Genomic DNA, 56,550 nt, shown 5'->3' with positions numbered 1-56,550 from the left:
GGCCGGCGAGCGGCATGGCGACGGCGATCACGAGGATCCCGGCGGTCGCGGCTCGCCGCACGTCGCCGTCGCCGCTGAAGACGGTCGAGAGGGGGACGGCGAGGACGGCCAGCACGACGCCGAGCGCGGCCCCCGCCCCGGCGCCCCACTGGAGCGTGCGGCGCAGGACGGCACGCGCCTGTCCGGCGTCGGCGGCCCCGAGCGCGCGCCCGACGAGGGCCTGCGCGGCGATGGCGAGCGCGTCGAGCGCGAAGGCGGCGAAGCCCCACAGCGAGTTCACGACCTGGTGCGCGGCGAGCGGGACGTCGCCGAGGGTGGCGGCCGTGGCGACGGTGACGAGGATGGCGGCGCGCAGGGTGAGGGTGCGCAGGAAGAGGGGGGCGCCGTCGCGCAGCCCCTGGCCGAGGCCGCCGAGCGAGGGCGTGAGCGGGACGCCGCGGGCGCGCGCGCCGCGGGCCACGCGCCAGGCCAGGACGCCGCCCATGGCGAGCTGGACGACGGCGGTGCCCGCGCCGGAACCGCCGATGCCCCAGCCGAAGCCGTAGATGAACAGGGCGTTGATCGCGGCGTTCGCGAGCGCGCCCACACCGGCGACGACGAGCGGTGTGCGCGTGTCGAGCATGCCGCGCAGGACGCCGGTGGCCGCCAGGACCACGAGCATGCCGGGGAGCCCGGGCAGGCTCGTGCGGAGGTAGGTGACGCCGTGCGCATGGACCTCACCGGTGCCGCCGAGCGAGGTGATCGCCCAGGGTGCGGCGAGGATGCCGGCGGCGGCGACGATCACGCCCACCACGAGTGCCAGCCACATCCCGTCGACGCCCGAGGCGATGGCGCGCCGCTCCTGACCGGCGCCGAGGAGGCGACCGACGCTCGCCGTCGTGGCGTAGGCGAGGAACACGAACAGGCCGACGGCCGTGACCAGGAGCGTGGAGGCCAGGGTCAGGCCCGCGAGCTCGGCGGTCCCGAGGTGCCCGACCATCGCGGAGTCGACGAGCACGAACAGCGGTTCGGCCACGAGCGCCCCGAGGGCGGGGACGGCGAGCGCGAGGATTCGTCGGTCGAGGTCGCGTCGCACGACGTCAGCGTGTCACGGGGGACTGACACGGGGCGTCGGCGTGTCGTGACGGCGACTTTCGGGCGCGGTGTCCCCACTGCTGTCCCCACAGGAGAAATCGTTGCTATGCCGGGGTTTCCACCCGAGTTTCCACAGGTTGTCCACACCTGTGGGGATGACGGCGGAGTGTCGTCCACATGTGCCCCCCGGGGTTGTCCCCAGCCGGTCCACAGGCTGTCCACAACCCGCCTAGATCGGCTCGCGTGTCAACTCGATCCGACGTCGTCCGCGGGCGTTATCCGCGCGCGGCGCGACGTACGGTGAGGCCGCTGAGCGAGAGTGGGTGCCGTCCTGCCCACCGCGCCCCACGCCGTCCCGGGTCTGCCTGCCGGATGTCGGTGCCCGGGTGTGGACTCGCTCCAGCACGAGGGAGAGGACCACGGGTGACCACCACCGACGACATCGACATGCGGACCATGAGCGCGCTGAACGAGCGGACGCCGCCGCAGGACGAGCGTGCCGAGCAGAGCGTGCTGGGCGGCATGATGCTCAGCAAGGACGCCGTCGCCGACGTCATCGAGGTCATCCGGTCCCAGGACTTCTACCGCCCGGCGCACGAGATGGTCTACGAGGCCGTGGTCGACCTCTACGGGCGGGGCCAGCCGACCGATGTCGTCGCCGTCGCCGACGAGCTGACCAAGCGCGGCGAGCTGAGCCGTGTCGGCGGTCACGGCTACCTGCACACGCTGATCTCCTCGGTGCCGACCGCGGCGAACGCGGGCTTCTACGCCGGGATCGTGCGCGAGCGCGCTGTGCTGCGCAAGCTCGTCGAGGCCGGGACGCGCATCGTCCAGCTCGGGTACGCGCAGGACGGCGGCGACGTCGAGGACCTGGTGAACTCGGCGCAGAGCGAGATCTACGCCGTCTCCGAGCGCCGCACCAGCGAGGACTACAAGCCGATCCGCGACATCATCGACGGCACGGTCACGGAGATCGAGCACGCCGTCTCGCGCGACGGCAACCTCGTGGGCGTCCCGACCGGCTTCGCCGAGTTCGACAAGCTGACCAACGGCCTGCACCCGGGCCAGATGATCGTGCTGGCCGCGCGACCCGCGATGGGCAAGTCGACGATGGCCCTGGACATCGTGCGGTCCGCCGCGATCAAGCACGGGCAGGCCGCCGCGATCTTCTCCCTGGAGATGAGTGCGAGCGAGATCGTCATGAGGATGATCTCGGCCGAGGCCCAGGTGCCGCTGCAGCGGCTGCGTCAGGGACCGATGGACGACAGGGACTGGCAGAAGCTCGCCTCGACGGTGAGCGCGATCTCGGACGCGCCGGTGTTCATCGACGACTCACCGAACATGTCGCTGATGGAGATCCGCGCGAAGTGCCGCCGGCTCAAGCAGCGTCACAACCTCAAGCTCGTGGTCATCGACTACCTCCAGCTGATGAGCTCGGGCAAGCGCGTGGAGTCGCGTCAGCAGGAGGTCTCGGAGTTCTCGCGGGCGATCAAGCTGCTCGCGAAGGAGCTTGAGGTCCCGGTGATCGCGGTGTCGCAGCTGAACCGTGGCGCCGAGCAGCGGACGGACAAGCGGCCGCAGGTCTCCGACCTTCGTGAGTCGGGCTCGATCGAGCAGGACGCCGACATGGTCGTCCTGCTGCACCGCGACGAGGCCTACGACCGGGAGACGCCGCGCAAGGGCGAGGCGGACTTCATCGTCGCCAAGCACCGCAACGGCCCCACCGACACGATCGTCGTGGCGTTCCAGGGTCACTACGCGCGGTTCGTGGACATGGCACCGGAGACCGGGGGCGGCGGGGCCTGGTAGGGGCGGCTCACCACCCCATGGACCCGGAGCCACCCTTGTAGGGCCCGACGACGTCGTCCGTCACCCAACCGCCGTAGAAGCCGCCGGGCTGGGGGCGGACCCGTTCGCCGTCGACGAAGCACTCCAGGGTGCGCGCGTACACGGCGACGTGGCCGGTGATCGGCACGAAGGCCGACGTGGGACGCGGGTAGTTCCATCCCTCGCTCGGCAGGACGCGCCCCTCGGGGAGCACGACGTCCCAGTAGACCGCGGCGCCCTTCCACTCGCAGACCGAACCTCGTCCGCCGGCCGGGGCGAGCACGCCGGGCGCGAAGGAGTCAGCCGGGAGGTACCAGGTCGGGGGGTGGCTGGTCTCCAGCACCCGGTAGGCGCCGCCGGTGCCGGCGAGCAGGACGTCGCCGGAACGAATCTCGACACGCTTGGTCGAGCGCTCCAGCAACGGGGGGCGCGGGTAGTCCCAGACGGACTCCTGCCCGGGTCCGGGTTCGAGACGCTGTGGATGACCTCGACGCAGTGGCATGCCCTCCATCATGCGCGGAATCACCCGTGGTCAGCAGCGTAGGCTCGCGGCTCATGGCCATCGGCGCGAGCGTGCACACCTTCGACATCGCGCTGTCGGACGTCGATCGCGGGGTCTACGACGAGCTCTCGCTGCGTCTGGCGAGGCACCCGTCCGAGACCGGCGCCTACCTCCTGACGCGCGTGCTCGCCTACTGCCTGGAGTACACCGAGGGGATCGCCTTCACCGACGGCGTCTCCGCCACGAACGAGCCGGCCGTGCTCGTGCGGGACCCCACGGGCCTGGTGACCGCCTGGATCGAGGTGGGCGCTCCCGACGCCGATCGGCTCCACAAGGCGAGCAAGCTTGCCGACCGCACCGCCGTCTACACCCACCGCGACCCCGCCAAGGTCGCCGCCCCGTGGGCAGGGAAGAAGATCCACCGTGCCCAGGACGTCGAGCTCCACAGCTTCGATCCCGGATTCGTCGAGGCCGCCGCCCTCCGCGTCGGACGGCGCAACGCGATGAGCGTCTCGGTCACCGAGCGCGAGCTCTACCTCGAGCTGAACGGTGAGACCTCGAGCTCGCCGATCCACGAGGCGCGAGCAGGCTGATCCGGCACCGACGACCAGCTCGGGGAGCCGGCCGTCCGGGTCCGCGACGGAGGCTGTCCGTCGTCGTCGACGGACGTACCCTCGATGAGGTGAGCGCCGCACCGACACCGCCGATCGTCCTGGACGGCACCTTCGCCCGGGAGCTGCCCGAGCTGGCCGTCCCGTGGCAGGCCGAGCCCGCGCCCGAGCCGCAGCTCCTCGTGCTCGACGACGCGCTGGCCGCCGAGCTCGGCCTCGACCCCGCCTGGTTCCGGAGCCCCGACGGCGTCCGCCTCCTGGTGGGCGACCTCGTCCCTGATGGCGCCACCCCCGTCGCGCAGGCCTACGCCGGGCACCAGTTCGGCGGCTACTCCCCGCGCCTGGGCGACGGCCGCGCCCTCCTGCTCGGTGAGATCGTCGATCTCGACGGCCGACGGCGGGACCTGCACCTCAAGGGCTCGGGCCGCACGCCGTTCGCCCGGGGAGGGGACGGGCTCGCCGCCGTCGGGCCGATGCTTCGCGAGGTCGTCGTCAGCCGGGCGATGCACGCCCTCGGCATCCCGACCACCCGCTCGCTCGCGGTCGTCGCGACGGGCCGACCCGTGCAGCGCGAGACGGCGCTGTCCGGCGCCGTGCTGGCCCGGGTGGCGAGCAGCCACCTGCGGGTGGGCAGCTTCCAGTACGCGCGCGCCACCGGCGACGTCGACCTGCTGCGGCGCCTGGCCGACCACGCGATCGACCGCCACCACCCCGCGGCCGCCGAGGACGCCAACCCCGCCCTCGCGCTGCTGCGAGCGGTCGTCGCCGCCCAGGCCGCGCTCGTCGCGCGGTGGATGCTCGTGGGCTTCGTGCACGGGGTCATGAACACGGACAACATGACGATCTCGGGCGAGACGATCGACTACGGACCGTGCGCGTTCATGGAGGCGTTCGACCCGGCGACCGTCTACAGCTCCATCGACGAGCGTGGGCGCTACTCCTACGGCAACCAGCCGGTGGCCGCGGAGTGGAACCTCGCCAGGCTCGCCGAGGCGCTCCTCCCCCTGATCCACGACGACCAGGAGCAGGCGGTCGCGCTCGCCACGGAGGCGCTCGGCGACTTCCGCCCCCGGTACGGGGCCGCCTGGTCGGCCGGCATGCGCGCCAAGCTCGGCCTGGGCGACGCCGTCGACGACGGCGTCCTCGGCCCCCTGGCGGACGACCTCCTGACCCAGCTGCGGTCCAGCCGCGTCGACCACACGTCGTTCTTCCGCGCGCTCGCGACCGCCGCCCGGGGCGACGGCGCGCCGGCGCGGGCCCTGGTCGTCGACGGAGCAGGGTTCGACGCGTGGGCCGAGCGCTGGCTCGCCCTGGCCCCCGACGCCGGGCTGATGGACAGGGTCAACCCGATCTACCTCCCGCGCAACCACCTCGTCGAGGAGGCGCTCGCGGCCGCCACGGACGGCGACCTCGGCCCGCTCGACCGCCTCCTCGAGGTCGTCGCCGCTCCCTACGACGAGCGCCCGGGTCTCGAGCGCTACGCGTCCCCCGCCCCGGCCGACTTCGGGGCGTACACGACCTTCTGCGGGACGTGAGCCCGGCCGGGCGAGCGCACGGCGTGCGCCAGACGTGTCGACGGCGAGCGTCGTCCGGGGGTGGCCGGATATCGTCGACGGCATGCGCTCCCGCCGACTCCTCACCGCCGCCCTCGCCACCGCCGCCCTGACGGCGCTCACCGGCTGCTCGAACGCCTCCGCCCCGGACGACACCACCCCGACGACGCCCGCCGAGGCCGGCACGTGCGAGTACGTCCCCGACGGCAACGCGGCGCGCGACGTCGACGCCCCGCCGGCCGAGCCCGAGGAGACCGGCACCGTCGCGGCCACCATCAGCACCGATGCCGGTGACATCCCCGTCGTGCTCGACGCCGACGCCGCGCCCTGCACCGTCGGCAGCTTCCTCTCGCTGGCCGACCAGGGCTACTTCGACGACACCGAGTGCCACCGGCTCACGACGCAGGGCATCTTCGTGCTCCAGTGCGGCGACCCGACGGCGACCGGCACCGGCGGCCCCGGCTACTCCTACGCCGACGAGCTCACCGGCAGCGAGACGTACCCGGCCGGCACGCTGGCGATGGCCAACGCGGGCGCCGACACCAACGGGTCGCAGTTCTTCCTCGTCTACGAGGACACGCAGCTCGCCCCCGCGTACACGGTCTTCGGTCAGATCGACCCCGCGGGTCTCGAGGTCGTGCAGACCATCGCGGCCGCGGGTGCGGCCGGCGGCGCGCCCGACGGGGCCCCCGCCGAGACCGTCACCATCGACGCCGTCACGGCCGGCTGAGGCTCGACCCACCGAGCACGCCGCGCGCTAACCTGGGAGCCCTCCCAGGGCGTGCGGCTACCGTTCGCGTCACGTTCCCGACGACGGGAGCCACCCCCGTGTTCCCCGAGGAGAAGCAGATGACGACGGCGACGGCGGAGTCCGCCACCCCCGACAGCCCCGCCGACCTCGAGCACTCCCAGGCGTGGGCGCACGGCGCCACCCCGCGCCGGTTCGCGATCGCCGTCGTGGTGCTCGCGAGCATCGGCCTCGTGGCGTCGTTCGCGCTGATGCTCGAGCGGATCGCCGTCCTGGTCGACCCCAACCACGTGCCGAGCTGCTCGTTCAACGCCCTCGTCTCGTGCACCGAGGCGATGAGCTCGGCCCAGGGAGCGCTGTTCGGGTTCCCCAACCCGCTCATCGGCGTGATGGCCTTCCCCGTGGTCGTCGCCGCCGGCGCGGCGCTCCTCGGCGGGGCTCGGCTGGCCCGCTGGTACTGGGCGGGCCTCCAGGTGGGCGTGATCCTCGCCCTCGTGTTCGTTCACTTCCTGATCTACACGAGCCTGTACCAGCTCGGCGCGCTGTGCCCCTACTGCATGGCGGTCTGGGCCGTGACGATCCCGCTGTTCGTGATGGTCACGCAGCGCAACCTGCGTCTCCTGCCGCGCGACGCGTCGTCGGGCTGGGCACGCGCCGGTCGCTGGCTGCAGGCCTACCAGGCGCCCGTCCTCGCCGCCTGGTTCCTGCTGATCGCCGCCCTGGCAGTGGTGCAGTTCTGGGACTTCTTCATCGCGCTGGTCGCCTGACTCCTGCCGGCTCCTTCATCTCGGTTGCGTCACGAAAGGCGCGACGGCCACGAAGTCCTTGCCCTCCGGGCCGCCGCGGGTGTCTAGTGGCCGAATCCGGGGCGGGACGTCGCGGTGAGACGAAGGAGTCCACATGCAGGTGGCAAGAAGGCGCGCGACAGCGCTGTTGTGCACGGCCGCGGCGGGATCGATGCTGCTGTCCGGATGTCTGCAGAACCCCAACCAGGGCGGTGGGTCGTCCAGCGAGGGTGGCGGCATCCTCGCTGACAACGCCGAGGCCGACGGCGACGGCGTCGTCACGATCCTGGGTGCCTTCGGAGGCCAGGAGCAGGAGGCCTTCGAGGCCTCGCTGACCGAGTTCGAGACCTCCAGCGGCATCGACGTGCAGTACACGTCCGACCAGGACTTCACCAACACGATCCAGCTCCGCACCGGTTCGGGGCAGCAGCCGGACATCGCGATCTTCCCGCAGCCGGGCGGCCTCCTGGGTCTGGCCGACGACGGGTTCATCCAGCCGATCGACACCTACCTCGACTACGACGCGCTCGACACCACCCTGGTGTCGGGGTTCCTGGAGGCGGCGTCGCAGGGCGGCCGCACCTGGGGCGCCCCCATGCGGATGGCGGTGAAGTCCCTTGTCTGGTATCCGCTCGCGGCCTACGAGGCCGGCGGGTACGACACGGAGCCCGCCAACCTGACCGAGCTGGCCGACGTCGCGACGCAGATCCGCGACAGCGGCACGGCGGCCTGGTGCATGGGTTGGGAGTCGGACCAGGCGACCGGCTGGGTCGGGACCGACTGGATCGAGGAGTACATGCTCCGCCTGTGGGGCCCCGACGTGTACGACCAGTGGACCTCCCACCAGATCCCCTTCAACGACGAGCGCGTGATCGCGGCGTTCGACGCCTACGGCGAGCTGCTCGACGTTCCCGAGAACGTCCTGGGGGGCCGCAACGCCGTCCTGTCCGTGCCCTTCGGGGAGGCCATGCTCCCGGCCTTCCAGGAACCGCCGCAGTGCCTGATGGAGCGTCAGGGCAACTTCGTCACGGGGTTCTTCCCGGACGACGTGCAGGCCGATCTCGACGCCGAGGTCGGGATCTTCGCGTTCCCGCCGGCGGCCGAGGGCGACTACACCGGTCAGCCCATCCTGGGCGGCGGTGACCTCGCCGCGCTGATGAACGGCAACGACGAGGACGCCATCGCGGTCATGCAGTTCCTGACCTCGCCGGAGTTCGGCGGACCCTGGGCCGAGGCGGGTGGCTGGCTCTCCCCGCACACGACGTTCGACGTCAGCCAGTACCCCGACGACGTCACGCGGCGCACGGCCGAGATCGTCGCCGAGGCCGACGTGTTCCGGTACGACGGTTCCGACCTCATGCCCAACGCCGTTGGCGGCGGCTCGTTCTGGACCGCGATGACGGAGTGGGTCAGCGGTGCCAAGACCGCCGAGCAGGTGACGACCGACATCGAGAACAGCTGGCCCGACGCCGACGACGAAGAGGCGTCGTGACCGCGGCGAGCGCGACCACCACGGAACCGACGGCGCCCGCCAGGGGTCCGGTCCGCAGGGGCGGGGCGCCCGCCCGGCCGCTGCGGCTGATGGTGGGTCTGGTGGGACTGGCCGTCGTGGCGTGGCTGGCCGTGAACATCTTCCTGTCCCTCGCCTACTACCCCGGCTGGTACGGCAACAGCCGGGTGCTGATGGCGCTGGTCGGGGTCGTCGCCGGTCTGGGTGGGGCAGCCCTGCTGTTCTACTTCGTCAACGTCTTCATCGAGTCGCTCCCGCAGCGCCTGTCCCAGGGACTGATCCCCTACGCCTTCCTCATCCCGGCGTTCGGGCTCATCTCGCTCATGCTGCTCTACCCCGCCGTCCAGACGATCAACTACGCGTTCGCAAACCGGGACAGCACCGCGTACGTGGGACTGGACAACTTCCGGTCGATCTTCACCGACGGCTCGTTCTGGGTCGCCCTGACGAACAACGCGCTGTGGCTGATCATCGTGCCCGTCCTCACGGTCGCGGTGGGCCTGTTCGTCGCGCTGTTCACGGACCGGCTCTCGGCGAGCGGTGAGAAGTTCGCCAAGAGCCTGATCTTCCTGCCCATGGCGATCTCGTTCGTGGCGGCGTCGACGATCTGGCGCGAGCTGATCTACAACCCGAACCCCAACCTCGGTGCGCTGAACGCCATCCTCGGCACGTCCAACGACTGGCTGCGGATGGACCAGGGGCGCCTGAACTCCCTGCTCATGATGGTGATCCTCATCTGGATGCAGGCCGGCTTCGCGATGATCCTGCTCTCGGGTGCGATCAAGGGCGTTCCGGAGGACACGCTCGAGGCCGCCCGGCTGGACGGCGCGAACGAGCGCCAGGTGTTCCTCCAGGTGATCGTGCCCCAGATCAGGGGGACCATCCTGACCGTCTACATCACCGTCGTGATCCTCGTCCTGAAGGTCTTCGACATCATCTACGTCCTCACGAACGGTCAGAGCGACTCGAACGTGATCGCGCTGATGTTCTTCCAGGAGCTCTTCACGGCGGGCAACGCCGGTCGCGCGGCGGCGATCGTCGTCGTCCTGCTCCTCCTGGTCCTGCCGATCCTCGTCTACCAGGTCCGTACCTTCCGGAAGGAGCAGGGCCGATGAGCGCCGCTGTCACGAGCGCGCCGGCGGAGCGCACCAGCAACCGCCAGCCCGGCTTCATGAAGGACGGACGACGACGGAGCTGGACGTCCATCATCGTGGCGACGGTGCTCGCCGCCCTCTGGGTCCTGCCCAGCCTCGCGCTCTTCCTGAGCACGCTCCGCAGCAGGGACGCCCAGGCCTCGGTCGGTTGGTGGAACGTGTTCACCGATCCGCTGAACCAGGGGTGGACGCTCGACAACTACACCGGGGTCCTGCAGGGCCAGGACATGGGCGCGTCGCTCCTGAACACGCTCGTGGTGTCCGTCCCGGCCACGATCCTGCCGATCATGTTCGCGGCGTTCGGCGCCTACGCCTTCGCGTTCATGAACTTCCCGGCGAAGGAGACGCTGTTCGTCATCATCGTCGGGGTGATGGTGGTGCCGATCCAGGTGGCGCTGTCGCCGATGCTCAACCTGCTCGGCCCGAACGGCGTCGGCATCTCGGGCCAGTTCGTGGCGGTGTGGCTGCTGCACACGGGCTTCGGGATGCCGCTGTGCCTCTACACGCTGCGCAACTACATGAGCACGCTGCCGTTCTCGGTGGTCGAGTCGGCCAAGATCGACGGAGCCAGCCACTACCAGACGTTCTGGCTGCTGGTCGCGCCCATGTCGATCCCGGCGATCGCGGCGTTCGCCACCCTGCAGTTCCTCTGGGTGTGGAACGACCTGCTCATCGCCAAGCTGTTCCTGCTGCCGTCCAACACGACGGTGGTCGTGCGGGTGCAGCAGATGCTCGGCACCCAGGGGCAGGGCGCGGAGATCGTCACGGCCGGCGCGTTCATCTCGATGATCGTGCCGATCCTGGTGTTCGTGCTGCTCCAGCGGTTCTTCGTCCGTGGCCTGACCTCCGGGTCGGTCAAGGGCTAGGAGGAGGTCCGCAGACGGCAGAACGGCCGGCCCCTCGGGGCCGGCCGTTCTCACGCGCGACTCAGGCGAGCGTCGCGGCGTCGATCACGAAGCGGTACCGCACGTCGGACTTCAGCACGCGCTCGTACGCCTCGTTGATCTGGTCGGCCGAGATCAGCTCGGTCTCCGGCACGATGCCGTGCTCGGCGCAGAAGTCGAGCATCTCCTGCGTCTCCCGGATGCCGCCGATGGCCGAACCGGCCCAGCTGATGCGCTTGGGGATGAGCGCGAACGCCGGCACGGGCAGCGGCTCCGACGGCGCACCGACGTTGACGAACGTGCCGTCCACGGCGAGCAGGTTCAGGTGCGCGCCCATGTCGATCGAGGCCGAGACCGTGTTGATGATGAGGTCGAACGAGCTCGCCAGCGTCTCGAACGTCTCGGGGTCGCTGGTGGCGTAGTAGTGGTCGGCGCCGAGGCGCAGGCCGTCCTCCTTCTTGGACAGGGTCTGCGAGAGCACGGTGACCTCGGCGCCCATCGCGTGGGCGATCTTGACGGCCATGTGGCCCAGCCCGCCCATGCCGACGACGGCCACGCGCGTGCCGGGGCCCGCCTTCCAGTGGTGCAGCGGCGAGTACGTCGTGATGCCCGCGCACAGCAGCGGGGCGACCTTCTCGACGTCGAGGCTCTCGGGCACGCGCAGGACGAAGTCCTCGTTCACGACGACGGCCTGCGAGTAGCCGCCCTGCGTGACCGTGCCGTCGGCCGGGTCCTTCGCGCCGTAGGTGCCGACGTTGCCCTTGAGGCAGTACTGCTCCTGGTCGGCGAGGCACTGCTCGCACTCCTTGCAGGAGTTGACCATGCAGCCGACGCCGACGAGGTCACCCACGGCGTGCTTGCTGACGCCGTCGCCGACCTCGGTGACGCGCCCGACGATCTCGTGGCCGACGACGAGCGGGTAGGCGATCTCGCCCCACTCACCGCGGACGGTGTGGATGTCGGAGTGGCAGATGCCGGCGTAGGCGATGTCGATCAGGACGTCGTGGGTGCCGACGTCGCGACGCTCGATGGTGGTCTTGATCAGCGGCTCCGTGGCGGACGGGGCGGCATAGGCGTTGACGGTGCGCATGGTTCTCCTGGGTGGTGGTCGAGAGGGGACGAATGGGGGAGGGCAGGGCAGGGAGAGGTCAGGTCGGGGGACGGGGAGAGATCTCCAACGTACGACGGGGGGCCGCGCTCACGATGAAGTGGAGTCGAACCCCGTCGTCCGGATCACCCTGGCGGGCACGCCCGCGACGATCGCATCGGCGGGTACGTCCTTCGTCACGACGGCGCCGGCCCCGACGACCGCGCCGTCACCGATCGTGACGCCCGGGACCACGGTGACGGACGCGCCCAGCCAGACCCGGCGCCCGATCCGCACGGGCGCGGGGACCATGTCGGCGCGGCGCGCCGGATCGAGCGCGTGGTTCAGCGTCGTGAGGGTGGTGCCGTGGCCCACGAGGGTGCCGTCACCGATCGTGATGCCGCCCGTGTCCTGGAACCGGCAGCCCTGGTTGATGAAGACGTCGCGGCCGAGGGTCAGGTTCTTGCCGAACTCGCTCGAGAACGGCGGGAAGAGGGTGACCGACGCGTCGACCTCACGGCCGGTCAGCCGGGACAGCAGCGCCCGCACCTCGTCCGGCGTTCGATAGGCGCCGTTCAGCTCGGCGACGATCTGCAGCGCCTCCTGGGAGGCGGCGTGCATGAACGCGTGCGCCGCGGAGCCGCCCTCGATGGGGGCTCCGCCGTCGACGTGCGCAAGAAAGTCGGCGAGCTGCATGGGTTCCTCTCCTCGGTCCTCCCCCACGCTACGGACGTCCGCGCCCGCGAGGGAGGCACCAGCAGTACACCCCTCGCTCGGCCCCTCGGCGCCCGCCGCGCGGTCCCGACACCTCCCGGTCATCCGTCGCCCGCCCGGGGTTCGCGCGCAGGTCGACGGCGCGCCCCGAGCAGTTCATCCGGCCTCCCTAGCCTCGGCGTGGTCGCCCTCGTCCGAGGGCCGCCGCGGCGGATCCGGGTCGGAGTGCTCGTTCATGGCAGTGACACCAGTGGCACCAGCGCGACCAGCGCCGAGGGTCGCGGACCCCGATCGGCGACGACGACGCCGGAGCGCCACCTCGCGCCGACACCTCACCTTCGTCCTGCTCGCCGGGCCGAACATCGCGCTGATCCTGGCGTTCATCTACTTCCCGCTGGCCTCGAACGTGTACTACTCGTTGCTCGACTGGCGACTCGGGGCGCGGACGGCCGACGTGGTGGGCCTGGCGAACTACGTCGAGCTGTTCACGTCGTCGCGCGGGTTCGACGTGTGGCGCGTGACGCTGATCTTCACGCTCGCCACCGTCGTCGGGTCGATGGTGCTGGGCCTGCTGGTCGCGCTCGTGCTCGACCGGAACCTGCCCGGCAAGACGTTCGCCCGGACGGCGGTGTTCGCCCCGTACGTGCTCTCCGGCGTCGGCGTCGGACTGATCTGGCTGTTCATCTTCGACCCGCGTATCGGGCTGCTCGGGCACGTGCTGCGGGCGCTCGGTCAGAGCTCGCCCAACTGGTTCATCGACCCGACCCTCGCCCTGGTGATGGTCATCGTCGTCTACGTCTGGAAGAACCTCGGCTACTGCGCCGTGGTCTACCTCGCGGGCCTGCAGTCGATCCCGAAGGACCTGCTCGAGGCCGCGCAGCTCGACGGCGCCGGCCCGGTGCGCCAGCTCTTCTCGGTCAAGCTTCCCCTGCTCGGCCCGACGGTCTTCTTCCTGTCGGTGACCTGCATCCTGTCCTCGATGCAGGCGTTCGACATCCTGCGGATCATGACGCCGACGGGCAACGGCACGAACACGATCATCTTCGAGATCTTCCTGCAGTCCTTCGGCGCCTACCAGCGCGCGGGCTACTCCGCGGCCCTCGCCGTCGTCCTCTTCGTGGTGCTGTTCGTGGTCACGGCCGTCCAGCTCCGCTACGTCGAGCGGAAGGTCCACTACCGATGAGCACCGTCACCCGCACCACGTCCGCGGCCACGTCGCGTGACGCCGACGGCGCCCCCGGTACCCCCAGCACCACCGGCCCCGCTCCCGCCCCGACCCAACCCGAGTGGCGCAGGGCCTTCCGGCGGGAGAACGTCGTGGCGACCCTGGTGGGCGGCTACCTCCCACTGGTGATCGCCGTCCTGATCATCGCGGCGCCGCTCGTGTGGATGCTGATCGCCTCGTTCAAGCCCGCGTCGGAGATCGTCACGCCCGACCCGACGCTCTGGCCGCAGGACCCGACCTCGGCCAACTACGCCCTGGTGGCGGACCGCGTGCCGCTCGCCCGCGTCTTCCTCAACAGCGTGGTGGTCACGGCGGTGGGCGCCGGGATCAAGGTCCTGCTGGCGATCACCACCGCCTACGCGCTCGTCTTCGTGCGGGTGCCGGGCCGCAACGCGATCTTCCTCGGCATCCTCGTGGCGCTGATGGTCCCGCCCGAGGCGGCGATGCTGCCCAACTACCTGACCATCTCGGCGCTCGGCGGCCGCGACACCCTGTGGGGGATCGTCCTGCCCGGTCTGGGGACGGCGTTCGGCACGTTCCTCCTGCGCCAGCAGTTCCGGGCGCTCCCGCTGGAGCTGGTGGAGGCGGCCGAGCTCGACGGCGCCGGGCACTGGCGTCGGCTGTGGTCGATCGTCGCGCCCGTCAGCCTGCCCGCGATCGTGACCGTCGCCCTCGTGACCGTGGTCAACGAGTGGAACAACTTCCTGTGGCCGCTGGTCATCATCGACAGCCCCGAGAACATGACGCTCCCCGTCGGCCTCAACCTCCTGCGCTCCATCGAGAGCCAGACCGGCGCGTACGGCGTGCTCATGGCCGGCGCCGTGCTCGTGATCGTGCCCGTGCTGCTGGTGTTCGCGCTCCTGCAGCGCCACATCGTCGCGGGCCTCACGCAGGGCGCCGTGAAGTAGCGCCCCCCGATCCCACCCTCCCGCACGACAGATCCTCCGAGACAGACCCGACGAAAGGCACCGACCGTGTCCAGCAACGCCCGTCCGATCCTCACCGCGGCGCTCGCCGCCGCCACCGTGGCTGTCCTCGCCGCGTGCGGCCCCGCCACCGGCTCCAGCGGCTCGGCCGACTCCGCCGCCGAGGCGGTCGACTTCTCCGGCGTCGAGCCGGCCACCGAGATCACGTTCTGGTCCAACCACCCCGGGGGGTCGATCGAGCTGGAGAAGGAGCTCATCGCGGGCTTCGAGGAGGAGACCGGCATCTCGGTCGAGCTCGTCACCGCCGGCGCGAACTACGAGGAGGTGGCGCAGAAGTTCCAGACGGCGCAGACCTCCGGCGACGTCGGCGACCTCGTCGTGCTCTCCGACGCGACCTGGTTCCCCGCCTACCTCAACGGGTCGATCCTCCCGCTCGACGACGTGCTCGAGGCGGCCGACGTCGACACCAGCACCTACCAGGACACGCTGCTGGGCGACTACCTGTACGAGGACGACCACTACGCGGTGCCGTACGCCCGCTCGACGCCGCTGTTCTACTACAACAAGGACCACTACGCCGCCGCCGGTCTCGAGGACCGCGCCCCCGAGACGTGGGAGGAGGCCAAGGAGTTCTCCGCCGCGATCGCCACGGCCGTCCCCGCCGCCACCCCGTTCGGCTACCCGGCCGAGGACCAGTACCCGGCGTGGACGATGTCGAACCTCGTGTGGGGCTTCGGCGGCGGCTGGAGCGAGGACTGGGACCTCGCCACCGTCTCGGACGAGAACACCGTCGCGGCTCTCGAGTTCGCGCAGGCGTCGGTCGACGACGGCTGGGCCGAGGTCGCCTCGGGCGACCCGGCCACGGCGTTCTCCTCGGGCTCCGTCTCGCAGGTCATCGCCTCCACCGGCTCGCTCTCCGGCATCCTGGACTCCGCCACGTTCGAGGTCGGCACCGGCTTCCTGCCGGGCGGACCGGAGACGTCCGACGGCGTCGTCCCCACCGGTGGCGCCGGCGTCGCCGTGGCCTCGGCGTCCGAGCCGGAGCGCCAGCTCGCGGCAGCGATGTTCGCCGCCTACCTGACCAACGCGGAGAACACAGCGTTCTTCTCCGCCGGCACCGGCTACCTGCCCGTGCAGAAGGATGCCGACATGTCGGCCGTCTACGCCGAGGCGCCGCAGTTCGAGGTCGCCGTGGAGCAGCTGGAGCGCACGCGCAGCCAGGACTTCGCGCGCGTCTTCCTCCCGGGCGGTGACCTGGAGATCGCGAAGAGCCTGCAGGCGATCCTGACGCAGGACGCCGACGTCGCCGGCACGCTGGAGACCCTGCAGGCGAGCCTGCAGACCAACTACGACCGCGACCTGAAGGACGACCTCGAGACCGAGTGAGTCCGTCGCGACGGCGCCCTCGTCCCCTCGGGGGCGGGGGCGCCGTCGTCGTTCCGCCGGACGGGCGGACCGGCGAGAGATCCCTCAGACGAAGCGGACCCAGTTCGCGCCGGCGCCCGTCTCGGCCTGCTGCAGCAGCTCGAGCCGATCGCCGTCGACGGCGTAGAGCGAGACCGTCGTCGAGCGCTCGCCCGCGGCGACGAGGTGGGCGCCGTCGGGGCTGAGGTCGAAACCGCGCGGCTGCGGCTCCGTCGTCGTGAAGTGCTCCGGAGACGTGAGGGCGCCGTCGGCCGCCACCGTGACCGCGCCGAGCGTGCTCGCCGCGCGCTCGGACGCCCAGAGGTGGCGCGCGCCGTCGCCCGACGGCGCGGGAGCGCCCCACCGGAGGTCAGCCGCCCAGATGACGTGGTTCTCCTTCGGGTCGAGGCCGAGCCTGCTCGGGCCGAGCCCGGCGGAGGGGTCGGCCGCGGGCGCGGACCCGGTCAGCTCGAGCCTGCCGGTCGCACTGTCGCGCGCGTAGCGCAGCACCTGCGCGGTGAACTCGGTCAGGACCAGGACCGCCGAGCCGTCGTCGGACAGCACGAGGTGGCGCGGGCCGCTGTCGGTCGGCGCGGCGACCGTCTCGGGGCTGAGGGCGTGCAGCGCCATGTCGTCGCCGATCGCGTACTGCGCGATCAGGTCGTCGCCGAGCGAGACGAAGTAGGCGTGCGCGCCGTCACCGCTCGCGAGCACCGAGTGCAGGTTCGCGAACGCGATCCGCGAGACCGGCTCGGAGACCTCACCGTCCGCCACGCGCGCCGTGAAGCCGTAGCCGCCGCCGTAGGACGCGGCCAGGAGGCCGGTGCCGCCCCGGGTGAGCGCGACGTAGTTGAGGTTGCCGTCGGGCAGGTCCAGGCGCGAGCGCGGGGTGAGGACGCCCGTGGCGCGGTCGAGCGACAGCGTGAGCAGACCGGCGTTCTCGCCCTCGCCGGCACCCTTGACGGCCGCGTGCACGAGGTCGCGCTCGGCGTCGACCGCGAACGCCGAGCAGCCGGTCAGGCCCTCGGCGACGGCGAGGCGCTCCAGGGCGCCGTCGGAGAGCCGGAACGTGCTGATGCTGCCGTCGCCGGCGTTGGCGACCAGGACGAGGAGGGGGGAGGAGGACGGGGCGTTCGCGGGAGCGCTCATGACCCGAGCCTAGGCGGGTGCGTGCCTACGATCGAGGTGTGAGCTCCTCCGAGAACCTGGCCGACGCCCGCACCGTCCGCACGCACGCCGAGGACCTGATCGACCTCGTCGCAGCCTCGCCCTCGAGCCTGCACGCGGCCGAGACCGTGGCCGCGCGCCTGGTCTCGGCCGGTTTCACGCGCCTGGTGGAGACCGCGGCGTGGGACGTCGTGCCCGGCGGACGCTACGTCGTCGTTCGCGACGGCGCGGTCCTGGCCTGGGCGGTTCCTCTCGCCGCGTCCGCGACGACCGGCTTCCACGTGCTCGGCGCCCACAGCGACTCCCCGGGGTTCCGGCTCAAGCCCCAGCCGACGACGGGCACGCGCGGCTGGCTGCAGGCCGCCGTGGAGATCTACGGCGGACCGCTCCTGAACTCGTGGCTCGACCGTGAGCTGCTGCTCGCCGGGCGCCTGATCACGGCCGACGGCGCGCACCACCTCGTCGCGACGCCGCCGCTCCTGCGGCTGCCGCAGCTCGCCATCCACCTCGACCGGAACGTCAACGACGGTCTCGCGCTCGACAAGCAGACGCAGACCCAGCCCGTGTGGGGACTCGGCCAGCCGGCGACGGCGGACCTGCTCGCCGAGGTCGCGTCGCACGTGGGTGTGGCCCGGGCGGACGTGCGCGGCTACGACCTGGTGCTCGCCGACTCGGCGCGCGGTGCGGTGTTCGGGGCCGACGACGCGTTCCTCGCGGCGGGGCGGCTGGACGACCTGGCGTCGGTGCACGCGGGGCTGCGCGCGTTCGAGCGGCTGGCGGCCTCCTCCTCGGAGGGCGACGGCGCCGGCGCCGGCGTGGAGCGCCTCCCGCACATCCCCGTGCTGGCGGTCTTCGACCACGAGGAGGTCGGTTCCGCCACGCGCAGCGGCGCCGCCGGCCCGCTCCTGGGCGACGTGCTGGGGCGGATCGCGACGGCGCTCGGCGCCACCCCCGAGGAGCACCTGCGGGCGCTCGCGGACTCCTGGCTCGTCTCCAGCGACGTCGGGCACTCGGTGCACCCGAACTACGTCGGCCGCCACGACCCCGTGGTCCAGCCCGTGCTCGGCTCCGGCCCGATCCTCAAGATCAACGCCAACCAGCGCTACGCCACCGACGGCGCGGGCGAGGCCGCCTGGCGCGGCTGGTCGGAGCGCGCCGGGGTGGCGGTGCAGGAGTTCGTGTCGCACAACGGCGTGCCCTGCGGGTCCACGATCGGCCCGATCTCGGCGACGCGGCTGGGGATCAGGACGGTCGACGTCGGCATCCCGATCCTGTCGATGCACTCCGCGCGCGAGCTGGCCGGGACGAGCGACCTGCTCGGCCTGAGCCGGGTGGCCGAGGCGTTCTGGCGGTCCTGAGCCGACGCGGCTCTGCCGCGTTCAGGATTCTCGGAGCTCGGGCCGCGGACGTCACGCTCCCCGGCGAGGGAGGTCGAACGGCGCGGCGAGGCCCGGGAACATCGGGAAGTGGCGCACGTTCAGCGTGGCGAGCTCGTGCCCGAGCTCGACGGCCGTGGCGGCGATGAGGTAGTCGCCGAGCCCGATTCCCGAGTGGCTCCGTCCGAACTCACGGCGCAGGGCTCCGGCTCTGCGCGCGATCGCGTCGCTGACAGGTTGCGTCGTCAGCGCGCCGAGCAGGGTGTTCACGGCCCGCTCCTCACCGTGGCGCACGCCGCCCGTGATCTCGGCCACGGTCACCGCGCTGATCGCCAGCGGGCCCCGTGACCTCGCCCCGGTGAGCCAGTCGCGCGCCGACGGCACGCCACGCAGGTGGGCGATCAGCACGTCGGAGTCGACGAGGGTCACGCGTCGCGTCCCCAGAGCGCGGCGAGGTGGGCGGCACGCTCGTCCGGGCCGCGCTCGGCGACCTCGACCGCCGTCACCGCTCCGAACGACAGGTCGATGGCGGCGAGCGCGGACTCCTCGGCACCGGAGGCGCCCGCCAGCGCGCGGTCCACGACGCGGCGGATCATCTCGGCCCGAGTCACGCCAGCGGCCCGAGCCAGCTCGTCGAGCGCCTCGGTCTGGCGCGCCTCGAGGTAGATGTTGGTGCGGAGCATACACCGCACCATACACCGTCCCGACAGTTGTTGCCGGGCACGGGCAGGGCGGCGACGTCATGCCCCCGCCCCGTCGCCGCCCGACGCCGTCGGCTACCGTGCCTGGATGACTTCACAGGTGAGGGACAGCGACGTCGAGGACGCCACGGCCGGACCGCCGCGGTGGCGGATCATCGGACCCGGGCTCGTGGTGGCCGCGACCGGCATCGGCGCCGGTGACCTCATCGCCACGCTGGTGGCCGGCAGCCGCTACGGCTACGCGCTGCTGTGGGCCGCGGTCGCCGGTGTGATCATCAAGATCGCGCTGGTCGAGGGCGCCGGCCGCTTCACGCTCGCCACCGGCCTGACGATCTTCCAGGGCTGGCGCCGGCTGGGCATCTGGACCACGGTCTACTTCGGCCCGTACATCATCCTGTGGGGCTTCGTGTACGGCGCGGCCGCCATGTCCTCCACCGCGCTCCCGCTGAACGCGCTCGCGCCGGGGATACCGATCTGGGCGTTCGCGATGGTCTCCGGCCTGCTCGGCGCGGTCATCGTGTGGTTCGGGCGGTACAAGGCGTTCGAGTACATCATCGCGTTCTTCGTCGGCCTCATGTTCATCACCGTGGTCGGGGCTGCCATCGTCACGACGCCGAACCTCGGCGACATCGTCGGCGGTCTCGTGCCGCGCATCCCCGACGGCGCGCTCGTCTACACGCTCGGCATCGCGGGCGGCGTCGGCGGCACGATCACCCTGGCGGCCTACGGCTACTGGCTCCGCGAGAAGGGCTGGACGACGCCGCGCTGGATGAAGGTCATGCGGATCGACAACGCGATGGCCTACGTGATGTCGGGGATCTTCGTCGTCGCGATGCTGATCGTCGGCGCGGAGCTGCTCTACTCCGCCCAGATCACCCTGGCCGACGGCGACGCCGGTCTGATCAGTCTGGCCGACGTCCTGGGCGAGCGGTACGGCACCTTCATGACGTACTTCTTCCTCATCGGGTTCTGGGCGTCGTCGTTCTCCTCGATCCTCGGCGTCTGGAACGGCGTCTCGCTGATGTTCGCCGACTTCCTCGGCGAGGTCCGTGGCCTGCCCGACGACGACAAGCGCCGCAAGCTCGGCGGCACCTACTACCGCGGCTACATCCTGTGGCTGACAATCCCGCCGATGCTGCTCCTCCTGCTCGGCCGGCCGATCTCGCTGATCATCGCCTACGGCGTGCTCGGCGCACTGTTCATGCCGTTCCTGGCGATCACGCTGCTCCTCCTGCTGAACTCCACATACGTCCCGAAGGAGTGGCGCAACGGCTGGTTCCTCAACATCGCGCTCGGGTCGGTGGCCGTGATCTTCGTCGTGCTCGGGGTGAACGAGCTGATCAGGGCGCTCGGCGCCTGATGACGGGCGGCACCGCCCACGCCCCCGTGCTCGAGACCCCGCGACTCGTGCTGCGTCCGATGGCGGCGGAGGACGCCGAGGTGCACCACCGGCTGTGGCGTGAGCGTGATCCGCGCGTGCCCGCGCACCGGCGTCCGGACGAGCACGGCCGACCCACGGTGGCCGACCTCTCCGCGAGACTGAGAGACGCCAGCGCCACCCACGAGACGGACCCGGCGGCGCCCGCACTGCTGACCGTCGTGCTCCGGGAGACCTCCCGGACGCTCGGGTACTGCGGACTCTCGACGCAGGGACCGGGCGGGGAGGCGGAACCCGAGCTGGCCTTCGAGCTCCTCCGGGCCTTCCACGGGCGAGGTCTCGGCGCCGAGTGCGCGTCCGCCGTCGTCGGCCTCGCCCGCACACAGGGGTACCCGCGGCTGTGGGCGACGGTCTGGGACTGGAACGAGCCCTCGCGCCGGGTGCTGGCGCGCCTCGGCTTCCGCGAGGTCGACCGGCGCGACGCCGGGCACGCCGTCAGCCTGACGACGGTCCTGGCGTTGCGGGACGAGTAGGCGGGCGACGACCTGTGCCGGCACGTGTCACGTCCCACTCGCCGAGTTCGGGTCGTGACGGCGGTCCACCCCGTACCAGCAACGCCGACCGCGAGAGTGCACCATGGGACTCGTCCACCTCGAGCTGTTCGCCACCCTCGACCTCGTGGGCCAGTCGCCCGGGGGTCCCGACGAGGACCCCGAGGGCTTCGAGTTCGGCGGCTGGCAGGCGCCGCTGATCGGCCCCGTGACCGGGGAGCAGATCGCGGTGGCGTACGAGGGCACCGACGCGCTGCTCCTGGGCCGGCGCACCTACGACATCTTCGCCGCGTACTGGCCGCAGCAGAGCGGGTCGATCGCCGACCTGTTCAACGCGATCCCGAAGTACGTGGCCTCGCGCTCGACGCTCGACCTCACGTGGGCCGGCGCGCAGCAGCTCGGCGCGGACCTCCCTGCCGCCGTCCGCGAGATCAAGGAGCGCCACGAGGACGTCAAGGTCGTCGGGAGCCTGGACCTGGTCCGGACGCTGCTGGCCGAGCGGCTCGCCGACCGCCTCGACCTGTGGCTGCACCCGATCGTCCTGGGCCAGGGCAGGAAGGTGTTCGACGGCGGAGTGGTGCCCGCGAACCTGCGCCTGCTCGCCCCGGCCGAGACCGCGCCGTCGGGCACCGTGCACCTGCGCTACGCGATCACGGACGAGATCCCGGGGACCGGCACGATCGGCTGACGGCGCACCCCCGCCCCCGCCGGGGCGTCGCCACCGGTGTCAGCTCCTCGCGAGGGTGATCGCCGGCAGCTCCCGCTCGCTCTCGCCCGCGGATCCCAGGATCCGCCCGGCGATCCGGCGTACCGGCGCGGAGCTCGCGAGGCGCACCCCGGCGCGCAGCACGCCGACGCCGAGCGCCGAGCGCGGATAGACCAGGCGCGGCACCCCGGGCGGCAGCTTCTGCGTGTCCTCGACGACGGGCCGCAGCCACGCCTCGAACTCGCGCAGCCCGGTGGCCAGATCGGCCGCGGTGCTGAGGCTCGCCGCCAGCACGTAGCCGCCGAGCAGCGCCAGCGACGACCCGCCGCCGCCGACCGGCGTCACGCACCAGGCGGCGTCGCCCACCACGACGACGCGCCCGCGCGACCAGTGGTCGAGCCGGATCTGCGTCAGGTGGTCGAGGTAGACGTCCTCGGACGTGCTCAGGCCCGCCAGGACGCGCTCGGTCTGCCAGCCGGCGCCGGCGAACACCTCCCGCAGCACCCGGTCCCGCTGCGCCCGCGGGGCCGCGGCGAGGTCGCTGCGATCGGTCAGCCACGCCAGCGTGGCCCGGATGGTGCCGACGTTGTCGGGCCGCAGCGTCACCTGCCGCTGGTCGGTCGCGGTGTACCAGCGCCACCACCGGTCGTCGTCGTCGGTGCGCGGGATCGTGCCGTAGACGATCGCCAGGTCGAGCGGGTCGCGGTGGATCTCCTCGGCCGGGAGGACGAGGTCGCGCGTGGCGGACCGCACTCCCTCGGCGACCACCACGAGGTCGTAGTCGCCCTCGCGGCCGGAGGCGAAGGTGACGTGCACCGGGGCAGGTGCTGCGGCGTCGTCGACGGCCGCGACCGTGTCGCCGAACCGCAGGGTGACGGCGTCGCCGAGGCTGTCGCGGACGGCGCCCGCGAGGTCGCCCCGCAGGATCTCGAGCTCGGCCGTGGGGCCGTCGTGGCCCTCGCGCGCGGGGAACTCCCCGACCGTCCCGCCCTCACCGTCGACGAAGCGAGTGCCCTCCTCGGTCGTCGTGAGGTCGCGGACCCGCTCCCTCAGCCCCATGCGGTCGACGACGGCGCGCGCCGCCCCGCGCACGTCCACGTTCTGCCCGCCCTCGCGGAACTCCGCGGCGCGCTCGACGACGTCGACGCGCCAGCCGATGCGCTCGAGCCAGAAGGCGGTAGCCAGTCCCGCGATGCTGGCGCCGGACACGAGGGCGCGACGGGGCGCGGCACGCTCGCCCGGCTCGCGTGCGGGTACGGACGACGTCATGACGGTTCTCCCTCGATCGCGCTCTCGACTCGGACGATACGTCGGCTCGGGGCGTGCGCCCAGGACGGGTCGGCCGCTCCGTCGTCGCGCGCGACCTCGCGCGACCTCGCGCGAGCCAGGGACCGGCGATCCCTGGATGACGGGGCCCTGAACACCGTGGCGGGAAACCGTCAGGATCGGGTCACGGCCCACCGCGGGAGATGCCCGCTGCCCCTCAGATCTGGAGCTGACGATGCCTCGTCACCACGACATCACCGTCCCCGACCTCACCGGTCGCCGCGCCCTCGTCACCGGGGCGAGCGACGGCATGGGCGTCCACATCGCCGCGCGTCTCGCCCGGGCGGGCGCGACCGTGGTCCTGCCGGTGCGGAACGCCACCAAGGGCCGCGCGGCCGCCGACCGGATCGCCGCGGCGGTCCCCGGCGCCCGCCTCGACGTACGCACGCTCGACCTGTCCTCGCTCGGCTCCGTGCAGGCGCTCGCGGACGACCTGCTGCGCGAGGGCGAGCCGCTGCACGTGCTCATCGGCAACGCCGGCCTGATGACGCCGCCCGCGCGCAAGGCGAGCGCCGACGGGTTCGAGCTGCAGCTCGCGACCAACCACCTCGGGCACGCGGCGCTCGTCGGGCGGCTGCTGCCCCTGCTGCGGGAGGGGCGCGCGCACGTGACCTCCCAGGTCAGCATCGCCGCGAACCGCAACGCGGTGCACTGGGACGACCTCAGCTGGGAGCGCAGCTATGACCCGTTCCAGGCGTACAGCTCCTCGAAGATCGCCTTCGGTCTGTTCGCGATGGAGCTGCAGCGGCGCAGCGAGGCCGGCGGGTGGGGGCTGCGCAGCAACCTGTCCCACCCCGGCGTCTCGCCCACGAATCTCCTCGCGTCCCAGCCCGAGATCGGGCGGACGGGCGACTCGACGGAGGTCAAGGTGATCCGGGTGCTGGCGCGCCTCGGCATCGCGGGGACCCCGCAGTCCGCCGCGCTGCCCGCCGTGCTCGCGGCCACGAGCCCCGACGCCCGCGGCGGCCGCCTCTACGGCCCGCGCGGCCTCGGTCACATCGGCGGCCCGCCCGCCGAGCAGGCCGTGTACTCCCGGCTGACGAGCGAGGCTGACGCGCGGCGGATCTGGGACGTCACACGGGAGCTGACCGGTGTCGACCTTCCTGCCTGAGCGCGGCGCGCCGCCGGCGGCGGGGGCGGGCCGCGGCGCTCAGCCAGGGATCGGCGCTCCCTTGTTCCGGCGCCGCCCGGGGCAGCAGAGTGGCGGCATGGACCGGGACCAGCTCGCCGACTTCCTCCGACGCCGCCGCGAGGCGCTGCAGCCGGAGGACGTCGGACTCGGCCGGGGACCGCGCCGTCGGACGCTCGGCCTGCGGCGCGAGGAGGTCGCGGCGCTGTGCGACATGTCGGTGGACTACTACGGGCGGCTCGAGCAGCGCCGCGGACCGCAGCCGTCCGAGCAGATGCTGGCCGCGATCGCGCGCGGGCTGCGCCTGAACCTCGACGAGCGCGACCACCTGTTCCGGCTCGCGGGGCACCACCCGCCGGTGCGGACGTCCCACGCCGACCACGTCGCCCCCGGCACGATGCGCATCCTCGACCGGCTCGCGGACACGCCCGCGCAGGTCATGACCGATCTCGGCGAGACGCTCGTGCAGACCCCGGCGGCGCGCGCCCTGTTCGGTGACGAGACGCGCTTCACCGGGCACGCCCGCAGCATCGTCCACCGCTGGTTCACCGATCCGCGCACGCGGGAGGTCTACCCGGAGGAGGACCACGCCGCACTCTCGCGGGCCTTCGCCGCCGACGCGCGCGCCGTCCTGGCCAGGCAGGGCCCCCGGTCCCGGGCGGCCGCGTTGACCGAGGCGCTCCTGGCCGCGAGCCCCGAGTTCGCCGAGCTCTGGCGCGATCACGAGGTGCGCGTCACGCACGCCCGCCACAAGCGGTTGCTGCACCCGGAGGTCGGCGAGATGGACCTCGACTGCCAGCTGATGGTCGATCCGGTGCACGGCCACACGCTGCTGGTGCTGACCGCGGCGCCGGGGTCGAAGAGCCACGAGAAGCTGGCCCTGCTGTCGGTGCTGGGGCCGCTCAGTCGAGCGTGAGGTCTCCTTCCGAGAGGGCGAGCTCCTCGACGTCGATTCGCGCCTGCAGCTCGCGCATCACGGCGTCGTCGATCTCCTGCTCGTCGCGCAGCCGCACGATCGTGGCGCGCTTGTGCCCGAGCAGCGCGAGGGTCAGCGCCACGCTGCGCTCGCGGGCGGAGATCTCCTGCGGTGAGGCGTTCCCGCCACGCAGGCGCAGGTTCTGCTCGAACCGCTCGCGCACGAGGGCGACCTCGTCGTCGTCCACCCCGAGCTCGGCGGCGAGAGCCGGCAGCGCGTCGAGGGCCTCGCGGGTGGCCACGCGCGAGGCGAGCTCACGCTCGCGCTCGGCGCTGTCGTCCGCGGCGAAGCGCGCCCACCGCACGACGGCGGGAAGCGCCAGTCCCTGCGCCACGAGCGTCAGCACGACGACGACGGCGGTCACGAAAACCACCAGGTCACGGTCGGGGAAGGCCTCTCCGGACGAGACGGTGGTCGGCACGCCGAGCGCCGCGGCGAGCGACACCGCACCCCGGAACCCGGCGGCGGTGCTGACGATGCGGGAGCGGTTGGAGACGCGGCGGGCGAGCTGGGAGGGCCGTCGGTCGAGTGCTCGGATGAGGTAGGCGGAGGCGTAGAGGAACGCGGCGCGCACGAGCAGGATCGTGATCCAGACGGCGACGGCGAGACCGACCGCGCGCGCGAGGGCGTCGCTCGGCAGCGCGCGCACCACCGACTGCACCTCGATGCCGACCAGCACGAACAGCGCCCCGTTCAGCACGAAGGCACCGAGGGACCAGAAGGGTTCGGCGACACGGCGCGTGGCCGCGTCGATCTCCCGCGGGGCGCGCCGGCCGAGCACCAGGCCCGCGACGACGACGGCGAGCACACCCGACGCCTCGACGGTCTCCGCGAGGAGAAACGCCGCGAACGGCGTCACGAGCGTCACGGTGTTCGCGAGCAGCACGTCGCTGATCCGGCGCCGCGCCTGCTGGCCGACCAGGGCCACCAGCAGCCCCGCCAGGATGCCGCCCCCGTAGGAGAGCACCACGAGCCAGGACAGGTGACCGGCCGTCAGCGTCTCCTCGCCGACCGTCACCCCGACCGCGACGCCGTAGAGGACCAGGGCGGTGCCGTCGTTGACGAGGCTCTCGGACCGCAGCACTCCCATCATGCGTCGGGGGAGGAGTCGCGCCATGGCGCCGACTGCGGTCGCGTCGGTCGGGGCGAGGGCCGCACCGAGGACCCATGCCGGGCCCCAGGCCATGCCGAACGCGTGCGCGAGCGCGGCGACGGCGGCAGCACTCAGCACCACGAGCAGCGTGCTGACGAGGACGACGCCGCGCAGGCTGCGGCGGATCTCGCGCATCGAGGAGACGATCGCCTCCCGGTAGAGCAGCGCCGGAAGGAAGACGAGCAGCACCAGGTCGGAGGGGAGGTGGACGGCACGGAGCGCCGGGGCGAACCCGAGCAGGGCGCCGAGCGCGAGCAGCAAGATGGGCGTGGGCAGCCGCACGCGGCGACCGATCATCTCCCCGACGACGATCGCGGCACCGAGGACGACGACGAGCTCGAGCGCGTCCATCAGCGCTCCCGCCGGGCGCGGGCCTGCCGGAGTTCAGAACGGGTGAGATCCATCGGTGCTCCCTGCGGTCGTGACCGGTACCGGCGAGCAGTCAACTCTTCGTCGGAGCTGCGGGGGAGGGGGCGATCGTTCCCGGTACCGCCGGTACCCCGTTCGGTGCGGCCGGGGCGATGCTCGCCGTGACGATCCACGCGTGCTTGCCGACCTGGCGCAGGCGGGCGAATCCGACGGACTCGAGCAGCTCCACGGTGCTGGAGAACAGGAAGCGGCCGACGGTGGTGCGCCCCGCCGTCGTCTCGGCGATGGCCTCGACGCTGCCACCTCCGGCCGCGGCGATCAGGTCGACGGCGCCCTCGACGGCGGCGCGCGCCACACCCTGTCCGCGGTGCCCCTTCCCGACGAACACGCAGGTCAGGCGCCAGTCGGGCGACGGCGGAGGCTCCGCCTCGTAGGCGCGGCGGTGCTTGATGCGCGTCAGCTCGGCCGGGCCGCCGAACTGGGCCCACCCGACGGCGCCGCCGGTCGCGTCCAGGACGAGGGCGGCGTGTGCCCGGTCGGTCATGACGCGCTCGCGCTTGGCGTCTCGATGGTTCAGACCCGGCGTTCCCGTCTCGGGGTGGAAACCGATGCACCAGCAGCCGCCGAAGATGCCGCCGTTCGCCTCGACGAGGGCGTCGAACGCGTCCCAGGTGTCCGGCCCCAGAGGAACGACGCGCAGGGGTGCCTCGGCCATGGGGTGCCTTCCGCCGTCGGGCGCGATCCGGTGATCGTGGTGGCGGGCATCCTGCCACCGGGGAGAGGCGTGGTCGAGGGGCGGGGCGTCGGCGCTGCCGCCGGCTGACCTAGGTTGGCGGGACGCACGCGACGGAGGGAACAGGGATGAGCGCCGACGACTACGACGGTTTCGCGACCGACTACGACGAGGAGAACGCCGGCAGCCTGCTCAACGCGCACTACGAGCGGCCCGCCGTGCTGGACCTGCTCGGTGACGTGGAGGGCCGGCGGATCCTCGACGCGGGGTGCGGGTCGGGGCCGCTGGCGGCCGAGCTCGTCGCCCGGGGCGCCGACGTGTCCGGCTTCGACGGCAGTCCCGCGATGATCGAGCTCGCGCGACGTCGCCTGGGCGGGGCGGTGCCCCTGACCGTGCACGACCTGGCCGAGCCGCTGCCCTACGAGGACGAGAGCTTCGACGACGTCGTCGCGTCGCTCGTCCTGCACTACCTGCAGGACTGGGAGGCGCCGCTCGCGGAGATCCGGCGCGTGCTGAGGCCGGGCGGCCGACTGGTGGCGAGCGTCAACCACCCGTTCGTGCGTCCGTTCAACGAACCCACGGAGGACTACTTCGCGACCCGCGAGTACGGCGAGGAGGTCGAGCTCAACGGCCGCAGCACCACCCTGACCTTCTGGCACCGGCCGCTGCGGGAGGTCGTCCGGGCGGTGGCCGACTCCGGACTGGTGCTGCGGGTGCTGGACGAGCCGGCGCCGTCGCCGGACACGCCCGCCGAGCTGATGCCGGCGCGCATCGCGAGCGGGGAGCGGAGCGCGTTCCTTTGCTTCCTGTTCCTCGTGGCCGAGAAGCCGGCGGGGTAGGGGGAGACGGCTTCGCCGATCGTCAGGCCGAGGTGGTCCGTCCGAAGTCCGCGGGCCCGGCCGGGGTGCCGGGGAGTGGCTCGGACGCGGGCGCGAGACCGGCGGTGATGAGGGCGGCGTACCGCCGCCGGAGCTGGTGGGCTCGTTCCCCGTCGGGAGCTCGGAGGCCCCCGATGGTCTCGAGCAGCTTGTTGAGGTCCAGCCAGTCGACCTCGGCGCGGAGGGCGCCGGCGTCCTGCAGGCGTGACACGAGGCGTTCCCCTGCCTCCCACCCCTCGGCGGAACGGCGGCGGTCGCGGGGGGAGGGATCGAAGCGTCCCGAGATGGCGAGCGCCATCGTGTGGGTACCCGTGGAGGCGGCGTCGGCGAGGAAGCCGGCCAGGACGATCCGCGGGGCGACGCCGTCGTCGAGGTCCAGGTGGCTGCGCTCGATGCGAGAGACGTACGTCTCGGTGACCTCCTCGCCGACGGCCTGGAGCAGGACCTCCTTGCTCGCGTACCGGCGGTAGAGGGCCGACTTGCCGACTCCTGCCCTGGCGCCCACGGCCGAGATCGGTGCATCGGGATCGTCGGTGAAGACGGCCCGCGCGGCCTCGAGGATCCGGATGTCGTTCTCCGCCGCCTCGCGGTGTCGACCTCGTGGGCTCTTCTCCTGCACGCCTGAACTATAGACCGGACCGGTCCGGTCTGTTATCTTCGACGCACCCGCCCGTCGGGCGCACCGATCGAGAGGTGTCACGTGATGAGCAAGGTCATCGTGAGCACGATGCTCAGCATCGACGGCTGTGCGGACGGGCCGGGCGGCGACGTGTCGGCCGTGCCGATGGACGCGGCCTTCAGCGCCTACAACGTGGAGCGCGTCAGGGCCGCGGGTCGTCTGCTGTTCGGCGGGACGGGTTATCGCGGGATGCTGCAGTACTGGCCCGCACGGGTGGGCGATCCGGAGGGCTCGCCCGACGACGCGTACATCGCCTCGCGCTACGCCGCAGGTCTTCCCATCATCGTGATCTCCGACAGCATCACGTCGGCGGACGTCACGGCGTTCGAGGCGCAGACCACGATCGTGCGGCGCGGCGACGCCCACCGCGCGATCGCGAGCCTCCGCAGCTCCGAGGAGCCCGGGGACGTGCTGCTGTTCGGCGGGCTCACCCTGTGGACGGACCTGCTGCGCCACGGGCTCGTCGACGAGCTGCACGTCATGGTCGGCCCGCGCGTCGTCGCCGGCGACCACCGGGCGTTCGAGGGTCTCGGGGGCCTCGACCTCGACCTGCTCGGTGTTCGCACGTGGGCGGACTCGGCCAACGTCGTTCTGACGTACGCGCCGACGAACGGGGCACCCCGTGGCTGACGAGAACGAGCACGAGCGGCTGGCTGTCTTCGTCGGGGACTGGGCCGCCGAGGGCACGGCCTACGGAACGGATCTCGAGGGATCGCCGTGGCGGAGCGTCCACACGGCGCGTTGGCACTCCGGCGACCGGTTCGTCGTCCAGGACGAGCGCGCCAACGGCCCCTTCGACACCATGAGCTTCCTCGGCTGGGACCAGGAGCGCGGGACGTACTTCTCGTGGAGCATCGAGAACCACGGCTACAACCGCGAGTACCTGCTCACCTGCGACGGCGACACCTGGACCTTCACCGGTGCCCAGGAGCGAGCCACCATCCGGTTCAGCGACGAGGGACGTACCCAGACCCACCACTGGGAGTTCCGACCCGAAGGAGAGTGGATCACCCTGTGCGACCGCGTCGCGCACCGCGTCGACTGACCCGCACGCCCACCGGCACCGCCATCGCGCTCGCCGTGCGCACGTGACGACGCAGCGCCCTCGACCAGGGAGCACCACCATGTCCGAGCACCACGTCACCCTCACCCGAGTACTCGACGCCGACCGCGACGCGGTCTGGCGGGCGGGCGTCCGCTGGTGGGCATCCTCACCGTCGAGCAGATCGTCTCGGCCGACGGATTCGCGGCCGGTGCGGACGGCGGACTGGGCTTCACCGAGGTCGTGCCCTTCGGCGACGAGTCGGACGCCGACAGCCCCCAGCTGCGGTGGCTCGGCACCGTCGACGCGATCCTGCTGGGCCGGAGCACCTACGAGCTCTTCGCGTCGTACTGGCCGACGGCGGATCCCGCCGTCGACGCCACCGCCGGCCCGATGGCAGCCCTGCCGAAGCACGTCGTGTCGCGGACCCTCGAGCACGCCCCGTGGGGGGCCGGTCAGGCGGAGGTGCTCCGTGGTGGCGCGGTGGCCGCGGCCACCGCGATGCGCGAGCGCTACGCCTCCACCGTGGTCTGGGGAAGCCTCCGACTGTCCGAGGCGCTGCTGGGCGCCGGCCTGGTCGACGAGCTGAGGCTGAGGATCGTCCCGGTGCTGCTCGGAGCAGGCCGCACCTTCGTACCGCCGAACCTCGGGGCCAGGGCGTTGCGCCTCGAGGACGTCGAGCGGTACGACACCGGCCACCTCACGGTGACCTACCGCGTCGCCCAGGGTGGTGACGCCCGGTAGCGGCGGCCCACGCGGGGTTGCTCCGGAGGAGGGCGCCGACGCTCGGTCGGACGCATCGGGCTGGTTCAATGGCGAGGTGACCGACCTCGATGCCCCGCAGGTCCACACCCTCGTCCACCGACGCCCGGCCGCACTCACGGCCGGGTGGTACGCCCTCGTGGTCGCCATCGTCGTGAACGTGCCCATCGTGCTGTGGGCGCTGCTCATGGCCGTCCTCGGGCTGACGCTGAACGACGGCCCGTGGTGGTCGTGGGTGGAGGCGGTCCCGTTCGCGCTGATGATGCTGATGATTCCGGCGGCTCTGCTGGTGGCGTTCCTGTGGTTGGCGCGACGTCTGTCGTCGGGGAGGCCCTCTCTGCTCTTCTCGGGCGCCCTGATCCTGGTCGGCGGCGCCGTGTGCCTCGGCCTGGTCACGAGCTGACGTCGCGGACTCGGGAGAGGTGTCCGGTCTCGGGATCGACACCGCCGAGGACGTGGACGATCTCCCTCCTGATGACAGCGTCGTCGATCGGTGTACGGGTGGACGACGCCAGGGTGAAGCCGTAGCTCGGATCCGGCCCCGACACCCACGCAATGTCGTAGCAGCGCGACTCGTCCGCGCGTTCGGTCACCGTCCAGCGATGACCGCCGACCACCCACTCGTCGTCGGAGGTCGTGCGCACGTCCGCCATGGCGACAATCCTCCACCGCCACGCAGACGAGAGCGATCGCGGGGGTGAGCTCGCCGTCAGACCGGGCGCCGCAGGTCGCGCACCTGGGGCAGCTCGCGCATCCCGGCCGAGCGATAGGTCGCCACCGCGCCGACGTTCGCGCTCGGCGTCGCCACGATCATGCTCGACGCGCCCAGCTCGCGCAGGTGCGCGGCCGCCGCGACCGTGAGGGCGCGGCCGTGACCGCGCCCGCGGTGGTCGCGCGAGACCGAGAGGGGCTCGATCAGACCCGGGCGCCCCGCCCCGGCGCTCCACACGATCGCCGTGGCGACGGCGTCACCCGCCTCGTCGTGCGCGAGCAGGCAGCGGGCGTCGGCGAAGGCCGGGCCGGCCGCCGTCGTGCGCCACCGCTGCGCCGTGAAGCGTGAGCGCTCGAAACCCGACGTGTGGACGGCGACGCACGCGTCGACGAGCTCAGGACCGACGACCTCGACACGGATCGAGCTCGGTGCCTCGGCGGCTGCGGCGGCTGCGGCGAGGTCGAGGACCAGGGGCGTCCACGGCTCGTCGTCGACCCAGCCTCGGGTGACCAGGCGAGCGTGGAGCGCCGCGCCCAGTCGCGCCTCGACCGCGGCCGCGGCGTCGGGCAGAACACCGCGGCCCGGGTCCGCGAGGTCGGCCGCGACGGCGGAGGCGAGCGCCTCGTCGTCGTCCCGCTCGGGGTCGAGTCCGAGACGCACGAGGCCGTCGCCGTCGAGGAAGCCGACGGCGGCGAGGTGGCCACCGCCGTCGTGCCACGTGCGGACGCGCGGCGCGAGGGCTGCGGCTCCGACCTGCCAGGCCCAGCCGAGGTCACCCGGGTGGAGCTGGACGGGCAGGCCGTCGCGCTGCCAGGTCGCGAGGGTCACGACGACGGCGGCCAGGTCGTCGGGGCGCGGCGTCGCCAGGGTGGTGGTCACGGGTCGATGGAACCGCACGCCGCCGGGGGAGTCACGCCGTTCAACCGGCTGTCGCAGGATCTAACCGATGTAACCCTCGACGACGCCTTCGGGTCGCGGGCGGACGCCGGACGGGTCGTGGCCGATCGATCGCTCGGCGTCCCGTCGGCGCAGCAGGTCCCACAGCTGGTCGAGCTGCCGCTCGAGCTCGGCGATGCGCGCGTGCTCCTGCTCGTGGGAGATGCGGCCGGCGGCCAGGTCGGATCGCAACGTGCGCTCCTCCTCGATCGCCGTCGTGATCTGCTCGTGTCATCTCGAGGCTTCGCGCGGGGATCACTTCACCGTGCATCTCGGCGAGGACCGGGCCCTCGTCGTCGTCGGGGCCGACGTGGAGGGTCTGGACGACGAGGCCCTCGTCGAGGGTCTCGTGACGGAGGCGGTCGAGGGCCGGTGCGCCGTCGTCGCCCCGCTTCTGTCGGACGGCGGCGACCGCCGTCGCGACGTGCCCGCCGGTGATCCACTCCGGGGTGAGGATCATGGCGGTCCAGCTCCAGGTCGACTTGTCGCGCGCGCTCGTGAAGGACGCCATGTCGTCGGACCACCACAGGGCCTCGAGCGGCATGACGACGTGGTCGCGCGCGAGCTCGTCGCGACTGAGGAGCTTCAACGTGTACGCGACCGGGTAGAGCGTGGCGAGGACGTCGGCGTAGGCGGGGGCGGTGTTGGGGTCGCCGTGGCCGTCGATCATCAGGTAGGTCAGGGGCGGCACCGTGAGGACGTCGAAGCGGCCGCGCCGCGCGGTGCAGCTCGGGAGCTGCTTCTTCAGGTCGGTGGGCCCGGCCGTGCTGGTCACGAGGTTCCGCCGTCGGTCAGATCCATCGCCCGGAGGTAGACGTCGGTGAGGTCCGGGCACGGCAGGTGGTCGTTGGGACAGCGCATCGGGTCGTTGTCGAAGCAGCCGGGCAGGCGCTGCTCGGCGACCTCGACGCACATCGTGCAGACCGTCTCGGCCGCGAAGTTCAGATACTCGCCCGGGGCACCGCAGAACCCGAGCCGCCACTCGTCGTCGCGGCAGCACACGAGGTGGGCGATGTCGTCGGGATCGGCTCGGAGCTCCAGGGCCTCCTCCGTGCGGGTGGGGGTGTCGGGGGAGGCCTGCCGACCCCCGATCGGTGACGTCCGTGTCATGCGTGGATCCTCGCGCAGGGTGGCGGTCGGGTGCGAGCCCGTTCCCGGTTTCCGGAGCCCTCGGGCACTGCCGAGAACGTCCTGGGTCGCGGCAGGAGGGCTCAGAACGCTAGCGGGGACGTTCTCGCCGGGAGGCTGCGGTCAGGCCGCGCGGCGGCGGGCCGTCGACGGCGCGACGCCCCGGACCCGGCGGTACGCGGTCGAGAAACCGAACTGGTCGCCGTAGCCCACGCGCGCCGCCACCTCCGCCAGCGACAGGTGCGGCTCCGCCCGCATCAGGTCCGTGGCGACGGCCATCCGCCACCGCCGCAGGTGCGTCAGGGGCGGGACCCCGACCCGAGCCGTGAAGGCGCGCGCGAACGCGGCGCGTGACACCGCGGCCTCGGCGGCGAGCGAGGCGACCGTCCACGGTTGCGCCGGGTCCTCGCGGATCGCCTGCAGCGCCGGCCCCACGACCGGGTCCTCCAGCGCCGTCGGCCAGCCGACGGCGTCCGGGTTCTCGCCGAGCCAGCGACGGATCGTCGCGATCGCGAGGAGCTCCATGAGGCGGTCGACGGCGACCTGCTGGCCGGGACGGTTCCGCGTGGCCTCGGCGGCGATCACCCCGAGGACGGGGGTGACGTCGTCGTTCGGGGGCAGCACCACGACGTCGGGGAGGTCCTGGTTGAACATCGCGTACGTCTCGCTGGTCGAGTGGTAGGCGCCGACCAGGACCGAGACGGAACCGTCGGGATCGCCGAAGGTTCGCCCGCCGAGGGAGCACGACTGCGACAGGTCCGCCCCCGTGGCGGGGTCGAAGCACGCGTCGCGGTCGTTGATCACGACGTCGACCGGGGAGTTCGGTCGATCGCCGAGGCGGAGCACGGCGCCGCCCGCGACGATCACGACCCCGCCCTCCTCGACGAGGAACGGCGCGGCGTCGCCGTAGGTGACCCACATGGTCCCCTGGGTCGCGGCCGCCAGGACGCACGGGTACGCGGAGTCGACGGCCAGACCCCAGGGCGGGTCGACCAGGGTCCGACCGACCATCGAGCCGGTCACCCGGAGGTGAGCGAGAGCATCGTCGACGGCGTCCATGCCCACCACGGTAGACGAACGCACATGGATGCGCGACGGACACCCATGGTTCATCTTGCCGACGCTACCCAGGATGGATGCATGACCACCACACAGCAGACCCGTCCCGTCCTCGTCACCGGCGCCGGTGGGAAGGTGGGCCGACGCGTCGTCGCCGGCCTCACCGCCGCCGGCCGCACCGTCCGGCCCGCGTCCCGGTCCACGCCCGTCCGCCTCGACTGGGAGGACGCGAGCACCTGGCCCGCGGCATTCGCGGGAGTCGGCGCCGCGTTCGTCGTGCCGCCCGAGACGATCGTCGACCTCGGGCCGTTCGCCGACGTCGTCGAGAAGGCGGGGGTCGAGCGCCTCGTGCTCCTCTCCGCGCGCCACCCCGAGCAGGGCGGCGAGAGCATCGTCCCGGCGTTCGAGGAGGCCGTCGCCGCGGCGGGCATCCCCGCCGTCGTGCTGCGACCCTCGTGGTTCGTGCAGAACTTCACCGAGGGGATGTTCGTGCCCGAGCTCGCGGGCGGATCGCTCACCCTCCCGGTGGGCGACGGTGCCGAACCCTTCATCGACGCGGCCGACATCGCGGCCGTGGCGGTCGACGCGCTCCTGTCGGCACGGCACGACGGCCGGACCTACGAGCTCTCGGGTCCCGAGCTCCTGACCTTCGAGCAGGCGATCGCGCTGGTGGGGGCAGCGACGTCGCGCGACCTGGCGTTCGTCGCGGCGGACACCGCAGCGTGGGCCGAAGCGGCCGGTGCGGAGCTGCCGCCCGCCCTCGTGGAGCAGCTCGTGAGCCTGTTCACCGCGATCCGACGCGGCGACAACGCCCACCTCGACACGGGGGTCCAGGAGGCGCTCGGCCGCGCTCCCCGGACGTTCGCGGAGGCGCTCGCGCGCTGACGCGGTCGAGGCCGGACGCCGAGAACGTCATGGCTCGCGGAACGGGCAACCAGAACGCGAGCCAGGACGTTCTCGGCAGCCGCGCCAGTCCATGTGGCGATCGCGAACGAAAGTCTGACGGAACACTCACTACGTTTGCTTGACCGGCAACGAAAGCCGAGTACCGTGGAGCCATGCTCAACGTTGAGTCCTCGACGCCGTCGTCCCTCGCCACGGACGCCGCTCCGGACACCGCAGGCCCCGCCGCCACCCCAGGATCGCACGTGCGCGCCCGCACGGGAATCTGGTTCATCGGCGCCCGCGGCTCCGTCGCGGCCACCGCGACCGTGGGGCTGCTCGCGATCCAGCGCGGCCTCGCCCCGACCGACGGCCTCGTCTCCGAGCTGCCCGACGTCGCCGCGGCCGACCTCGTCCCCCTCACCGATCTCGTGATCGGCGGCCACGACGTCGCGCAGCACACCGTCGCCGAGCAGGCCGCGAACCTCGCGCGCAGCGGCGTCATCCCCTACGGCCTGCCCGACCAGCTGGCCGCCGAGCTCGCCGAGGTCGAGGCGCGCATCCGTCCCGGCGTCGCCGCCGGTGTCCCGCAGCGCGCCGGCATCGAGCAGCTCGTGCGCGACCTGACGGCCTTCCGCGACGAGAACGGTCTGAACCGCGTCGTCGTCGTCGACGTCTCCAGCACCGAGCCGCCCGTCGTGCCGTCGCCCGCGCTGGACGATCTCGCCACGCTCGAGGCCGAGCTCGACGGCGGAGGCTCGCCCCTCCCGATCAGCTCGCTCTACGCCTACGCCGCCTTCCGGGCCGGCTTCCCGCTCGCCGCGTTCACCCCCAGCACGGGCCCCGCGTGCGGCGCGCTCGACGCGCTCGCCCGCGAGCTCGGCATCCCGTGGGCGGGCCGCGATGGCAAGACCGGCGAGACCCTGGTGAAGTCCGCGCTCGCGCCGCTGTTCGGCCGCCGCGCGCTCCGCGTGAACAGCTGGACCGCCATGAACATCCTCGGCGGCGGCGACGGCGAGACCCTCAGCGACCCCGAGGCCGCCAAGAGCAAGACCACCACCAAGGGCCTCACGGTCTCCACGATCCTCGGCTACCCCGTCGAGGGTCCGGTGCGCATCGACTACGTCGCCGACCAGGGCGACTGGAAGACCGCGTGGGACCACATCTCCTTCTCGGGCTTCCTCGGCACCCGGATGACCATGCAGTTCACGTGGCAGGGCGCCGACTCGGCGCTCGCGGCCCCGCTGGTCCTCGACCTCGTCCGGCTCCTCGACCGCGCGCACGACGCCGGCCAGTCCGGTCCGCTGTCGGCGCTCGGGTTCTTCTTCAAGGAGCCGCTCGCCGGACGCTCGCACGCGCTCGACGAGCAGTGGCACAGCCTCGTGGACTGGATCGGCGAGCTGCCCGCGCGCAGCACGGCGTCGGCCGCGGCGTCGGCCGCACCCGCCACGCAGCCGACCCCGTGACGCCCTCGTTCGCCGATCTCGCCGAGCTCGTCCGGCTGCCCGCCGTCATCTCCGTCCCCGGTGACTCGCTCGCCGGGGCCGCGGCCGCCGGCTGGCCCGCGGGTGCCCGCACCGCCTTCGCCCCCGCCGCGGCGGCGTGCTTCTACCTCGCCGGGATGGCGCTGAACGACTACTCCGACCGCGAGCTCGACGCCGTCGAACGCCCCGAGCGACCCCTCCCGTCCGGTCGCATCACCCCGCGCTACGCGCTCGCGCTCGCGGGTGGACTCACGGGGGCCGGCCTCCTGCTGGCCACCGGTCTCGGGCGCCGCGGGTTCGGTGTCGCGGTCGCCGTCGCCGCGGCCGCGTGGTCCTACGACCTGCTCGCCAAGCCGACCCCGGTCGGCCCCCTCGTCATGGGGGCGGCCCGCGGGCTCGACGTCATGCTCGGCGCGTGCGGCCACCGCGCCGCCCTCCCGGCCGCGTTCGCGACCGGCGCCCACACGGTCGCCGTCACGGCCCTGGCGCGCGGTGAGGTCAACGGCTCCGACCCGGTCACGGGCTGGTCCGCCGTCGCCACGACGGCGAGCGTGGCCACCGCGACCGTCGTCGGCACGCTCGTGGGCGAGCGTCGTGCGCACTGGCGCGACGCCGTCGCGACGGCGGGGCTCGCCGCGCTCTACGGCGTCACGGTCGGCCGGGCGCAGGCCGCCGCGGCCACGTCGCCCGACGCCGGCACCGTGCTGGACGCCACGCGCCGCGGCATCAAGGGCCTCCTCCCGCTCCAGGCCGCGCAGCTCGCCGCCGCCGCGACCCCGCTCGCGGGTCTCGCGCTCGTCGGCCTCGCCCCGGTCATGCAGAGGCTCGCCCGCCGGATCGCGACGACGTGAGCCCCGTCGTGAACGCCGATCTGAGCCCCGTCGTGAACGCCGATCTGAGCACCGACCTGAGCACCGACCTGAACGCCGACCGGCGATGATCCCCGCGTACGGCACCAACGGCCTCACCGATCACCGGCTCGACGACGCCCTCCGCCTCCTCGCCGACCTCGGCTACGGCGGTGTCGCCCTCACGCTCGACCACGCCCACCTCGACCCGTTCGCCGACGACGTGGTGGCGCGCACCGCGCACGTGGCGCGACTGCTCGCGGAGTGCGAGCTCGCCGTCGTCATCGAGACCGGTGCGCGCTTCCTGCTCGACCCGCGCCACAAGCACCACCCCACGCTGGTCTCCGACGACGGCCGGGAGCGGCGCACCGATCTGCTGCTGCGCGCCGTCGACGTCGCTGTCGACCTGGGCGCCCCCGTGGTGCACCTGTGGTCGGGGATCCTGCCCGAGGGCGTGTCCGACGACGTCGCCTGGGACCGTGTCCTCACCACGCTCGACCCGGTGCTCGACGCCGCGGAGCGCGCGGGCGTGACGCTCGCCGTCGAGCCGGAGCCCGGCATGTTCCTCGAGCGTGCCGCCGACGTGGACGAGCTGTTCGCGCGCACCGGCCGACCCGATCACCTGCGCATGACGCTCGACCTCGGCCACCTCACGTGCAACGAGGAGGACGCGGTCGCCGTCGTGCGCACGTACGGTCCGCTCGTGGCGCACGTGCAGGTCGACGACATGCGCCGCGGGGTGCACGAGCACCTCGAGCTCGGCGACGGCGAGGTCGACCTCCCGCCGCTGCTGCGCGAGCTCGCCGCGGTCGGCTACGCCGGGCTGATGAGCGTCGAGCTCGCCCGCCACAACCACGCCGCGCCCCGCGTGGCCACCAGCTCGCTGGCCGCCGTGCGCGCCGCCGCGGCCACGGCCGGGGTGGCGCTCGGTGGCCCGCGCGAATCCGCAGTGACGTCAGGGAGGACGATCGCATGACCCAGCCGAACGCAGGTCTCGACACGGGGCTCGACACCCAGCGCCTCGCGCAGCAGCAGGAGAGGGTGCGCACCGACCCGGGCGCGCTGCCCGTGCTGTTCGCCGCCGCCGCGCGGACGCTGGGGCGCGGCCCCGCCTCCGACCACGATGCCGCCGGCGATCCCGACGACCTGCTGCACCCCCGCCTGGAGGACCTCGGGCGGCGCGAGCTGCTCCTGGCCTGGCGCCCGGTGGCGGGCGCTCCGGCCGCGGCGGTCGAGGTCCTCGCCGACCTCTACCACCACGGCGACGCCGACGAGCGTCGAGCCGTGCTGCGTGCGCTGCGCGACCTCGACCTCGACAGCGTCCCAGCGGCGGCCCTGGACATGGTGCGCGACGCCCTGCGCGCCAACGACACGCGGCTGGTTGCGGCCGCCGTCGGGCCGTACGCGAGCGAGCACCTCCCGGACGGCGAGTGGCGCCACGCGGTGCTGAAGTGCCTGTTCACGGGCGTGCCGCTCGCAGCGGTCGACGGGCTGGAGCGCCGTCGCGACGACGAGCTGGTGCGCATGGCCGCCGCCCTGGCCGCCGAGCGCGAGGCCGCCGGCCGCGAGGTCACGGCCGACACGCGCCGACTGATCGGCGCCGACGCCGGCGCACCCGCAGACACCGCAGCCACAGACACGAAGGACTGACCGTGCGCATCTTCGACCCCCACATCCACATGACGTCCCGGACCACGGACGACTACCGCGCCATGTACGACGCCGGGGTCCGCGCCGTGACCGAGCCCGCGTTCTGGCTCGGCCAGCCGCGCACGTCCGTGGACTCCTTCCTCGACTACTTCGACGGCCTCCTCGGCTGGGAGCGGTTCCGGGCCTCGCGGTTCGGCATCGCGCACCACGCCACGATCGGGCTGAACCCGAAGGAGGCGAACGACCCGCGCTGCATCGGCGTGCTCGAGAAGCTGCCGCGCTACCTCGCCAAGGACGGCGTGGTCGCCGTCGGCGAGACGGGCTTCGACTCGATGACGCCCGAGGAGGAGTTCGCGTTCGTGCGCCAGCTCGAGCTGGCCGGCGAGCACGAGCTGCCCGCGATGGTCCACACACCGCACCGCGACAAGGAGGCCGGCACGCGCCGCACGCTCGAGATCGTCGCGCAGTCGGGGCTCGACGCCGCCGACGTCGTGGTCGACCACCTCAACGAGCGCACGGTCGACATGGTGCTGGACTCCGGGTCGTGGGCCGCGTTCTCCATCTACCCGGACACCAAGATGTCGCCGGACCGGATGGTCACGATCCTGCAGCGCGTCGGGCTCGAGCGCGTGATGGTCAACTCGGCCGCCGACTGGGGTCACAGCGACCCGCTCACCACGCTCTACACGGGGCGGGCGATGCTCGCGGCCGGGTTCACCGAGGACGACGTCGACCGCGTGCTGTGGCGCAACCCCGTGGAGTTCTACGGGCGGAGCGGGCGGCTGGTCCTGCCGGACGAGAACGCCTCGGCACCTGCCGCAGACTTCGCCGGCAACTCCCTCGCCCGCGGCGAGGCGATCGACTGATGCGGCTGCGCCACCCCGGCGGCCGCACGATCCACCTCGGCTACTGCACCAACGTCCACGCCGCGCACGAGGTCGACGGGATCGTCGCCCAGCTCGAGACGTACGCGCGTCCCGTGCGCGAGGCCGTCGGCACGCCGTCGCTCAGCATCGGGACCTGGCTCTCGGCCGACGCCGTCCACACCCTGCGCCGCGATCCTGACGCGCTGGCGCGTCTGCGCGACGGGCTGCGCCGCGCCGGCGGCGAGGTCGTCACCGTCAACGCGTTCCCGTACGGCGCGTTCCAGGCGCCCGTCGTCAAGCACGCCGTCTACCACCCTGACTGGACGACGGCGGAGCGTCTCGCCTACACGGTCGACGCCGCGTGGGTGCTCGCGCGCCTGCTGCCCGACGACGTCGCGCGCGGCTCGATCTCGACGCTCCCGCTCGCGTGGCGCGAGCCGTGGGACGACGCGCGCGCCGCCGCCGCGCGCGAGAACCTTGCGACCCTGACCGACGAGCTCGCCGCGATCGAGCGCGAGACCGGGCGCAGCATCCAGGTGGGGCTCGAGCCCGAGCCGGGGTGTGTCGTGGAGACGGTGGAGCAGGCCGTCGTCGCGCTCGAGGGGCTCGATCGCGACCGCCTCGGCGTGTGCCTCGACCTCGCCCACCTGGCGACGGGGTTCGCGACGGCGCGCGACGCCGTCGACCTGCTCTCCGGTGCGGGGATCTCGGTCGTGAAGGCTCAGGTCTCGGCCGCGCTGCACGTGGCCGACCCCGCGGACCCGGCCTCCCGGGAGGCCCTGGGGGAGTTCGCCGAGGACCGGTTCCTGCACCAGGTGCGGGTGCCCGGTGGGGCGGCCGCGCTCGGGCGCGGGTTCGACGACCTGCCGGAGGCGCTCGCGGGGTGCGACTCCGACTCGGGCGCCGACCCCTGGCGCATCCACTTCCACGTGCCGCTTCATGCCGAGGCACAGGCTCCCGGTCTGCGGAGCACGACGCCGGAGCTGCGCGAGTCGCTCGCGGTGCTGCTGGGCGGGGACGAGCCCGTCGTGGACCACCTCGAGGTCGAGAGCTACACGTGGGGCGTGCTGCCGAGCGCGCAGCGTCCGACGACCGACGCCGAGCTCGTGGCGGGCATCGCCGCCGAGCTCACCTGGGCCGCCGACCACCTGGCGACCCTCGGCCTGGAACGGGAGAACGCATGAGCAACGACCACGGCGGCACGTCCGCCGACAAGATCCTGGTGCTCGACGTTGTCGGGCTCACGCCGAACGCGCTCAAGCACATGCCGCACCTGCGCTCGATCGGCGCGGCCGGCTTCCAGGCCGAGCTGGGCACCGTGCTGCCGGCCGTCACGTGCTCGGTGCAGTCGACGTTCCTGACGGGCACGCTGCCGAGCGAGCACGGCGCCGTCGGGAACGGCTGGTTCTTCCGCGACCTCGGCGAGGTGCTGCTGTGGCGTCAGCACCACCGGCTCGTCGCGGGCGAGAAGGTGTGGGAGACGATCCGGCGCTCGCGCCCCGACTACCGCGTGGCGAACGTGTGCTGGTGGTACGCGATGGGGTCGACGGCGGACTCCACGATCACGCCCCGTCCCGTCTACCACGCGGACGGTGCCAAGGATCCGGACTTCTGGTCGTGGCCGCCCGAGCTGCACGACGAGCTCGAGGTGAAGATCGGAAAGTTCCCGCTCTTCACCTACTGGGGTCCGACGGCGAGCATCGCCTCCTCGCGCTGGATCATCGCCGCGACCCGTGAGGTGCTGCCCGACCACGACCTGACGCTGGCCTACGTCCCGCACCTGGACTACGACCACCAGCGGTTCGGCCCCGAGAGCCCGCAGGGGGTGCGCGCGGCGCAGGAGCTGGACCGCGAGCTCGCCCCGCTGCTCGACGACGCCCGCGCGCTCGGCGCACGCGTGGTGGTGCTGAGCGAGTACGGGATCACGCCGGTCTCGCAGCCGGTCGACATCAACCGGGCGCTGCGCCGCGCGGGCCTGCTGCACGTGCACCACAACGCGACCGGCGAGCTGCTGGACCCGTGGACGTCGCGGGCGTTCGCCGTCGCCGACCACCAGATCGCGCACGTGTACGTGCACGACCCCGCCGACCTGCCGCAGGTGGCGGAGCTGCTGCGCGCGTTGCCGGGGGTCGAGCAGGTGCTCGACGACGCCGGGAAGGCCGAGGCCGGGCTGGACCACGACCGCGCGGGCGACCTCGTCGTCGTCAGCGAGCCGCAGGCGTGGTTCACCTACTACTACTGGCTCGACGACGCCGACGCGCCGGACTTCGCGCGCGCCGTCGAGATCCACAAGAAGCCGGGCTACGACCCGGCCGAGCTGTTCTTCGACCCGAAGGACAGGTGGGTCAAGGCGCGCGCGGCGTCGACGCTGATCCGCAAGAAGGCGGGGCTGCGGTACTCGATGCAGGTCGTCCCGCTGGACCCCTCGCCCGTGCGGGGGAGCCACGGCCGGCTGCCGGAGGACCCGGAGTTCGCGCCGGTCCTGCTGTGCGACGACGCGTCGGTCGCCCGCGACCGGCTCGCCGCGACGGAGGTCCGCGACCTCATCCTCGAGCTGGCGGGGGTCGCCCCGCCTCGCTGACCCGCCCCCACCACCCCGCACCACCCCCCACCACCCCGCCCCGCCTCGCTGACCCGCCCACCGAGAACGTCCTGCCTCGCGGTTTCGATCGCCGGCATGCGAGCCGCGGCGGGCGGTCAACTTTCTGCGATCGTTCGTGTCCTTCCGAAGGACACGAACGATCGCAACCTTGGGATGCCGACCTCCACGGACGGGTGGGGACCCCGGAACGAACGTCGAGAACGTCGTGGGTCGCGGTAACGGCCGCCGGAACGCGACGGAGGACGTTCTCGGGAGAGGTCGTTCCCGCCGGTTCGGCCGGTCAGCCGGTCGCGCGATCCGCCCGTCAGGCAGGCGGTCAGGCGGGCGGTCAGCCCGCGAGCGCGTCCACGGCCTCGACCGAGAGCATCTCGTCGACGGCGAGCATGCTCGCCCCGAGGATGCCGGCCGCGGCGCCGGTACGAGACGTGACGATCCGCAGGTGCTGCGTGGCCAGCGGCAGCGAGCGCTGGTAGACGACCTCGCGGATCCCGGCGATGAGGTGGTCGCCGGACTCGGCCAGCACACCCCCGACCACGATGAGCGAGGGGTTGACCATGCTCACGCAGCTCGCGAGCACGGTCCCGATCAGCCGGCCGGCGGACCGGACCGCGTGTCGAGCGGGGAGGTTGCCGGACCGTGCGAGGGCCACGACGTCGGAGCTCGTCGTGGCGTCGACCCCCTGCTCGCGCAGCTCGGCGGCGAGCGCGCCCCCGCCGGCGACGGCCTCGAGGCAGCCGATGTTGCCGCAGCGGCACGGCGTGGTCAGCTCGTTGTCCGGGCTGATGTGTCCGATGTCGCCCGCCGCGCCCTGGGCGCCGCGGCGCAGCTGACCATCCAGGATGAGTCCGGCGCCGATGCCCGTGGCGACCTTGACGAACAGCAGGTCGGTCTTCTCGGGCCAGGCGTGCCGGTGCTCGCCCAGGGCCATGAGGTTGACGTCGTTGTCGACGAACGCGGGGACGCCGAGGTGCCCCGTCAGGATCCCTGGCACGTCCACGCCGTCCCAGCCGGGCATGATCGGCGGGTTGATCGGGTGGCCGGTGGAGTGCTCGACCGGTCCGGGCAGGCCCGCCCCGATGCACATCAGGTCGGCGAGGTCGCGGCCCGCCTCGTCGAGCAGGTCGCGGCCGATCTCGGCCACCCAGGAGAGCACGGCGTCGGGACCGTCGGAGATGTTGATCGCGTGCTCGCTGCCGGCGAGGACGCGCCCGGCGAGGTCGGTCAGCCCGAGGCGGGCGTGCGTCGCTCCGAGGTCGACGGCGAGCACCACGCGCGAGGACGGGTTGAAGGCGAACGAGGTCGAGGGGCGACCCCCGGTCGAGCTGGCCTCGCCGACGGGCGCGATGAGACCGCTCGAGAGCAGCGCCTCGAGGCGGGAGGTGATCGTCGAGCGCGCGTGGCCGGTGGTGGTGGCGAGCTCGGTCCGGGTGCGGGGGCGACCGTCGCGGAACAGCTGGAAGAGCTCTCCCGCTCCTGCCGAGCGCGTGACGATCCGCATTCTCTCGGTGGTGTCGGTGCTCATCGGCCAGCCTCTCGTCGGTCCACGGGGGTGGCCCGCGTGGTCATCTTATGGCGCAGATCAACACAAGAACGGGGATCTACGCCTTTTTCGTGTCTCGAGGTCAGGGCGCCCGTGCCGCCGACCCCCGGCCGTGCCCGCGACTGTAGGGAGCGCGGGCCGCGGCCGTCCATGCGATGCCCGGGGCATCACGGGTTGAGACAGGAACGTTACCTACTTACGTTGACAGCCGTCGGAAGTGCTCGTTAGTGTCGCCGTATGGTCACAGAGGACCCGCCAGCGGAGCTGCTGGACATGAACGGAATCGTCAAGGTGTTCCCCGGAGTTCGGGCACTCGACGGTGTCGACCTGCACGTCCTGCCCGGTGAGGTCCACTGCCTCCTCGGTCAGAACGGTGCGGGCAAGTCGACGCTGATCAAGACGCTCGCCGGTGCGCACCAGCCCACCGAGGGGGAGATCCGCTGGAAGGGCGAGGTCGTCAAGCTCACCTCGACGGCGGCCGCCCTGAAGATGGGTATTGCCACGATCTTCCAGGAGCTCGACGTCGTCGACGGCCTGAGTGTCGCGGAGAACATCTTCCTGGGCAACGAGCTGGCCACGGGTGGCGTGCTCAAGCGCAGCGAGGCCAACCGTCGCGCCAAGGAGCTGCTCGCGCGTCTCGGCCACTCCGAGATCCGACCGGGTCGCCTCGTCGGCTCGCTCTCGGCCGCCGGCAAGCAGGTCGTCCAGATGGCCCGCGCGCTCTCGCACGACGCGCAGCTGATCATCATGGACGAGCCCTCCGCCGTGCTGGACCAGGAGGAGGTCAACCAGCTCTTCCGCGTGGTCAACACGCTGCGCGACGCGGGCGTCGCCATCGTCTACATCTCCCACCGCCTGGAGGAGATCCGCCAGATCGGCGACCGCATCACGGTCCTCAAGGACGGCCGCACGGTCGCTACGTCCCTCGCCGTCGCCGACACGCCGACCGCGAAGCTCATCTCCCTGATGACCGGCCGCGACGTCGTCACGAACTTCGGCGGCGACGCCGTCGGACCGCAGTCGGAGACGCCCGTGCTCGAGGTCGATGGCCTCGCTCTCGCCGGCACGTTCGAGCCCGTGACGTTCTCCGTCCGCCCGGGCGAGGTCGTCGGCCTCGCAGGCCTGGTCGGCGCCGGTCGCTCCGAGATCATCGAGACCCTGTACGGGGCGCGCCGCGCCACCGCCGGCACGGTCAAGGTCAACGGCAAGGCGCTGCGCCGCGGATCCGTCATCGACGCCGTGAACAAGGGCATCGGCCTGGCCCCCGAGGAGCGCAAGAGCCAGGGCCTGCTCCTGGACCAGCCCATCTACCGCAACATCACGCTCTCGACCTTCGCGCGCTTCGCGAAGCTCGGCGTGCTCGACGAGCGCGCCGAGCGCGCGGCGGCCAAGGAGCAGGCGACCGCGCTGCAGCTCGCGCCGCCCGACGTCGAGCGCAACATCCGCACGCTGTCCGGCGGCAACCAGCAGAAGGCGATGCTCGCCCGCTGGCTCGTGCACGGCTGCGACGTGCTGCTGCTCGACGAGCCGACGCGCGGCGTCGACGTCGGCGCGCGCGCGGAGATCTACGCACTGATCCGAGAGCTCACGCGCCGCGGGACCGCGGTCGTGCTCGTCTCGAGCGAGATCGAGGAAGTCCTCGGCCTCGCCGACCGCGTCATGGTCGTCGCCGACGGCCGCGTGGTCCACACCGGTCCCGCAACCGAGATCGACGAGCACAAGGTGCTCGACCTCGTCATGGAAGGAGCACACGCGTGAGCAGCAGTTCGGGTACAACGACCGCGACCGGGGCCGATCAGGTCTCGGTGGACGCGAACCAGGGGGAGGCCACCCCGGCACGCAAGGCCAAGCTCGGCGGAGGCCTCGGCCTCGGGCAGATGATCGGCCTCGTCGTCGCGCTCGTCGCGCTGATCATCGTCGGAACCGTCACGGCCGGTGACCGCTTCCTGAGCGTTCCGAACTTCCTGGTCATCCTCGAGCAGGCCGCGGTCATCGGCGTCATCAGCATCGGCGTCACGTTCGTCATCACGTCCGGCGGCATCGACCTGTCGGTCGGTTCCGTGATGGGTCTCGCCACCATCTGGGCGACGACCTGGGCCACCCAGAACCTGGCGGGCGAGTTCCACTGGATCGTCATGGTCCTCACGGCGCTCGCCGTCGGTGGTGCGGCGGGTCTGATCAACGGTCTGCTCGTCGCCTACGGCCGGGTGGTCTCGTTCATCGCGACGCTCGCGATGCTCGTCGCGGCCCGCGGTCTCGCCGAGATCATCTCCGGTCGCCAGACCCAGGTCATCACCGATCGCGGCTTCCTCGACTTCTTCCGCGGCGACATCCTCGGCATCCCGATGATCGTCTGGATGTTCGCGGTCGTGGCCGTGATCGGCTGGTTCCTCTTCAACCGCACCACGTTCGGACGCCGCACCATCGCTGTCGGCGGCAACCCCGAGGCCGCCCGTCTGGCCGGCATCAACGTCAAGCGCCACACGATGTGGGTCTTCACGCTCGCCGGTCTGTGCGTCGGCATCGCCGCCACGATGATCCTGGCGCGCACCACGGCCGGCTCCTCCAGCACCGGGTCGCTCTACGAGCTGGACGCCATCGCGGCCGTCGTCATCGGCGGCACGCTCCTGGTCGGTGGCCGCGGAACGATCGTCGGCACCGTGCTCGGGGTCCTGGTCTTCCAGATCCTCACCAACGTGTTCACGCAGAACAACCTCGACTCCTCGGTCCAGGCCGTGGCCAAGGGCGCGATCATCGTTGCCGCCGTCCTGCTGCAGCAGCGCTTCGCGACCGTCAAGCGGAGGTAGCGGCGCCCCGGCGTCGCCCTCATCCCGATCAGCTCCACCCCCGTCCGATCTCCCGCTCCACAAGCACCACCCGTGGCTCCCGCCACACACCCGTTGCATTCAAGGAGGAACGCATGTTCAGCACCACCCCCCGTCGTCGCCTGATGGCCGTCGGCGCCCTCGCCGCCACCGCTCTCGTCCTGACCGCCTGCACCGGCAACGAGCCGCCCGCCCCCGAGACCGAGGCCGCCCCGGGCGCCTCGGGTGAGTCCACCGCCGGTGGCGGCGCGAACGACGAGGTCGGCGAGACCGTCACGATCGGCTTCTCCGGCCCCGCCGCCGGCCACGGCTGGATCGGCGCCATCACGCAGGGCGCGCAGAACGAGGCCGACCGCTACGAGGACGTCGAGTTCCGCCTCTCCGAGGGCACCGACGACGTCAACGCCCAGATCGCCCAGATCCAGCAGTTCATCAACGACGGCGTCGACGCCATCGTGGTTCTCCCGTTCGACGGCGCCGCCCTGACGGCCGTCGCCACCGAGGCGATGGAGGCCGGCATCCCGGTCGTCAACGTCGACCGCGAGTTCTCCAGCCCGTTCGCCGCCCGCACCACGGTGCTCGGCGACAACTACGGCATGGGCGTCTCCGCCGGCCAGTACATCTGCGAGCAGCTCGAGGGCCAGTCCGACGCCGTCGTCGCCGAGATCGCCGGCATCGACTCCCTGCCCCTGACGCAGGACCGCAGCGCCGGCTTCGCCGAGGCGCTCGGTGACTGCGGCCTCGAGGTCTCCAACCGCGTCGCGGCCGACTTCACGGTCGCCGGCGGCGAGTCGGTCACGGCCGGCCTGCTCCAGGCCGCTCCCCAGATCGACGCGATCTGGAACCACGACGACGACCAGGGCGTCGGCGTCCTGGCCGCCATCGAGAACGCCGGCCGCAGCGAGTTCTTCATGGTCGGCGGCGCCGGCTCCGCGAACATGATGCGCGAGATCCAGTCGGGCGACTCGGTCGTGCAGGCGACGGTCGTCTACCCGTCCACGCAGGCCGCCGACGGCGTCCGTCTCGCCCGTCTGCTCGCCCAGCAGAAGGGCATGAGCGACCTCGTGCAGTTCGAGGTTCCGCGCGAGATCCAGCTGTTCGCCCCCGTGGTCACGCAGGACAACGTCGAGCAGTACCTGCCGACCGCGTTCGAGTCCTGATCCACCAGCGATGACCGCGGCGGGGGCGCCGCGGGTGCCGGGAGCACGTCTCCCGGCCCCGCGGTGCCCCCACCCCGGTGGAAGGACTCAGACATGACCGACCCGCACAAGCCCGAGATCGGCGTCGCCCTCATCGGCCACGCCTTCATGGGTGCCGTCCACTCGCAGGCCTGGCGCACCGCCCCCCGCGTGTTCGACCTCCCGCTGGCCCCGCGCATGAGCGTCGTCTGCGGCCGTGACGCGTCCAGCAGCCAGGCCGCCGCCGACAAGCTCGGCTGGGAGTCCGCGTCCAGCGACTGGCGCGAGGTGCTCGAGAGGGACGACGTCGACGTCGTCGACATCTGCACCCCCGGCCACACGCACGCCGAGATCGCCATCGCCGCCCTCGAGGCCGGCAAGCACGTCCTGTGCGAGAAGCCGCTCGCCAACACGATCGACGAGGCCGAGCGCATGACCGCCGCGGCCGAGGCAGCCGCCGCCCGGGGCGTGCGCTCCATGGTCGGGTTCACCTACCGCCGCGTGCCCGCCATCCAGCTCGCCCGCCAGCTCGTGGCCGAGGGCCGCATCGGCACCATCCGCCACGTGCGCGCCCAGTACCTCCAGGACTGGCTGGTCGATCCCGAGGCGCCGCTGTCCTGGCGCCTGGACAAGAAGCTCGCGGGTTCCGGCGCGCTGGGCGACATCGGCTCGCACATCGTCGACCTGGTGCAGTTCATCAGCGACGAGCGCGTGACGAGCGTCTCCGGCGCCCTGCGCACCTTCGTCACCGAGCGCCCGGTGCAGACCGCCTCGGGCGGCTTCACGGGCACGGCCGGGACGGAGCGCGGTCCCGTCACGGTCGACGACGCCGCGGTCTTCCTCGGCGACCTCTCGGGCGGCGGCCTCGCGACCTTCGAGGCCACGCGCTTCGCGACGGGTCGCAAGAACGCCATCCGCCTCGAGATCAACGGCTCGCGCGGATCCCTCAGCTTCGACTTCGAGGACCTCAACGTCCTGCACTTCCTCGACCTGGGCGACGACAGCCACGTCAACGGCTTCCGCCGCATCGTCGTCACCGAGCCGGAGCACCCCTACGTCTCGGCGTGGTGGCCCCCCGGCCACGGGCTCGGTTACGAGCACGGCTTCACCCACCAGGTCGTCGACCTCGTCCGTGCCATCCACGACGGCGAGGACCCCACCCCGACGTTCGGCCAGGCCCTCGGTGTCCAGCGCGTGCTGGAGGCCGTCGAGACGAGCGCCTCGGGCGACCGTGCCTGGACGAAGGTCCTCGAGGGCAGCGTGGCGCTGGCGCGCTGACGCGCCCCCGCACGCGACGCACGACCACCAGCCGCACCACCAGCAGGTCCGCACGTACGACATCAACGGACGACCCCGCCGTCGGGCCAGACGAACGACGCGCCCGACGGCGGGCAACCGGAAGGAAGACGACCATGGCCCGACCCGTCACCCTGTTCACCGGCCAGTGGGCCGACCTGCCGTTCGAGGAGGTGGCGCGACTCGCGGGCGAGTGGGGCTTCGACGGTCTCGAGATCGCCTCGTGGGGCGACCACCTCGACGTCTGGCGCGCGGCCGAGGACGACGACTACGTCGCCGACCGGCTCGCGATCCTCGAGCGCAACGGCCTCAAGGCGTGGACGATCTCCAACCACCTCAAGGGCCAGGCGGTCTGCGACGACCCGATCGACCAGCGCCACCGCGACATCCTGCCCGACCGCATCTGGGGCGACGGCGAGGCCGAGGGCGTGCGTCAGCGCGCGGCCGAGGAGCTGAAGATGACGGCGCGTGCCGCAGCCCGGCTCGGCGTGAAGACCGTCACCGGCTTCACCGGTTCGGCCATCTGGAAGTACGTCGCGATGTTCCCGCCCGTCTCCGACGAGCTGATCGAGGCCGGTTACCAGGACTTCGCCGACCGCTGGAACCCGATCCTCGACGTCTTCGAGGAGGTCGGCGTGCGGTTCGCGCTCGAACCGCACCCCAGCGAGATCGCCTACGACTTCTGGACCACGCAGCGCACGCTCGAGGCGATCGGCCACCGCGAGTCCTTCGGCCTGAACTGGGACCCCTCGCACATGGTCTGGCAGGACATCGACCCCGTGTCGTTCCTGTGGGACTTCAAGGACCGCATCTACCACGTCCACTGCAAGGACACGAAGAAGCGCCTGAGCAACGGCCGCAACGGCCGGCTGGGCTCGCACCTGCCGTGGGCCGACCCGCGCCGCGGCTGGGACTTCATCTCCACCGGACGCGGTGACGTCCCGTGGGAGGACGCGTTCCGGATGCTCAACACGATCGGCTACCAGGGCCCGCTCTCGGTGGAGTGGGAGGACGCCGGGATGGACCGCCTGATCGGCGCGCCCCAGGCCCTCGAGTTCGTGCGGTCCCACGCCTTCGACCCGTCGGACGCCGCGTTCGACGCCGCCTTCTCGACCCGCTGAGCGGTCGGGACCGTGCAGGGGGCAGAACGAGAGGAGGACGCACGAACTGATTACGCCGTGGGGCCCACCTGACCGGGGCCACCACGTCGCACAACGTTCGACGATGAAGGAAGTGCACTGTGATGAGATCCACCCTGCGGACAGCGGTCGTCGCTGTCGCCGCGGGAGCGCTGCTCCTGCCGCAAGCCGCATTCGCCGCACCCGGCGACGCACCCGGGGCGGCACCAGCCGTCGCCGCTGCCGACGTGACCGACGAGGAAGCCCTCGACTGGTCCAACTACGAGCGTGTGCTCCTCACGGGGGACACCGGCGAGCCCATCGGGCTGAAGGTGATGCCGGACCTCACGGTCCTGCACACCGCACGAGACGGCATCATCCGTCACACGGACCCGGCCACCGGTGTCACCAACGTGATCACGGACGTCCCCGTCTACAACAACTCCGAGGACGGGCTGCAGAACCTCGCGCTCGACCCGGACTTCGAGAACAACGGCTGGGTGTACCTGTTCTACGCACCCGCCACGATGGTCAACGCCGAGGGTGAGAACTACCCCGAGAGCACGCCAGAGGGCTCCGCGCCCACCGTCCTGCCCGCGGGCGAGGACGAGGCCACCTACTGGGACCAGTGGAGGGGCTACAACCAGCTCACCCGCGTGAAGTGGGACTTCGAGGCCCGCACCCTCGACATGGCCTCCGAGCAGGTCATCCTCAAGGTCGGCGTCGAGCGCGGCCAGTGCTGCCACGTCGGCGGCGACATCGACTTCGACCTGGACGGCAACGTCCTGGTGACGACCGGTGACAACACCCCGGCCGGCACCCCCGGAGCCAACGGTTTCGCGCCCAACAACGACGCCCCCGGCATGAACCCCGGGCTCGACGCCCGTCGCGGCGCCGGCAACTCCAACGACCTGCGCGGAGCGATCCTGCGCGTCACGGTGGCCGAGGACGGTTCCTACACGATCCCCGAGGGCAACCTCTGGGAGGAGGGCACCGAGCTGACGCGGCCCGAGATCTACGTCGGCGGTCTGCGCAACCCGTTCCGCATGGCGGTCGACCCCGAGTCGGGCGCCGTGACGTGGGCGGACTACGGGCCCGACGCGGGTGACCCGATCGAGGCGCGCGGCCCGATGGGCTACGTGGAGTGGCAGTCGACGACCAAGGCGCTGAACGGCGGCTGGCCGTACTGCCACGGCCCGAACGCGAACTACAACAACTGGGACTTCGCGACGGCGACGCCGGGCGAGTTCTTCGACTGCGAGACCGGTGCGATCAACGACTCGCGCTGGAACACCGGTCTCGAGGTCCTCCCGCCGGCGACGGCGCCGCAGCTGTACTACGGCGACAACCCCGGCGACCAGCCGTTCGACGAGCTCGTCGAGTTCTCGCCCAACGGCGGCCAGGGCCCCATGGGTGGTCCGGTCTTCCGCTACGACGAGACCATCGAGAACCCGGGCCAGCTCCCGGAGTACTGGGACGGCAAGGCGTTCATGTACGAGTTCTCCCAGGACTACGTCGCGGCCATCAGCATGGAGGGCCTCGACACCGAGGCCGGCCCGAACTGGGACGGCGAGGTCGTCGAGATCGAGAACTTCATGCCCAACGAGGCGCTCGAGACCAACGAGCAGCCGAGCTGGTCAGGTCCGATCGACATGGAGATCGGCCCTGACGGGGCGATGTACGTGCTCGACTACGGCAAGGGCTTCTTCACGCAGAACCCGGAGGCGGGCCTGTACCGCATCGAGTTCGCGCCGGAGAACAAGTCTCCGATCGCGGTCGCGACGGCGGACCCGCCGTCGGCCAGCGAGGCACCCGTGACCGTCACCTTCGACGGCTCCGGCTCCTCCGACCCCGAGGGCGAGGAGCTCACCTACGAGTGGGACTTCGACCGCGACGGCGAGTTCGACGCCGAGGGTGTCTCCGCCGAGTACACGTTCGACGAGGTCGGCGCGTTCGTCACGACGCTGCGCGTCACCGACCCGCAGGGCAAGTCCACGGCGACCACGGTCACCGTGACCGTGGGCAACGAGGCGCCCGTGCTCACGCTCGAGTACCCCGCCGACGGCGGATTCTTCGCGTGGGGCGACGACGTGCCGTACCGGTACACCGCGACCGACGCGGAGGACGGCGACCAGATCGTGTGCGACCGCATGCGCTGGATCTTCGGTCTCGGGCACGACACGCACGCGCACCCGCTCGTGACGCAGTCGCGCCAGTGCGAGGGCGTGTACGACACCCCGGCCGACGCCGTCGAGCACGGTGACACCGAGAAGCTGTACGGCGTCGTGGTGGCCACCTACACCGACGGTGGCGCGCAGGGCGTCGACCCCGCCACCACCACGCTCTCGACCGTCCTGAACGTGTTCAACCAGGAGGCCGAGCACGCGAACGTCATCGAGAACGGTGAGCGTCAGAGCGACGGCACCGCCAACGCCGGGGCGAAGATCGTCTTCGCCGAGGGTGGGCACCTCGCCTACACGCCGGTCAACTTCACGGGCATCGAGGGCGTCTCCGCACGCGCTCAGGGTTCGGGCACGGTCGAGCTCCGTTTCGACGCGGCCGACGCCGAGCCCTTCGCCACCGCGACGGTCACCGGTGACGCCTGGAGCGACACCGACTTCACCGGCGCCGACGGCGAGGCCATCGCCTTCCCGACCGGCACCGGCACGCTCCACGTGACCGGTTCCGCCGGTCTGCAGCTCGACACGCTGAACTTCGACGGTCCGGGTGTGACCGAGGTGGTCACCCCCGAGCCCGAGCCCGTCCACATCCCCGTCGAGAAGGTCGCGATGGGCATGTACTCGCTCGGTCCGTGGACCGAGGACGTCGGCCTCGAGCCGGTGCTCGAGCGTCTCGCGGAGATCGGCTACGAGAACGTCGAGCCGTACGGCGCGAACCTCGAGCCGTACGCCGCCGAGGACTTCCGGACGCTGACCGACGGTCTGGGTCTGAGCGTCCTCACGTCGCACTACAACACCGACGAGGACACCTTCGACGACACGCTCGCGTACGTCGAGACCCTCGGACAGAGCTGGGTCGGGTCCGGCGGGTTCGCCGAGCCGGGCATCGGCACCCTGACCGAGACCCTCGCGACCGCCGAGACGATGGACCGTCTCGGGGCACGGTCGGTCGAGGCCGGGGTCGGCAAGTTCTTCGGCCACAACCACGGCAGCGAGTTCACGACCACCTACCCGGCCGGGGACCACGCCGAGGAGGAGCTGTCCGCGTGGGAGCTGCTCGTCGAGAGGACCGAGGCGGAGAACGTCACGTTCCAGCTCGACGTCGCCTGGGCCGCGCACGCGGGCGTCGACGTCGTGGCGCTGCTGGAGGAGCACGGCGACCGCGTCGAGCTGCTCCACGTCAAGGACGCGATCGACCTCGGTGCCGCCGACGGTCCGACCTTCGTCAACCTCGGTGAGGGTGACGTTCCGCTGGAGGCCATCCTGGCCAAGGCGGAGGAGGTCGGCGTCGAGCTCTACACCGTGGAGTACGACCGTGCCGAGGACGGCGAGTCCTTCGCCACCGAGGGCTTCGAGTACATCACCGGCCTCCCGGCCGGTGGCGGCGAGCCCGAGGGTCCCGCCGTCGACGGCAACGTCCTCGGCACCTCCCACGCCGTGATGGGTCCGCACTCGCACGAGGACATGGACCACGGCTCGCACGAGATGGCCGCAGCCGCCGATGACATCGGTGGCACCGCGACGCTCGTGAAGTCGGCCACCGGCACGACCGTCACGGTCGACGCCACGGGCCTCGAGCCCGACTCGAGCCAGGCCTCGCACCTCCACGCGGGCACCTGCTCGACCATGGGCGGGCACTACAAGCACGACCCGTCCGGCAGTTCCGCGCCGCCGAACGAGATCTGGGTGTCCTCCGACCCCGCCGACCCCCGGGGCAACCTGGTGGCCGACGCGGACGGGAACGCCTCGGGCTCGGGCAGCGCCGAGTGGATCGCCCGCCAGGAGCCGCTCTCGGTGATGATCCACGAGAACGTCCTGCCGGGTCTACCGATCGCCTGCGCCGACTTCTCCGCCTACGACGCCCCGGCGAGCCTCGTGCTCGACGCGGACGAGGGCGCGGAGTCCGTCGAGTACTCGATCAACGGTGGCGACTGGGCCGACTACACCGGCCCGACCGACATCACCGAGGAGGGCGACTACACGGTCGACTTCCGCGCCACCGACGCCGACGGCGTCGTGGGCGAGGCCGGTCAGATCACGTTCTCGGTCGTCGAGGTCGAGGGCGGCACCGATCCGGTGCACATCCCCGCGGAGCAGGTCTCCATGGGCATGTACTCGCTGGTGAACTGGGTGGGTCAGGACGGCCTCGTGCCGGTCATGGACCGCCTGTCCACGATCGGGTTCGAGAACATCGAGCCCTTCGGCGGGACGCTGCGGGGCTATGCCGCGGCCGACTTCCGGGCGCTGGCCGACTCCTACGGGTTCGCGATCCCCACCTCGCACTACAGCGTGGAGGAGGCGACGTTCGCCGACACCCTGGCCTACGTCAAGACGCTGGGCCAGCGGTACGTCGGGTCCGGCGGGTTCGCGGCCCCGGGGATCACGTCGTACGAGGACGTGCTGGCCACGGCCGACACGATGGATCGTCTGGGCGCGCTGTCGGTGGCGAACGGGACCGGAAAGTTCTTCGGTCACAACCACGACGGCGAGTTCACCACGACGTACGAGCACGAGGGAGAGACCCGGTCGGCGTGGGAGATCCTCGTCATGGAGACCGACCCCGAGCTCGTGACGTTCCAGGTGGACATCGCCTGGGCCGCCCACGCGGGCGTCGACGTCGTGGACCTGCTCGCCGAGCACGGTGAGCGGATCGACCTGCTGCACGTCAAGGACGCCACCAACCTCGGTGGCACCGAGGAGCAGCCGCGTCCGGTCTTCACCAACCTCGGTGACGGCGACGTGGAGCTCGAGGCCATCCTGGCCAAGGCGCAGGAGGTCGGGGTCGAGCTCTACGTGATGGAGTACGACGGCTCCCCGGCCGACGACTCCTTCGCGGCCGAGGGCTTCGAGTACCTCACGGGCATCGAGGCAGGAGACCCCACGCCGGTGCCGTTCACCGACGTTCCGATCGGGACCCTGTTCTTCGAGGACATCTCGTGGTTGTTCGAGAACGGCATCTCCACCGGTTGGGAGACCGAGGACGGACGCGAGTACCGCCCCCTGACCCCGATCGCCCGTGACGCCATGGCGGCGTTCCTCTACCGCCAGGCCAACTCGCCCGAGTTCACCCCGCCGACGGTCTCCCCGTTCAGCGACGTGAGCACGGACAACCAGTTCTACAAGGAGATCGCCTGGCTGCACGCCGAGGAGATCTCCACCGGTTGGGCCAACGGCGACGGAACCTCCTCGTTCCGCCCGCTGGAGCCGATCAACCGTGACGCGATGGCCGCGTTCCTGTACCGGATGGCCGAGGAGCCGGAGTTCACCGCTCCGACGACCTCGCCCTTCACGGACATCACCCCGGCCACGCAGTTCT

The 56,550-nt window shown here is 72.1% G+C and carries 54 protein-coding genes (1 of these 54 only partly in view); 37 read left to right on the top strand and 17 right to left on the bottom strand.

What is annotated here, in order from left to right:
* Positions 1–1,075, bottom strand: partial view of an MATE family efflux transporter gene (locus tag SERN_RS05125; RefSeq protein ID WP_135849085.1) — the 5' portion only. The gene continues 266 nt to the left of window position 1, outside the view; the window shows 1,075 of its 1,341 coding nt (coding positions 1–1,075); it begins with the start codon at positions 1,073–1,075; the stop codon falls past the left edge of the window.
* A gap of 446 nt (positions 1,076–1,521) precedes the next feature.
* Here SERN_RS05125 and dnaB point away from each other — a divergent pair, with 446 nt between their 5' ends.
* Positions 1,522–2,883, top strand: coding sequence for a replicative DNA helicase (dnaB, locus tag SERN_RS05120; RefSeq protein ID WP_408640864.1), 1,362 nt, complete (start codon positions 1,522–1,524; stop codon positions 2,881–2,883).
* Between the two features lie 7 nt (positions 2,884–2,890).
* On the opposite strand, the gene SERN_RS05115 is transcribed toward dnaB, so the two are convergent.
* Positions 2,891–3,403, bottom strand: coding sequence for a DUF427 domain-containing protein (locus tag SERN_RS05115; RefSeq protein WP_199241516.1), 513 nt, complete (start codon positions 3,401–3,403; stop codon positions 2,891–2,893).
* Positions 3,404–3,456: 53 nt separating this feature from the next.
* On the opposite strand from SERN_RS05115, the gene SERN_RS05110 reads away from it, so the two are divergent.
* The 7 genes from SERN_RS05110 (at position 3,457) to SERN_RS05080 (ending at position 10,630) form a co-directional block, all read left to right on the top strand.
* Complete coding sequence (locus SERN_RS05110; protein ID WP_135849765.1) at positions 3,457–3,996, top strand: YaeQ family protein; 540 nt, start codon at positions 3,457–3,459, stop codon at positions 3,994–3,996.
* An 89-nt stretch (positions 3,997–4,085) separates the two neighbouring features.
* Complete coding sequence (locus SERN_RS05105) at positions 4,086–5,549, top strand: protein adenylyltransferase SelO (protein ID WP_135849083.1); 1,464 nt, start codon at positions 4,086–4,088, stop codon at positions 5,547–5,549.
* An 82-nt stretch (positions 5,550–5,631) separates the two neighbouring features.
* Complete coding sequence (locus tag SERN_RS05100) at positions 5,632–6,297, top strand: peptidylprolyl isomerase (RefSeq protein WP_135849082.1); 666 nt, start codon at positions 5,632–5,634, stop codon at positions 6,295–6,297.
* 119 nt (positions 6,298–6,416) lie between these two features.
* On the top strand, positions 6,417–7,082 hold the full coding sequence (locus SERN_RS05095; protein WP_135849081.1) for a vitamin K epoxide reductase family protein: 666 nt from the start codon (positions 6,417–6,419) through the stop codon (positions 7,080–7,082).
* A gap of 190 nt (positions 7,083–7,272) precedes the next feature.
* Positions 7,273–8,592 carry an ABC transporter substrate-binding protein gene (locus SERN_RS05090; protein ID WP_233251490.1) on the top strand — a complete coding sequence of 440 codons (1,320 nt, stop codon included), beginning with the start codon at positions 7,273–7,275 and terminating at the stop codon, positions 8,590–8,592.
* Positions 8,589–9,725 carry a carbohydrate ABC transporter permease gene (locus SERN_RS05085; protein ID WP_135849079.1) on the top strand — a complete coding sequence of 379 codons (1,137 nt, stop codon included), beginning with the start codon at positions 8,589–8,591 and terminating at the stop codon, positions 9,723–9,725. The genes SERN_RS05090 and SERN_RS05085 overlap by 4 nt, the downstream gene beginning before the upstream one ends.
* Positions 9,722–10,630 (top strand): carbohydrate ABC transporter permease, encoded by a 909-nt coding sequence (locus SERN_RS05080; RefSeq protein WP_233251489.1) that lies wholly within the window; start codon positions 9,722–9,724, stop codon positions 10,628–10,630. The genes SERN_RS05085 and SERN_RS05080 overlap by 4 nt, the downstream gene beginning before the upstream one ends.
* 61 nt (positions 10,631–10,691) lie before the next feature.
* Here the strand turns inward: SERN_RS05080 and SERN_RS05075 are convergent, their stop codons facing one another.
* On the bottom strand, positions 10,692–11,738 hold the full coding sequence (locus SERN_RS05075; protein ID WP_135849078.1) for an NAD(P)-dependent alcohol dehydrogenase: 1,047 nt from the start codon (positions 11,736–11,738) through the stop codon (positions 10,692–10,694).
* Between the two features lie 108 nt (positions 11,739–11,846).
* Positions 11,847–12,431: a DapH/DapD/GlmU-related protein gene (locus tag SERN_RS05070; RefSeq protein ID WP_135849077.1), complete on the bottom strand. Its 585-nt coding sequence runs from the start codon at positions 12,429–12,431 to the stop codon at positions 11,847–11,849.
* A gap of 253 nt (positions 12,432–12,684) precedes the next feature.
* On the opposite strand from SERN_RS05070, the gene SERN_RS05065 reads away from it, so the two are divergent.
* From SERN_RS05065 to SERN_RS05055, 3 genes are all read left to right on the top strand, one after another.
* The gene (locus SERN_RS05065; protein ID WP_135849076.1) at positions 12,685–13,632 is read left to right on the top strand and encodes a carbohydrate ABC transporter permease; all 948 of its coding nucleotides are present in this window, start codon (positions 12,685–12,687) and stop codon (positions 13,630–13,632) included.
* Positions 13,629–14,582: a carbohydrate ABC transporter permease gene (locus SERN_RS05060; RefSeq protein ID WP_135849075.1), complete on the top strand. Its 954-nt coding sequence runs from the start codon at positions 13,629–13,631 to the stop codon at positions 14,580–14,582. The genes SERN_RS05065 and SERN_RS05060 overlap by 4 nt, the downstream gene beginning before the upstream one ends.
* Before the next feature lie 66 nt (positions 14,583–14,648).
* Entirely contained in the window at positions 14,649–15,986 is a 1,338-nt protein-coding gene (locus SERN_RS05055) for an ABC transporter substrate-binding protein (RefSeq protein ID WP_135849074.1), read from the top strand.
* A gap of 84 nt (positions 15,987–16,070) precedes the next feature.
* Here the strand turns inward: SERN_RS05055 and SERN_RS05050 are convergent, their stop codons facing one another.
* Entirely contained in the window at positions 16,071–17,153 is a 1,083-nt protein-coding gene (locus tag SERN_RS05050; protein ID WP_135849073.1) for a lactonase family protein, read from the bottom strand.
* 38 nt (positions 17,154–17,191) lie between these two features.
* Between SERN_RS05050 and SERN_RS05045 the strand changes: the two genes are divergently transcribed.
* Positions 17,192–18,529 carry a M18 family aminopeptidase gene (locus tag SERN_RS05045; RefSeq protein ID WP_233251488.1) on the top strand — a complete coding sequence of 446 codons (1,338 nt, stop codon included), beginning with the start codon at positions 17,192–17,194 and terminating at the stop codon, positions 18,527–18,529.
* A gap of 51 nt (positions 18,530–18,580) precedes the next feature.
* On the opposite strand, the gene SERN_RS05040 is transcribed toward SERN_RS05045, so the two are convergent.
* Together SERN_RS05040 and SERN_RS05035 are read right to left on the bottom strand one after the other, a co-directional pair.
* Positions 18,581–18,976, bottom strand: a complete 396-nt coding sequence (locus SERN_RS05040; protein WP_135849072.1) for a type II toxin-antitoxin system VapC family toxin — start codon at positions 18,974–18,976, stop codon at positions 18,581–18,583.
* A complete protein-coding gene (locus SERN_RS05035) occupies positions 18,973–19,230 on the bottom strand; it encodes a ribbon-helix-helix domain-containing protein (RefSeq protein ID WP_135849071.1) in 258 nt (85 codons plus the stop codon). The genes SERN_RS05040 and SERN_RS05035 overlap by 4 nt, the downstream gene beginning before the upstream one ends.
* Positions 19,231–19,336: 106 nt before the next feature.
* On the opposite strand from SERN_RS05035, the gene SERN_RS05030 reads away from it, so the two are divergent.
* The 3 genes from SERN_RS05030 to SERN_RS05020 all read left to right on the top strand — a co-directional run bounded on the left by SERN_RS05030 (position 19,337) and on the right by SERN_RS05020 (position 21,865).
* Entirely contained in the window at positions 19,337–20,608 is a 1,272-nt protein-coding gene (locus SERN_RS05030) for an Nramp family divalent metal transporter (protein WP_135849070.1), read from the top strand.
* The gene (locus SERN_RS05025) at positions 20,608–21,159 is read left to right on the top strand and encodes a GNAT family N-acetyltransferase (RefSeq protein ID WP_135849069.1); all 552 of its coding nucleotides are present in this window, start codon (positions 20,608–20,610) and stop codon (positions 21,157–21,159) included. The genes SERN_RS05030 and SERN_RS05025 overlap by 1 nt, the downstream gene beginning before the upstream one ends.
* 103 nt (positions 21,160–21,262) lie before the next feature.
* Entirely contained in the window at positions 21,263–21,865 is a 603-nt protein-coding gene (locus SERN_RS05020; RefSeq protein ID WP_135849068.1) for a dihydrofolate reductase family protein, read from the top strand.
* A gap of 39 nt (positions 21,866–21,904) precedes the next feature.
* Here SERN_RS05020 and SERN_RS05015 read toward each other — a convergent pair whose 3' ends face one another.
* Entirely contained in the window at positions 21,905–23,152 is a 1,248-nt protein-coding gene (locus SERN_RS05015) for an FAD-dependent monooxygenase (RefSeq protein ID WP_135849067.1), read from the bottom strand.
* Positions 23,153–23,384: 232 nt separating this feature from the next.
* Here SERN_RS05015 and SERN_RS05010 point away from each other — a divergent pair, with 232 nt between their 5' ends.
* Positions 23,385–24,320 carry an SDR family oxidoreductase gene (locus tag SERN_RS05010; RefSeq protein ID WP_135849066.1) on the top strand — a complete coding sequence of 312 codons (936 nt, stop codon included), beginning with the start codon at positions 23,385–23,387 and terminating at the stop codon, positions 24,318–24,320.
* 97 nt (positions 24,321–24,417) lie between these two features.
* The gene (locus tag SERN_RS05005; protein ID WP_135849065.1) at positions 24,418–25,254 is read left to right on the top strand and encodes a helix-turn-helix transcriptional regulator; all 837 of its coding nucleotides are present in this window, start codon (positions 24,418–24,420) and stop codon (positions 25,252–25,254) included.
* Here SERN_RS05005 and SERN_RS05000 read toward each other — a convergent pair.
* A complete protein-coding gene (locus SERN_RS05000; protein ID WP_199241515.1) occupies positions 25,241–26,818 on the bottom strand; it encodes a Na+/H+ antiporter in 1,578 nt (525 codons plus the stop codon). The genes SERN_RS05005 and SERN_RS05000 overlap by 14 nt on opposite strands.
* A gap of 91 nt (positions 26,819–26,909) precedes the next feature.
* Positions 26,910–27,551 carry a GNAT family N-acetyltransferase gene (locus SERN_RS04995; RefSeq protein ID WP_199241514.1) on the bottom strand — a complete coding sequence of 214 codons (642 nt, stop codon included), beginning with the start codon at positions 27,549–27,551 and terminating at the stop codon, positions 26,910–26,912.
* A gap of 146 nt (positions 27,552–27,697) precedes the next feature.
* Between SERN_RS04995 and SERN_RS04990 the strand changes: the two genes are divergently transcribed.
* Positions 27,698–28,408, top strand: a complete 711-nt coding sequence (locus SERN_RS04990) for a class I SAM-dependent methyltransferase (RefSeq protein WP_135849063.1) — start codon at positions 27,698–27,700, stop codon at positions 28,406–28,408.
* Between the two features lie 22 nt (positions 28,409–28,430).
* Here the strand turns inward: SERN_RS04990 and SERN_RS04985 are convergent, their stop codons facing one another.
* Positions 28,431–29,066, bottom strand: a complete 636-nt coding sequence (locus SERN_RS04985) for a TetR/AcrR family transcriptional regulator (protein ID WP_158292570.1) — start codon at positions 29,064–29,066, stop codon at positions 28,431–28,433.
* 84 nt (positions 29,067–29,150) lie between these two features.
* Between SERN_RS04985 and SERN_RS04980 the strand changes: the two genes are divergently transcribed.
* The 4 genes from SERN_RS04980 to SERN_RS04965 all read left to right on the top strand — a co-directional run bounded on the left by SERN_RS04980 (position 29,151) and on the right by SERN_RS04965 (position 31,333).
* Positions 29,151–29,756: a dihydrofolate reductase family protein gene (locus SERN_RS04980; protein ID WP_135849061.1), complete on the top strand. Its 606-nt coding sequence runs from the start codon at positions 29,151–29,153 to the stop codon at positions 29,754–29,756.
* Complete coding sequence (locus tag SERN_RS04975) at positions 29,749–30,171, top strand: DUF1579 family protein (RefSeq protein ID WP_135849060.1); 423 nt, start codon at positions 29,749–29,751, stop codon at positions 30,169–30,171. Before SERN_RS04980 ends, SERN_RS04975 begins: the two co-directional genes overlap by 8 nt.
* A 156-nt stretch (positions 30,172–30,327) precedes the next feature.
* Positions 30,328–30,912, top strand: coding sequence for a dihydrofolate reductase family protein (locus tag SERN_RS04970; protein ID WP_158292569.1), 585 nt, complete (start codon positions 30,328–30,330; stop codon positions 30,910–30,912).
* Between the two features lie 76 nt (positions 30,913–30,988).
* On the top strand, positions 30,989–31,333 hold the full coding sequence (locus tag SERN_RS04965; RefSeq protein WP_135849058.1) for a hypothetical protein: 345 nt from the start codon (positions 30,989–30,991) through the stop codon (positions 31,331–31,333).
* On the opposite strand, the gene SERN_RS04960 is transcribed toward SERN_RS04965, so the two are convergent.
* From SERN_RS04960 to SERN_RS15710, 3 genes are read right to left on the bottom strand one after another with little or no spacing between them, the layout of a single operon-like run.
* Positions 31,323–31,583, bottom strand: a complete 261-nt coding sequence (locus SERN_RS04960; RefSeq protein WP_135849057.1) for a hypothetical protein — start codon at positions 31,581–31,583, stop codon at positions 31,323–31,325. The genes SERN_RS04965 and SERN_RS04960 overlap by 11 nt on opposite strands.
* Before the next feature lie 56 nt (positions 31,584–31,639).
* Entirely contained in the window at positions 31,640–32,521 is an 882-nt protein-coding gene (locus SERN_RS04955; RefSeq protein ID WP_135849056.1) for a GNAT family N-acetyltransferase, read from the bottom strand.
* Positions 32,522–32,581: 60 nt separating this feature from the next.
* Positions 32,582–32,770 (bottom strand): DUF2630 family protein, encoded by a 189-nt coding sequence (locus tag SERN_RS15710; RefSeq protein ID WP_233251487.1) that lies wholly within the window; start codon positions 32,768–32,770, stop codon positions 32,582–32,584.
* Position 32,771: 1 nt separating this feature from the next.
* On the opposite strand from SERN_RS15710, the gene SERN_RS16035 reads away from it, so the two are divergent.
* Entirely contained in the window at positions 32,772–33,392 is a 621-nt protein-coding gene (locus SERN_RS16035; RefSeq protein ID WP_332888457.1) for a hypothetical protein, read from the top strand.
* On the opposite strand, the gene SERN_RS04945 is transcribed toward SERN_RS16035, so the two are convergent.
* Positions 33,350–33,688: a hypothetical protein gene (locus SERN_RS04945; protein ID WP_135849055.1), complete on the bottom strand. Its 339-nt coding sequence runs from the start codon at positions 33,686–33,688 to the stop codon at positions 33,350–33,352. The two genes, SERN_RS16035 and SERN_RS04945, sit on opposite strands and share 43 nt — an antisense overlap.
* Positions 33,689–33,829: 141 nt before the next feature.
* Positions 33,830–34,765 carry a cupin domain-containing protein gene (locus SERN_RS04940; protein ID WP_158292568.1) on the bottom strand — a complete coding sequence of 312 codons (936 nt, stop codon included), beginning with the start codon at positions 34,763–34,765 and terminating at the stop codon, positions 33,830–33,832.
* Positions 34,766–34,846: 81 nt separating this feature from the next.
* Between SERN_RS04940 and SERN_RS04935 the strand changes: the two genes are divergently transcribed.
* The 8 genes from SERN_RS04935 to SERN_RS04900 all read left to right on the top strand — a co-directional run bounded on the left by SERN_RS04935 (position 34,847) and on the right by SERN_RS04900 (position 43,076).
* Positions 34,847–35,650 carry an NmrA family NAD(P)-binding protein gene (locus SERN_RS04935; protein WP_158292567.1) on the top strand — a complete coding sequence of 268 codons (804 nt, stop codon included), beginning with the start codon at positions 34,847–34,849 and terminating at the stop codon, positions 35,648–35,650.
* A 173-nt stretch (positions 35,651–35,823) separates the two neighbouring features.
* Positions 35,824–37,113: an inositol-3-phosphate synthase gene (locus SERN_RS04930; RefSeq protein ID WP_135849052.1), complete on the top strand. Its 1,290-nt coding sequence runs from the start codon at positions 35,824–35,826 to the stop codon at positions 37,111–37,113.
* On the top strand, positions 37,110–37,982 hold the full coding sequence (locus SERN_RS04925) for an SCO3242 family prenyltransferase (protein ID WP_199241513.1): 873 nt from the start codon (positions 37,110–37,112) through the stop codon (positions 37,980–37,982). The genes SERN_RS04930 and SERN_RS04925 overlap by 4 nt, the downstream gene beginning before the upstream one ends.
* A gap of 85 nt (positions 37,983–38,067) precedes the next feature.
* Positions 38,068–38,955 (top strand): sugar phosphate isomerase/epimerase family protein, encoded by an 888-nt coding sequence (locus tag SERN_RS04920; RefSeq protein WP_135849050.1) that lies wholly within the window; start codon positions 38,068–38,070, stop codon positions 38,953–38,955.
* Positions 38,952–39,629, top strand: a complete 678-nt coding sequence (locus SERN_RS04915) for an EboA domain-containing protein (RefSeq protein ID WP_135849049.1) — start codon at positions 38,952–38,954, stop codon at positions 39,627–39,629. Before SERN_RS04920 ends, SERN_RS04915 begins: the two co-directional genes overlap by 4 nt.
* Before the next feature lie 2 nt (positions 39,630–39,631).
* A complete protein-coding gene (locus SERN_RS04910; protein ID WP_135849048.1) occupies positions 39,632–40,495 on the top strand; it encodes a TatD family hydrolase in 864 nt (287 codons plus the stop codon).
* Positions 40,495–41,679, top strand: coding sequence for a metabolite traffic protein EboE (eboE, locus tag SERN_RS04905; protein WP_135849047.1), 1,185 nt, complete (start codon positions 40,495–40,497; stop codon positions 41,677–41,679). The genes SERN_RS04910 and eboE overlap by 1 nt, the downstream gene beginning before the upstream one ends.
* The gene (locus SERN_RS04900; protein ID WP_135849046.1) at positions 41,676–43,076 is read left to right on the top strand and encodes an alkaline phosphatase family protein; all 1,401 of its coding nucleotides are present in this window, start codon (positions 41,676–41,678) and stop codon (positions 43,074–43,076) included. The genes eboE and SERN_RS04900 overlap by 4 nt, the downstream gene beginning before the upstream one ends.
* 349 nt (positions 43,077–43,425) lie before the next feature.
* Here SERN_RS04900 and SERN_RS04895 read toward each other — a convergent pair whose 3' ends face one another.
* The gene (locus SERN_RS04895; RefSeq protein ID WP_233251486.1) at positions 43,426–44,619 is read right to left on the bottom strand and encodes an ROK family transcriptional regulator; all 1,194 of its coding nucleotides are present in this window, start codon (positions 44,617–44,619) and stop codon (positions 43,426–43,428) included.
* Positions 44,620–44,874: 255 nt separating this feature from the next.
* Here SERN_RS04895 and SERN_RS04890 point away from each other — a divergent pair, with 255 nt between their 5' ends.
* From SERN_RS04890 to SERN_RS15700, 6 genes are all read left to right on the top strand, one after another.
* Positions 44,875–46,395 carry a sugar ABC transporter ATP-binding protein gene (locus SERN_RS04890; RefSeq protein WP_135849045.1) on the top strand — a complete coding sequence of 507 codons (1,521 nt, stop codon included), beginning with the start codon at positions 44,875–44,877 and terminating at the stop codon, positions 46,393–46,395.
* Positions 46,392–47,444: an ABC transporter permease gene (locus tag SERN_RS04885; RefSeq protein WP_233251485.1), complete on the top strand. Its 1,053-nt coding sequence runs from the start codon at positions 46,392–46,394 to the stop codon at positions 47,442–47,444. Before SERN_RS04890 ends, SERN_RS04885 begins: the two co-directional genes overlap by 4 nt.
* Before the next feature lie 113 nt (positions 47,445–47,557).
* Positions 47,558–48,622 (top strand): substrate-binding domain-containing protein, encoded by a 1,065-nt coding sequence (locus SERN_RS04880; RefSeq protein WP_135849044.1) that lies wholly within the window; start codon positions 47,558–47,560, stop codon positions 48,620–48,622.
* A gap of 93 nt (positions 48,623–48,715) precedes the next feature.
* The gene (locus SERN_RS04875; RefSeq protein WP_135849043.1) at positions 48,716–49,918 is read left to right on the top strand and encodes a Gfo/Idh/MocA family protein; all 1,203 of its coding nucleotides are present in this window, start codon (positions 48,716–48,718) and stop codon (positions 49,916–49,918) included.
* 134 nt (positions 49,919–50,052) lie between these two features.
* A complete protein-coding gene (locus tag SERN_RS04870) occupies positions 50,053–51,057 on the top strand; it encodes a sugar phosphate isomerase/epimerase family protein (RefSeq protein WP_135849042.1) in 1,005 nt (334 codons plus the stop codon).
* A gap of 122 nt (positions 51,058–51,179) precedes the next feature.
* Positions 51,180–56,550 (top strand): PQQ-dependent sugar dehydrogenase (locus SERN_RS15700; RefSeq protein WP_135849041.1); only part of this gene is annotated, 5,371 nt, incomplete at its 3' end.

Origin of the sequence: Serinibacter arcticus (assembly GCF_004786095.1) — a bacterium.
GTDB lineage: Bacteria > Actinomycetota > Actinomycetes > Actinomycetales > Beutenbergiaceae > Litorihabitans > Litorihabitans arcticus.
The sequence above is the reverse complement of the archived record's forward strand: the minus strand, read 5'-3'. Positions and strand labels throughout refer to the sequence as shown.

Bases quoted from the DNA above. Each gene is read 5' to 3' on its own strand.
- SERN_RS04930 (WP_135849052.1), top strand. From the start codon at position 35,824: ATGCTCAACGTTGAGTCCTCGACGCCGTCGTCCCTCGCCACGGACGCC.
- dnaB (WP_408640864.1), top strand. From the start codon at position 1,522: ATGCGGACCATGAGCGCGCTGAACGAGCGGACGCCGCCGCAGGACGAG.
- SERN_RS05035 (WP_135849071.1), bottom strand. From the start codon at position 19,230: ATGCTCCGCACCAACATCTACCTCGAGGCGCGCCAGACCGAGGCGCTC.
- SERN_RS04875 (WP_135849043.1), top strand. From the start codon at position 48,716: ATGACCGACCCGCACAAGCCCGAGATCGGCGTCGCCCTCATCGGCCAC.
- SERN_RS05095 (WP_135849081.1), top strand. From the start codon at position 6,417: ATGACGACGGCGACGGCGGAGTCCGCCACCCCCGACAGCCCCGCCGAC.
- SERN_RS04915 (WP_135849049.1), top strand. From the start codon at position 38,952: ATGACCCAGCCGAACGCAGGTCTCGACACGGGGCTCGACACCCAGCGC.
- SERN_RS04935 (WP_158292567.1), top strand. From the start codon at position 34,847: ATGACCACCACACAGCAGACCCGTCCCGTCCTCGTCACCGGCGCCGGT.
- SERN_RS04945 (WP_135849055.1), bottom strand. From the start codon at position 33,688: ATGACACGGACGTCACCGATCGGGGGTCGGCAGGCCTCCCCCGACACC.
- SERN_RS05025 (WP_135849069.1), top strand. From the start codon at position 20,608: ATGACGGGCGGCACCGCCCACGCCCCCGTGCTCGAGACCCCGCGACTC.
- SERN_RS05030 (WP_135849070.1), top strand. From the start codon at position 19,337: ATGACTTCACAGGTGAGGGACAGCGACGTCGAGGACGCCACGGCCGGA.
- SERN_RS04890 (WP_135849045.1), top strand. From the start codon at position 44,875: ATGGTCACAGAGGACCCGCCAGCGGAGCTGCTGGACATGAACGGAATC.
- SERN_RS05070 (WP_135849077.1), bottom strand. From the start codon at position 12,431: ATGCAGCTCGCCGACTTTCTTGCGCACGTCGACGGCGGAGCCCCCATC.
- SERN_RS04980 (WP_135849061.1), top strand. From the start codon at position 29,151: ATGAGCAAGGTCATCGTGAGCACGATGCTCAGCATCGACGGCTGTGCG.
- SERN_RS05080 (WP_233251489.1), top strand. From the start codon at position 9,722: ATGAGCGCCGCTGTCACGAGCGCGCCGGCGGAGCGCACCAGCAACCGC.
- SERN_RS05005 (WP_135849065.1), top strand. From the start codon at position 24,418: ATGGACCGGGACCAGCTCGCCGACTTCCTCCGACGCCGCCGCGAGGCG.
- SERN_RS05050 (WP_135849073.1), bottom strand. From the start codon at position 17,153: ATGAGCGCTCCCGCGAACGCCCCGTCCTCCTCCCCCCTCCTCGTCCTG.
- SERN_RS05090 (WP_233251490.1), top strand. From the start codon at position 7,273: ATGCTGCTGTCCGGATGTCTGCAGAACCCCAACCAGGGCGGTGGGTCG.
- SERN_RS04990 (WP_135849063.1), top strand. From the start codon at position 27,698: ATGAGCGCCGACGACTACGACGGTTTCGCGACCGACTACGACGAGGAG.
- SERN_RS04960 (WP_135849057.1), bottom strand. From the start codon at position 31,583: ATGGCGGACGTGCGCACGACCTCCGACGACGAGTGGGTGGTCGGCGGT.
- SERN_RS05100 (WP_135849082.1), top strand. From the start codon at position 5,632: ATGCGCTCCCGCCGACTCCTCACCGCCGCCCTCGCCACCGCCGCCCTG.
- SERN_RS04870 (WP_135849042.1), top strand. From the start codon at position 50,053: ATGGCCCGACCCGTCACCCTGTTCACCGGCCAGTGGGCCGACCTGCCG.
- SERN_RS05110 (WP_135849765.1), top strand. From the start codon at position 3,457: ATGGCCATCGGCGCGAGCGTGCACACCTTCGACATCGCGCTGTCGGAC.
- SERN_RS05115 (WP_199241516.1), bottom strand. From the start codon at position 3,403: ATGCCACTGCGTCGAGGTCATCCACAGCGTCTCGAACCCGGACCCGGG.
- SERN_RS04920 (WP_135849050.1), top strand. From the start codon at position 38,068: ATGATCCCCGCGTACGGCACCAACGGCCTCACCGATCACCGGCTCGAC.
- SERN_RS05020 (WP_135849068.1), top strand. From the start codon at position 21,263: ATGGGACTCGTCCACCTCGAGCTGTTCGCCACCCTCGACCTCGTGGGC.
- SERN_RS04880 (WP_135849044.1), top strand. From the start codon at position 47,558: ATGTTCAGCACCACCCCCCGTCGTCGCCTGATGGCCGTCGGCGCCCTC.
- SERN_RS05010 (WP_135849066.1), top strand. From the start codon at position 23,385: ATGCCTCGTCACCACGACATCACCGTCCCCGACCTCACCGGTCGCCGC.
- SERN_RS04995 (WP_199241514.1), bottom strand. From the start codon at position 27,551: ATGGCCGAGGCACCCCTGCGCGTCGTTCCTCTGGGGCCGGACACCTGG.
- SERN_RS05015 (WP_135849067.1), bottom strand. From the start codon at position 23,152: ATGACGTCGTCCGTACCCGCACGCGAGCCGGGCGAGCGTGCCGCGCCC.
- SERN_RS05000 (WP_199241515.1), bottom strand. From the start codon at position 26,818: ATGGACGCGCTCGAGCTCGTCGTCGTCCTCGGTGCCGCGATCGTCGTC.
- SERN_RS05075 (WP_135849078.1), bottom strand. From the start codon at position 11,738: ATGCGCACCGTCAACGCCTATGCCGCCCCGTCCGCCACGGAGCCGCTG.
- SERN_RS05065 (WP_135849076.1), top strand. From the start codon at position 12,685: ATGGCAGTGACACCAGTGGCACCAGCGCGACCAGCGCCGAGGGTCGCG.
- SERN_RS05060 (WP_135849075.1), top strand. From the start codon at position 13,629: ATGAGCACCGTCACCCGCACCACGTCCGCGGCCACGTCGCGTGACGCC.
- SERN_RS04940 (WP_158292568.1), bottom strand. From the start codon at position 34,765: ATGGACGCCGTCGACGATGCTCTCGCTCACCTCCGGGTGACCGGCTCG.
- eboE (WP_135849047.1), top strand. From the start codon at position 40,495: ATGCGGCTGCGCCACCCCGGCGGCCGCACGATCCACCTCGGCTACTGC.
- SERN_RS04900 (WP_135849046.1), top strand. From the start codon at position 41,676: ATGAGCAACGACCACGGCGGCACGTCCGCCGACAAGATCCTGGTGCTC.
- SERN_RS04895 (WP_233251486.1), bottom strand. From the start codon at position 44,619: ATGAGCACCGACACCACCGAGAGAATGCGGATCGTCACGCGCTCGGCA.